Raw genomic sequence first — 57203 nt, forward strand, 5'->3', positions numbered from 1 at the left:
CAACGGCCGACTCATCCGTACGGCACCGAGTACGTACAAGCTCCCTCTTCCCGGGGCCTTGACACCCTCAACTGAGCCTTAACTTCGTGGCATTGGTCGATCATCTGCCGGTGGCAGTAGCCTTCCGGCCGCCCGCCCCGGCCCGAAAGCCAGCCCGGATCCGGCAGCAGGTCCCTCACCACGACCCACTCGGCATCGCTCATGTCCGAGCCGTATCGGGGCCGGCGCTGCGGCCGGTCGCCCGCGCTCCGGAACCTGTGGGCGAGGCAGTCACACCCACGAGTGGACGAACTGGACTCGGCGACCACGACCACGCGACACTTCGACAACAGGGCCTCTTGCTCCTCGCTGGACTCGACATCCGCGAGCTACCAAGAGGCCCTTCCTTCATGCACTCACTCCCGACAACTCACCCGAACCAGGCTCCCGTTCGAACCCGTCCGACCGCGCGAGCGGATAGAGAACAGGCAGTTAGATGGCCGACGGGATGGGAGCTGGGGAGGTGGTGGGGTGAGGAGCATGAGGCCGCCTGGCAATGAAGGGGTGCCCCCTGCCAACAGCGGAAGGGCACCCCAAGGGCGGTCAGCGGTGACCGTAGCGGCCGTGGCCCCAGCGGTCGTCACGGTCGTGGCCCCAGCGGTCGTCACGGTCGTGGCCCCAGCGGCCGTCACGGTCGTGGCCCCAGCGGCCGTGGCCCCAGCGGTCGTCACGGTCGTGGCCCCAGCGGCCGTGGCCCCAGCGGTCGTCACGGTCGTGGCCCCAGCGGCCGTGCGTGGCATGAGATGCCGCCGAGGGGGCAAAGGTTGCGGCGCTGGCGCCAGTGGCACCGCCCACTAGGACGGCGGCTGCGACGCCCAGCGCGGCGGCAAAACGGGAAACCCGCATTCCGTGCTCCTTTCACGGCAGGAGTCTGATGCACCTGCCTGGTCGGACACATCGATATTTACAGGTCAAATATCACTTTGAGAGGAAATCAAGGCCAAAGACACCTTTTGTGATGTTCTGCGGCGAGTATAGGAACCGGCGCCAGGCGTGTCGGCGTCACGCCCGCACGCGGAGGGGAGGACCACCTCGTCCACCAGGGTGAAATCGCCTCAGCTTGACGTTTAACCTGGGTGGGCTTGGTGTTCCGTGATCGACTCGGCGCGCTTGACGGTCTTGCCGACGCCGTGGCGCTTGGCGTGCTGCTTGTTCTTCGAGCCGAGTGGCCGCCCTGGGCCCGGGCGGGACGGTTTCGGTGCGGCTGCCGGACGGGCTGCGGCCGCGCGGACGTTGCGAAACCCCCGGCGGACGCGGGCAGGGGTGAGTCGACGTGGTTTGGTGCTTCCGTGGTGCAGGACTTGAGAGGCGAGGGCGCTTGGCGACTTGCTTGGCCGACCGGTGCTTGGTGGGTCACCTGCTTGTACGGCTGACACGAAAGCGCCGCTGGTTCCCGCCAGGCGTTTGCGGCGGGCGGTGTGCAGTTGTGATGGCCCGTCAGCCCAGGTGATCACCGAGGACAGGAGAAAGGGCGGGGTCTCTGAACTGGGGCGGGCGTCGCCTCACCTCTGGGGGGCGCAGTCGTAGAGGGTGAAGCTGCCGTCGGCGCGGACGCCGTAGGCGGTGGGTCGGATGCGGGTGCAGTGGGACTTCACCCAGGTGGTGGCGGGAGTGGTGGGGCGCTGGGTGGTGAGCAGCGCATAGCGCAGCTGGTGGGCGGTGACGAGGCTGCCGAGCTGCTGGGCGGTCGGGAAGGGGGTGCTGCCGGTGAAGCCGCCCATGACGAGGATGGGCTCGGACTTCGCGCGCAGCAGGGGCTCGGCGGTGTAGGCGGCCTGGGTGGCCAGCAGGTACTTCTCGCCGTGGCGGTGCGTGGTGAGGTAGCCGAGCAGGGCGGTGTCACGGGCGCTGGGCCGGTCGAGTCCTCTCCTCCGCGGAGCGTGACGGGGGTGCTCGTAGTACGACTTGCCGACCGGACCGGCCATCGGCGAGGTGGCGGCGCCCGCATAGAGCGGGTTGAGGGTGGAGACGGCCCACCCGGCCGGTACGACCAGGGTGGCCGCGATCCCGGCGGCGAGGGTGGCGTGGATCTTCCGCGGGGAGGTGCGCGGCCCCCGGCTGCACAGGCCCACCACGCCGCACAGCGCGAGCATCACAGCGACCGGCAGCAGCCAGGAGACGAATCGGGTCGGCCAGTCGAGCACCAGCGCCCACGCCGCCGTCAGCCCGATCGCCGCCGGCAGCGCAAGGTGTCGCCGGCGGGCCGCCTCGGGTTGCGCCTCGTGCTCCGCCGCCGGCTCCGGCTTGTACGTCGCCTCGTACTCCGAGCGGAAGAGCGCGAGGCCGCCGCCGGCCAGCGCGGCGAGCGCCGGGGCGATGACGGCCGTGTAGTAGGCGTGGTTGCCGTTGGAGACGCTGAACACCAGCGCGTGCACGGCCAGCCAGCCACCCCACAGCAGAAATCCCGCGCGCGGCAGGTCGGTTCGCGGTCGGCCGGCGCGCCGGCCGACACCCAGGATCGCGGCGAGCACGGCGAGCGGCAGCAACCAGGCGACCTGCGGGCCGACCGTGTCGTTGATCAGCATGTCCCAACCGGTGTTGCCGGTGGTGCGGCTGGCGGCGGTGCCCGCGACGGCGCCGAACGCGGTGGGATCGCTGCTGAAGCGGCTGAGGCCGTTGTAACCGAAGACCAGGGCGAACGGATTGTTGTCGGACGTTCCGTCGAGGTACGGGCGGTCGGCGGCCGGTGTCGCCCAGGCGATGAACATCCAGGAGCAGGAGACCGCCAGTGCGACCGCCCCGCCCACCAGGACGCGCACAGCCCGGTGCAACGGCCTGCCGGGCGCGACGAGTTGGTAGACGGCGGCGAAGACCGGCAGCACCAGCCACGCCTGCAGCATCTTCGCCTGGAAGGCGAGCCCGACCCAGATCCCGCAGGTGATCAGCGGCAGCAGCCGCTCGGTGCCCACCGCCTTCTGCAGTGCTCCGGCGGCCGCCACCAGGAGCAGAGTGAGCGCGGTGTCCGGGATGGTGGCACGGTTGAGCGCCACGGTGACCGGGGTGAGGGCGAGCGCCAGTGCGGCGATCAGCGCGGCGAACGGACCGGCCCAGGCCCGTACCATCCGGTGCAGCAGCCATACGGTGAGCACGCCCTCGACGACCTGCGGAAGCGCGGCCGCCCAGGTGTGCGGGCCGAAGAGCCAGACGGAGACGGCGTCGGGCCAGAAGGCGCCGGGCAGCTTGTCGATGCTGACCGAGCCGGCGGCGTCGAGCCCGCCGAAGAAGAACGCACGCCAGCTGCCCGCCATCGAGCGTATCGCCGCACCGTAGAAGGGGTGGAGCGCGGCCTGCCCGATGCCCCAGGAGTACAGCACCGTGGCGACCGCCAGTACCGCGGCGAGCGCCGGACGCTCCCAGCGCGGGGCGTCCTCCGGCCGGTCGGAGCGGCGGTTCGCCGCCCGGCGGCCCTGCTGTGCTCCGGTGGGCTGGGCGGCGGGGATGGCGGTCATGGCAGTGGTCCTCGGATCAGCAGGTCAGGTGAGGCGGCGGTGCACAGGCGGCGACATCACACGCGGCTTCAGTCACAGGCGGCGGGCCGCCCGGAAGCCGCGGGCGTAGAAGTCGGTGCCGTCCAGCAGCGCGTGGCCCGACAGGTCGCCCAGGGTCGGACCGTTGGCGGCGGAGCGGCTGGAATAGAAGCGGTGCCGACCCTGGTCGTCGAGGCCCATGTACATGCCCACGTGGTCGATGAAGTCCGGCCGGTCCTTGATGATGGCGAAGAAGACCAGATCGCCGGGTTGCAGGGCGTCCAGATCGGTGGCCTGTTTCTTGCCGGTGTGGGGGATCACCGTGCGGCCGGGACCGTAGGCGGCGATGGCGTAGGCGCGGCGCGGCAGACCGGCGCCCTTGGTGTTGGTGTTGCGCATGGGGATGCCCATGCGGTAGCCCCACACCAGACGCTGGAAGCCGGAGCAGTCGACATCGCCGTAGCGGGCCTGCTCCGGCTGCACGCGGGTGCCGTCGGGGAAGGTCCAGTCGATGCCCAGATAGTCGTAGAAGTCGGACTGCTCGTCGTAGTAGGCGAAGTCGAGCGGGTTCTTGACCGCGGAGTTGCGCGGGCCGAAGTGCGCGGTGCCCGCGTAGCGCACGCCCTTGGCGTTGTGCTTGTCGGGCGCCCCGGCGCTGCTGTACTGGAACGCCACTGCGAAGACGTCCGGGCTGCTGTCGCCGAGGGATTTCTCGAACCAGCCCTTGAACCAGGCGGACTTCTCCATGCCCCGCTGCCACGCGTGCGGCAGCACCCGCACCCAGGCGTCCGTGGTCACCTTGGCCTCGGTGGTCCGCGGCTCGCTGAAGGTGCGGCTGGGCCCGGCGAGTACGGCCGTACGGGCGCCGTCGGTGAAAGTGGCGAGCGTGCCGCCGTCGCCGGCCCGGACCACGGTGCGATCCGGGGCGGACAGCCGCTCGAAGGTGCGGGGCCCGGTGGACCGGGAGCTCGGGCCGGAGCCCGTGCCGTCGGCGGCTGTACCGCTACCGTCGTCGCTTCCGTGCCCGAGGCGGTCCCAGGCGTACCCGCCCGCCACCCCGGCGGCCGCCACGCCCGCGAGCGTCCGGAACACGGCGCGTCGAGTCGGGCGGCTTCGTCTGCCGTCATGTGCGGAGTGCATGGCCGATCCTCCTGGAACTGTGAGGTGAGAGGGTGTGAACAGGTCAGCCGGTGGGCAGTGCCCCGATCAACAGACCGGCGACCAGCACCACGTACGTGGCCAGGGTCACCGCCGTGGTCGAGATGACCGTGGCCGCCAGCGGCTGGCGGGCCATCTGGTAGGAGACCAGGCCGGGGACGATGAAGCCAAGGGTCTGTGACGTGTACAGCAGCGGGAACTCGTGGCTGAGGGCGAGCATCACGGTGGTCTGCATCAGCACCGCGCACAGCACGACGGCGGCGAACAGCCGCTTGCCGTAGAGGATCACCGTGCGCTGCACCAGCTTCGTCATGAAGTACGTTCCCGCCGCCACGGCGACCATCAGCCCCGCCATCCGCACGTCGGTGACGAGCGTGAGGGCGATCCAGCCCGGGGTGATCATCCCTCCGGGGGAGAGGTTGGTGGTCAGATAGCAGACGAGCGAGAGGACCAGCCCGAGGGCGATCCCGAGCGCGGCGGTCTGTGCGGTGAGGTCGGCGGGGATCACGGGTTCCTCGTGGACTGGGTCGGATCGTAGGAGTGTTGCCGGTCGTCAGCGGTGCTCCGGTCATCTGGCCGGCCCTGGCGGGCGGCGGCTCGGCGGGCGAGCTCGCGCTGCTCCGGGACACGGAAGGCGTACGTCGGTGAATCCAGCGGTGCCACCCAGCTGTACGGCTCCGGCTCGGGCGGCCGGGCCACTGAGATCCGAGCCCGGGGTATGGCGAACTGCATGGTCTCCTGGTCCAGGCCGTCGCCGTCGGGAACGAGGTCGAGCGGGTCCTCGGAGTCGTCCAGCGGCAGCTGGGCCAGGGACTCCAGGAACAGCTCGCCCTGGCCGTGGATGTTGCCGATCGCCACCAGCGAGGAGTCCGGGCCGAGTTCCGCGAGGATCGCCGCCGTCAGCTCCTCGGGGTCCCGGCGGTCGCCGCCGAGATCCACCACCCGCCCGGTGAACCCGGCCGGAATCGCGTCGTCGGCGCTCTTGGTCGGGTGGCCGATCAGGAACACCGTCTCGGCGGCGAGGTCGGGGACGATGGTGCCCATCTGGCCGTTGCGCTCCACCCGGTCCGGGCGGCAGTTGATGACCACGCCGATCGGCCGTCTGATCGCGCCCAGATCCTCCAGCTGCCTGACGTTCATCAGCGTCGACTCGGGATCGTTGGCCGCGAAGACGTTGGCGAACCGCAGTCGCTTTCCCTCGGGGGTGACATAGCGCTCCACGGACAGCACGCCCGGGTCGGGCGGCGCGTCCCACATGCCCTGCATCGCGGTCTGCCGCTCCACGCTGAGCAGTTCGGCGACGGCGAGCGCGATCGCCACGTTCTCCTTGAAGGTGAACCAGCTGAAGCCGCGCAGCTCGGCGTCGGTCACCGCCTCCGGATCGACCGCGATCAGGCGGCAGTTCCGCTTGTCGGCCTCCTCCTGGAGGATGTGCAGCCGGTCCTTCTCCGCCGTCACGCACACCCCGCCCACCGGCATCGAGCGGGAGAGCGAGCGGGCGACGTCGTCCAGCGTCGGCCCCATCTCCTCCAGATGGTCCTCGCGGACGTTGCACAGCACGCCGATCGTGGAACGGATCAGCTTCTCCTGATTGATCTCCTGCAGCGCGGGCATCACCGCCATGCACTCGATCACCAGCGCGTCCGGCCGGTAGGTCGCCGCCCGCCGCACGATGCCGATCTGCTCGACGATGTTGGAGATGTTGAACTTGCGGTAGATCGGCTCCTCGGTGGCATCCGGATGGATGAACCGGGCCGCGGTGCCGGTGGTCTTGGCCACCGTGACCAGGCCACCGCCGCGCAGCGCGCCCGCGCACAGCCGGGTGATCGAACTCTTGCCGCGGATGCCGTTGACCAGCACCCGCGTAGGTATCTGCTCCAGCGAGGCGAAGTGCCGCCGCTGCTCCAGGATTCCGCCGATCCACAGCCCGGCGCAGCATAACAGGACGATGACATAGAGGAAGAGCACGCCGATTCCGTCCTTCTACCGGTGGAGAGTGTTCTCACGCAGGGACCGCGAGGGCCCGGCGGCATGGCCGGATCTGGCTGCACGGTCGCGTTCCGTCAGGGCCTGGCGCACCAGCTCCAGCCTGCGGGTGACCGAGCCGATCTCGTCGTGGTTGACCGGATGCAGCACGGTGCGGCGGTCTCCGCCGGCGAGCCGCTCGGCGAGCACGGCGACCGCGCGCAGCGGCCGGACCACCACGACATGCAGCCAGCCCAGGCAGGCCGCGCCCACGGCGAGGCCCAGGATGCCGGCGAGCATGGTGCGCTGCTCGGCCTGCACCGCCGGGATCTGGAGCCCTGCCGCGGGTTCCGCGGTCACCACGTGCCAGCCGAGACGGGCCGTCGGGCCGCTCTGCGCCAGCGGGGCGGCGGCGTCGACCGATGGACCGGAGGACATGTCGTGCACCGCCGAGGTCGCGGTGCCCGTGGTCCCCGGGGCGCCCTGGGTGGCGCGGACGAGACGGGTCAGGCCGGAGTCGGGCAGCGACTGGAAGGCGCGGTAGCCCACGCTTGCCGCCAGCACCTTGTCGTCGCGGTCCGTCACCCAGACGCTGCCCAGCTTCGGCCTGGGCAGAATGGAGTTGAGCACCTTCACGTCGATCTCGCCGAACAGGACCACCCCGGCCGCCTGGGCCTTGCCTTTACCGGCCCGGACCTGCGCGTAGGCGGCGATCACCGGGATCCGGCCCGAGGTGTTGACGTTGGTGATCCCAGCGCCGCCGGGTACGTGGACGAGGGTGCGCAGCGGTGTGCCGCCCACCCTCAGCGTGATGTCGCCCGAGCGGTCCAGGAGATACAGCGAGCGGTACTGCTTGTGGTCGGCGAGGGACTGCCGCAGAACGTCGGTCTGGGCGGCCCGGCTCTTGCCCGGCAGACTCGCTGCCGCGGCGCTCAGGTCGGTGTACGACTGGTCGAGGGACTGCTGGATCCGCTGCGTCGCGATCTCGGTGCGCGCCTGCTGGTCGGCGAGGACCGGAGCCGGAACCGCGGTCGCGATGTCCGCCCGGTTCAGCAGGAAGACCATCGGCACCGACCAGCAGGCCACCACCACCACGCCGACCACGGCCAGCGCCCGGTAGCCCGGTCCGCGCCGGGCGGGTAACTCCTGCGGGCCGCTCTCGCCGAGCAGTTGCCGGCGCAGGGCGTCAAGTGCCCGCCCGATCCGGGCCAGTTCTCCGAAGCCATGCACCGGAACCGGCCGGGACAGCTCCGCCCGCGCGGTCGGCTCGCTTCCGTTCGCGCCCCGGGCCAGGCGGCCAGCGGACAGATACAGCCGCAGCAGTGGCCGCTGCACGGATAAGTACAGCACCAGCCCGAGCAGCAGCGCGACCACGGCCAGCGCCCCGGCTGCCTCGAGCGCGAAGCGCGAGTAGTCGGCGGCGGTGGTCGTGGCGGGCACCGCGCGGGAGGTGAGCACCACCAGACCGAGGTCGTCGGTTTCGCCGGGACCGGTCGCCGAGGCGACCTGGGCCCAGCCGGCCACGGGGCGCCGGCTGCCCGTGGTGGGGCCCAGAAGGCTTCCCGAGGCGTCGGTGTCACTCCCCGACCCATGCGCCGCGCGGGCCGCCGCCGCGGGCAGACCACTGTGGGCGACGGCCGGCGCCGCCTTGCCGTGGACCGCGGTGGTGAGCACCGAGCCGCTCGCGTCCAGCACTTCGGCGGTGCGTCCGTCGCCGTACGCCGTGAGGGCGGGGAGCGCTTCGGAGACCACCAGCAGCCACTGCCGCTCGGTCCGGCTCGGGGCCTGGTACTGGTCCTGGTCGGGGTCGTCCTGCTGCGCGGGCAGCGTGACCCTGGCGAAGTACAGCAGTTGTCGCGTGCCGCCCGACGTCACCAGCCGGGGCGGGATCTCCCCGTGCCCGGACGCCGTCCTGGCGTCCACCCCGGACAGCGGTACGGTCTTGCCGCCGGTCGCGAGCAGTTTGCCGGTGCGCGCGTCGAGCAGCGCGCGGCCGAGGGCCGCCTTCCTGGCGGAGGTCAGCGCTTTGAGCGCGGTCGTGGGGGTCGATGTGCTCGTCGCCGGGTACGCGTGGGCCGTACGGCGTACCGTGCTCGCCTCGGCTTGGATCGCGGTCCGCATCGACAGCGCGGTGTCCGCGGCGATCCGCTGCTCCCCGTCCAACGCGGCCTGCGGGATGCCCCCGGTGTGGATGCCGTCGAGGCCGATCACGGTCAGGGCGGCGACCACCAGCAGGAGTACGACAAGTGAGGCTAACGGCGGGCGCACCCCGCCAAGCATCGGCATATCGGCGCGGCGGCGGGTGCGGTGTCGGCGTGGCGCCCGGGATGCAGAGGGCAGAGCAGCGGTTCCTTCCTCAACTGGCGCCTGGCGCCCACATGTTCGACCTTGCGAACACTCTAGCTCCCTGCGATCGCATAACCATCACACATTCGCCCCATGTGGCCTACGAAACAAGGGACTTGTGTGCGGCGGCGACACATGCGGGCCCCTCACGCCCCGAAGGGCGGACCCGCGAACAGGCCCGGCCCTTCGGATGCCCGGTCAGTTGGCCGGTCAACTGTCCGGTCAGCGGACGAAAGAGATCTCCGGGTACGTGTTGACGGGCCCGTCGAGCAGAGTGCTGTGCTTGTGACGCAGCTCCTGGTCGAAGAAGGCGGCGAGGTAGACGCACTGGATCTGGACCGCCCGGTCCGGGGCGATCGTGCCGTACTGCTTCTGGATCTGATCCTGGGAGATCCCGAGCAGGCGCGCCCACTGCGGCACCAACCACTCGTTGTCGCTGAATGACAGGTGCGCCGAGCCCTTGAGCTTGATGTCGACCCGGTATCCCTTCAGATGCGACCACAGCGTGCGCCACGACTTGTCGTTGTTGCGGTTGTGGTAGCCGGAGCTGAAGAGCATGAAGGGGCGGTCGAGGTCCTTGCTCGGAGCCGTCCCGAAGAACTGGCCGTCCAGGTTGGCACCGGCATCGATCCGCTTGTCGAGCTGCATCGCGGTGTCGACCGCCGCGCCGCCCAGCGACCAGCCGAACATCCCGATACGCGAGGTGTCCACCGACGTGGACAGCCCGGAGGGGAGCGTCGCGTGGCCGGCGTCCGGGTTGCCGCCACTGCTGATCTTGCCGAGCGCGTTGATGACGAACTTGATGTCGGCCGCGCGCACCTTGAGCGTGTCGGAGGAGTGGGCGCCCGACGGCATCTGGTTGACCTCGAGTCGATTGCCGGGGAACTGCACCTCGTTGGCGTCGTGGGTGTGGTCGACGGTGACGACGAGGTAGCCGCGGCTGGCGAGATCCTGGGCGAGCGCGGTGCCCATCGCGCGATCCGAGTGCAGGCCGGTCGAGTACAGCAGGACCGGCAGCTTGCCGAGCGAGGTCTTCACCGGGGCGAGGACGTGGCCCGCGGTTTTCGGCAGGGTCACCTGCTGCGGCGACAGCCCGCGCGAGGCGAGGAAGTGGGCGCCGGAGATCGACGGCATCCACGGCGCCTGATAGTGCCCGGACGTGGCGGTGGCCGGGTACCAGAGCGACACCATCAACTCGCGGTGCTTGTCGCCGGGCACGTACGGATCCGTACGGGACTTGTCGACGAGGTGCAGACCGACCATGCCCACGCTGTATTTCCCGGTCGGTGCGGGCATCTTGAGCTGCAGACCGGACCCTGCGGTGCGGGCGGACGTGAGTGCCTCAGGATGTACGGGCTCGTGGCGCAGCGGCAGTTCGTCGTTCTCAGGCGCCCAGGGCGTCTTCGGGTCGGGCTGGTCGGCCGAGAACCCGGTGGCCGAAGGCTTGTCGGACGTCTTCCCGGCGGCCATCGCCGGCGTCATCCCCGTAGCCAGCGCGACGGCCAGCGCACCTGTCGAGCCGACCGCTCTGGCGATCACTCTGCGACGGTGGCGCGGGCGGCGGTGTGTCATGAAACCCCCTTGTTGGTCAGCGATCGCGGAACGCGCGATCGACTGCCGCACACCGTACCGCCGCGGCAGCGGGCGGACTCGCCCGCCCGGGATGCCGCCGTAGCGAATTCACGTACCGGATGCTGAGCGCTGCCACGGCCCGGTGACCTGTCGACGCTTCACGGCGCCGGTCGCGCCCCGGCTGTTCTCCAGGGCCTGGCCCGGCCGGCGGCCGAATGCCGACACGGTGGTCAAGGGCGCACCGGAGCAGCCGTTCCACGGCGATACATGCCGTAGCGGGCGGTACCCATCCGGTGCCCTGGGTGACGCAGGTCTGCCCATACGAGGCCACGATGCGGTGCCCGCCATCCCCACGGGAACACGTTCAGGGCGCCGAGGCGCTTCAATGCACTGAGCGACTTCGAGTGCGTCGCCGCCGTCGGACGCCGGCCGTTCCGAGGAAGCGCAACAGCCGATCCCGCAGGTGGGCGTTCTTCGCCAGAAGGCACGCGCACTCGCAAAGGCCGCCCCGAGCCGGACACCCGGGCCAGCCGAGCCAAGCGCAGAGTTCATGACCGGTGCGATCGCGGCCAGCGAGACAGGACTGCTCGATGCTTCGAGCCTAGGCGCCTGCTCGGACAGCGCACCGGCCACAAAGTGAACGCCCCACCCTCACCGCACGGGGGGAGCGGAAGGGTGGGGCTGGCACACCCGTACCCCGACCACACGGTTGAACACGCAACCAGGTAGGTCGTTACGGATCATCCACAAAGCCGGGCCCGGCTCGGCTACCGTGCTGCCAACCCCCGTTCGCTGCCAGGCAGTGCCGTGCGAGACGGCGAGATTATTCAGTACGGCGTCAGAGCCGTCTACGCTGACGACAATGCGAAGACGCTGCCGTCCGCGGACGGCATGAGAAGGCGCCGTCGACCAGGTCGAGCACCATGTCCTCAGGAGCCGTTGGTCGGCATGTAGGCGAGCTCGACATTGTTGGCTGTGGCCCAGTCGCCGACCCGGGTGTCCTTCTTCCTTCGTGGTGAGGTGCGGGGAGCGGCACTACCTCACCCCTGACGGCCAGGTCGCGGCCAGCCCTGCAAACTGCTGCGCCAGGCTCTCGGGCGGTCCTCACGGGTGGCCATCGTCAAATGGGCCTGGCACGGCCGCGAGCGGCTGGGCCTGCTCCGCGTCCACGACGACGCCCTCGTGCTGCACCTCATGTACTGGCCGGACGAGATCCGTGACCCCACCGAGCTGCCGCCGCCGGTGGAAGTGACCGAGGACGAATCGGGTTCCCGCTATGGAACGTGGTCGTCGCTCTGACGCACACGATGTGGGTTGATGTACGCAACATCGAGGGTGGCGAGGTGGCTGTGGAGCAAGATTCGCGCGGAGATGGTGGCGGCGGTGCTGGTGAGTACGCAGCCGAAGACACGGCGGACCGGTCGGTCGGGACGCTGGAGCTGTTCTTCGACCTGGTCTTCGTCTACGCGATGTCCCAGGTGACGATCCTGATGTTGGCGGACATCTCCTGGGCGGGCTTCGGGCGCGGGCTCCTGGCGCTCGCCGCGGTGTGGTGGGCGTGGGTCTGCTACGCCTGGCTGACCAACACCTCCGACTACGCCGGGCCCGCGCACCGGCTGCTGATCTTCCTGGCGATGGCGGCGATGCTGGTTGCCGCGGTCGCATTGCCCCAGGCATTCGGCGGGCGGGCGCTGGTGTTCGGACTCGCGTTCCTAGCGGTCCGACTGATCCACGTCGCGCTGCTGGCTCTCGACGTGCGGGGCGAGGCCGACGTGGGTGCGCCCGCGCTGCGGCTGGTCCCTTCCCTACTCGGCGGGCCGGCCCTGCTGGTGGCCGCCGCGTTCGTCGACACACCGGGGCGGGAGCTGCTGTGGATCGCGGCCGCGGTGATCGGCTTCTCGGGACCGGTTGTGATCGGTACGGCCGGCTGGGGTGTGGCGCCCGGTTACTTCGTGGAGCGGCATGGGCAGATCATCATCATCGCGCTGGGTGAGGCGATCGTCGGGGTGGGCGCCGGCGCCGAAGACGCTCTGGGACGGCTGAGCGTGGTGACCGCCGTCCTGTTCGCGGTGCTGATCGCGGCCGGCCTGTGGTGGTCCTACTTCGGTTACCTCCACGGCGGGGCCGAGCGGCGGCTGCGCGGTACCCGGAATGGGGAGCGGGTCCGGCTGGCGCGCGATTCCTACAGCTACCTGCACCTGCCGCTGGTGGCCGGGGTGGTCTTCTTCGCGCTCGGGGTGCACGAGGCCGTCGCGGGTGCACACGAACCGCTCCCGCTGTTGCCCGCCGTGGCCCTGGCCGGTGGCGTCGCGCTGTTCTTCGTCGGCGACGTCGCCTACCGGTGGCGCGATCACCACCAGCTGGCCGTCGATCGCCTCCTTGCCGCACTTGGGGCTGCCGCGGTGATCCCGGTCGCTGGGGTGGCGCCGGCATTGGCTGCCCTCTCCGGGCTTACACTCATCTGCCTGCTCCAGACGAGTTGGGAGCTCTGGCGTCACCCGGCGATCGGGCCGGTCGGCAGCTCCTGACCCTTGAGCGCCTTCGACGTTCCCACTCGTCCTACCCTCGGGTGCCTACCCCGGGTGCCGCCAGCCTGGCGATGACGCGCTCCAGCCCGGGGGCGGTGCTCCCGCCAGACGAGCTCGACGGGGATCTGCAGGGGCGGGTCGAGGGGACGGATCACGGTGCCGGCGACCGCTAGGGTCCGTCTTCAAACGGATCTTGCCCAGAGCAGGAATGACGCGAGACTGACCGCTGCCTCGTAGGAGGCGACGATGTTGCGCCGACGGTAGATCTGCCGGTCGAAGGCCGGAGGCCGGCCGACATGACGCCCTCGGTTGTGGCGGTGCCGCTGCTGATCGGTCTTCTCGGGGATGGTGTGCGGGATGCCCCGTCGGCGGAGGTAGCCGCGGAGGCCGCGGGAGCTGTAGGCCTTGTCGGCCACGACCTGGTCGGGCCGGCAGCGGGGCCGGCCAAGGCCGGCACTGCCCAGATCGAGACCCTGCTGGAGGCCCACCTTCTTTCGAAGGTCCTGACCTCGATGCCCGGCACCGGCGTCAGGACCGCCGCGTCCTTCTGGCCGCCGTCGGCGACGGCAGCTCGTTCCCGAGTGCCGCCCGCCTCGCCAGCGCCCGGCGAGCAGGGCTGCGCGCCTTGCTCGCCGCCACGCCACGGCGGGGGCACCGGCCCGAGGGAGCGGTGGCCGCACAACCCGCTCTCTCACGCCGCCTGTCCACGGCCCGAACGGAGACTCCACCCCATGCACCAGCCGCACGCCGGACGCGGCACCCCACCCGTGCTGAGCAGCCGTGAGGGGTCAGACCCGCCGCGACAGCGGACCTCAGCGCGCCGCGAAACGCAGCCGCGCCGAGCCCGGACGCTGCCCGTCCTGCGGCCGCGGCAACGCCCTGCGCACGGGCGCCGACCACTGGCCCGACCTCGACGCCCACGTCTGCGTGACCGTCACCGAGTGCCGACAGCGCGATCAGGGGCTGTGCGACTACCGCGAAACCAGCGCGCGGCGCGTGCCGCCGACCACCGATCAGGAGCCCCCCGCCATTGCATCCAGGACCGGATCTGCGAAGTTGCTGACGGCTGGTTCCGTCCGCCCGTACGCACACGACCTGGCCAACTTGCTCGGCAGGCCCGCGGACGACCCGGGCCACGGTCACCGGGTCCGTGGCACCTGCCAAGGCCAGGGACCCTATGATTTCCCGGCGCTCAGCCGGCAGGAAGGGCTGAACAAAGACGTCCAGGGGCCCTCCACATGTCAGGCCGATGGCTCCTGAGACGTGCAGACGCGCGCCTTCACATACGTTCCGCGCCCGCCTTGATCGCTTCCCGGATGCGGTTGTAGGTGCCGCAGCGGCAGATGTTGCGGATCTCGTCGAGGTCCGTGTCGGTGATCTCGTGGCCGGCCGCCCTGGCCTGTCTGACCTTGGCGACGGCGGCCATGATCTGTCCGGGCTGGCAGTAGCCGCACTGTGCCACGTCGTACTCGAGCCAGGCCTCCTGCATGGGGTGCAGGTCGGCGTCGACGGTGTCGGCGAGGCCCTCGATCGTGGTGATCTCGTCGTCCGGGCCGATGTCCTTGACCTCGACGGAGCAGGGGTTGAACGCCTTGCCGTTGACGTGGGACGTGCAGGCCTTGCAGACGTTGATGCCGCAGCCGTACTTCGGGCCGGTCACGCCGAGTACGTCCCGCAGAACCCACAGCAGCCGGACGCTGTCGTCGACGTCGACGGTGACGGGCTTGCCGTTGAGGATGAAGGTGTGGGTGCTCACGTGGGCTCCTCAGAAGGTGTGGCTCAGACCGTCGGACGGCGACTGGGGGACCGGCGGGACGAACGGCTTGACCTCGAAGTCGACCGTGCCGTGGTTGACCGGGAAACGCGTCGGGACCGTGCCGATCGCCCGCGCGTAGGCACACGCGACCGCCGCCACGGACGCGGCCACGCCCGCCTCGCCGGCGCCGCCAGGCTGCTGCGAGTCGGAGGGCATCACGACGCACTGGAAGTCGGTGGGGACGTTCCACTGCCGGGTGTAGAAGTAGTTGTCCCAGCTGGCCTCGAGGAAATGCCCGTTGCGCAGGTGCAGGCTGCTGGTCAGAGCGAGCGCGATGCCGTCCGAGACGCCGCCCATCATCTGGGCCTCGAGCCCCTTCGGGTTGATCACGAGTCCGGCGTCGACGGCGATGACTGCCTTGGTGACGCGCGGCCCGGTCACACCGTTCGGCACCTTCCGGTTCACCGTCTGAGGGCGGCAGTCGATCTCGACGAGCACCGCGGTCGCGCCCTTGTACTCGCTGTGGATCGCGATGCCCTGCGCCGTCCCCGCGGGCATCGACCGGCCCCAGTCACCCACCTCGGCGACCTTCTTCAGCGCCGCCTTGACTCGCGCGTTCTTCAGGAACGCGAGCCGGAACTCGAGCGGGTCCTTGCCCATCTTCTTCGCGAGCTGGTCGACGACCAACTCGTTCGCGCACGCCACGTCGGGGGAGTAGATGTTGCGCATGCTCCCGGTGTTGAACCGGGAGTCGGTCTCGCTGAGCAGTTGAGTGACGACACCGAAGTTGTACGGCAGCTCCTGGGTGAGCGTGAAGATCGTCTCCGAGAACCCCAGCCCGCCTAGCCCGGTGGGCAGCCGGTCCGCCGTCGCCGTGATCATCTCGCCGAGCCCGTGACTGAAGTCGGTCACCACACTCGTGTGCCGCTGCTCGAAGGTAAGCACCTGTCCGGCCAGATACGTGGCCCGGATCCGGGACGTGGCCATGGGGTGCACGCGGCCCTGCCGGGGCTCGTCCGCGCGGTGCCACATCAGCTTGACCGGCTTGCCCATGGCTTTGGAGATCTTCGCGGCCTCGATCGCGGCGTCGCCGAAGAGTTTGTGCCCGAACGAGCCGCCACCCGTTATGACGTTGACCGTTACTGCGGTCTGCGGCAGTCCGACGGCCTTGGCGATGTCGCCCTGCGCCACGATCGGTGACTTCAGGCCCGCCCACACCGTCGCCCGGTCGGTGCGGACGTCGGCGATCGCGCAGTTCGGCTCCAGCGCCGCGCTGCTGCGGAACATGAATGTGAAGTCCGCCTCCACCGTCTTGGCGAGCAGCGGGATGTCCGGGACCGCCAGCGGCAGTTCGGCCTTCCGCAGCCGCGCCAGGATCGTCTCGTCGGACTCACCCTCCACCGAACCGGCCGCCCACTCCACTTGGAGCGCCCGCACCGCGTCGATGCACTGCCCGAACGTTTTCGCGCGCACCGCGACCCCGGTGTCGACCACGGCCACGTCCGTGACCCCCGGCAGCGCGAGCACCTCCGCCTTGTTGCGCACCGACTTCGGCGACCCGTTCAGCGTCGGAGGCCGGCACACCATGGTCGGCAGCGCGTCCGGCACCTGCAGATCCATCGCGTACTTCTTCTGCCCGGTGACCGCGAGCCGTGCGTCGTCACGACCGTGCGGTTTGCCGATCACCGAGAACTCCGAGGCCGGCTTGAGCTCGGCCTCGACCATCTTGACCGTGCTGCTCGCGGCTCTGACCGCCAGCTCCCCGTACGACACCGACGATCCGTCCGGCGCCGAGATCACCCCGGCCTTGGACTTCAACAGGCCCACGACCGAGCCGAGTTCGATCGCCGCGGCTTCGAGTAGCGCCTTGCGGGCGATCGCCGCGGCCACCCGCACCGGGGTGAACATCGACACCGTGGTGTTCGACCCGCCCGTCAGCTGGTTGAGCAGCAACTCCGGACGCGCCGGTGCGAGCGTCACCCGTACCTTGTCGACGGGCAGGTCGAGCTCCTCCGCGATGATCATCGCCGTGGAGGTGGTGATGCCCTGTCCGACCTCCATGCGCGGCAGCTCGAACGACGCCGTGCCGTCCTCGTGCAGCACGATCTTGATCAGTGCGGACGTCGGCCGCGCGGCGTCGGTCTGCATGTCCCCCAGGTCGTACAGCTCCGGGATCTGCGGCACGGAGGGCACCGCCGCGTGAGCGGGCGCGCCCAGCGGGAGTTCGGCGGCGACAGCCAGGGTGGCGCCGGCCAGCACATACCCCATGAACGTGCGGCGTCCGATCGGCGCGCGTTCACCGCCACCAGAGGTGCGGCTCCCCTGGGCAGGGATGTCGGTCATCGGGCCTTCCTTTCTGATCCGGTCGTCCGCTCTGCTGCCCTGTTCGCCGGCGCACTCGGGCGGGACAGATGGTGGGCTGTTCCTGGGCAACGAGAGATGCAAGGGCGACTAGGCGCGGGCAGGCAGGTGTCAGCCCTCATCGACGAACGGAAGGAGGGTTTCCGTATGCGGACGGGTCAGAGACTAGGTCCGCAGCACGTCGTGGTCTAGTGGCCGAGCACCGGTGAACCGGGCCAGTGAACTGTGTAGGGACACAACAGGTCGCGATCGCTCGACGCTGATCGGCGAGCCACCTCAGTCAGAGTCCGCCAGCCGAATTTCCCGCCTACCAAGGCCTCACAGAACGACGGTGCCGAGACGTGCGGCCTGCAGGGCTACGTAGAGCTCTGCGGAGGAGTCCGCCGAACTGGTTCGTCGCTCGGTCAGTTCGGTGATCCGATTGAGCCGATACAGGAGAGTGTCGCGGTGGCAGAACAGATGCTCGGCGGCGCGTGTGGTCGAGCCGCCGGTGGCGAACCAGGTCTTCAAGGTGTCAAGGAGAACGTCTCGCTCCGCCGCAGGCAGGGTGAGCAACGGCCCAAAGACCGTACGTGGCAAGTCCGCGGCGAGATCAGATGAGGCCGCCGCGAGCAGCGAGATCGGCGAACTGCGGTAGACGTGCACGCCGGAGGTTTCAAGCGGCAGGCAGAGTGCGGCCAGTTGGGCCTCACGCCGTGCGTTCGAGGTATCGGTGGCGGACGTGAAGGGCCGGCGCATGCCGACGCGGGAGCACGCGACGTCCTCCCCCTGCCTATTGCCGCGTCGGCCGAGTTTGCGTTCGCCAGGGCGTGAAGACCGAGCCGGCAGCCTGCCCGGTGGACCCACTCTGACTCCACGTCGATCGCACGCAGTTGCTCCGAGACTGCCGGCAGCGGCTCTGAGTCGTCGCTGACCTCCGCGTACACCACAAGGAAGGGACCTCGGTCGAGGCGCAGGATCCGCATGATCTCCTGGGCGCCGGCACCGTTCCCCCCGGTCCCGTCGAGCAAGGTGGTGAGCATGACGCTGCGGGAGGCGGCGTATCGGCGTGCCTGCTCATCGAGTTGTGTGCGGTAGGCATGGACGGCGGCGCTGGAGGACTCGTCGGTGATCCTCCCGATGTCCGAGGCTCGGTGCAGCAACCCCGTGGTGCTGCCCTCGTCGAGCCCGGCGCACCAGGTATCGCAGGCCCTCGACGTCAACGAACCCGCACTCACCGGCGTCCAGGTCGACGGCGGCGTCGTCGACGGGGCTGACATCCCAACCGGCCTTCCCAGCGAGATGCATCCACACCTGGATCGCCCGCTCCGGGCGCTCCGCGGAGAAGCCCGTCCCCACTCTCGCGATGATCTGCACCGGGTCAGGTCGCTCGTCGATGGCCAACACAGCCCCTCTCGTCGACAAGCGATCATGGCAGAGCCCTCACCCAACCGACTCGTCGGGTCTTCGGCAAGACGTTGCGGGACAGGCCTTAGTTAGTCGGCGAACTGTCAACGTGCAGTGAGCTATTTCGGCAGCGGTGGGCATCTCAGGACGTGCGGCTGCACCGGTCCGGCCCCAAGCGTGTGCGCCATCCGGTCGTGGGCCGACTCGACTTGGATGTTGATGGTGTCCACGGTCTCCGGCATCGCCGGCTGAACTTGCCGCGGCGGGTCCGGAGCTCCCGGCGGTGCCGAGCTCTTCGGCGATGACGGTCGTCGTGGTCAGGACAGCAGCAGCGTGATGCCGGCGGCCGCCATGACTGCGGCGGTGCCGCCGTGAATGCCGTAATACGCCGTGGCGGGCCCGCCGCCGCGCTTGACGGTGAACGCGTCACCGAGGGCTATCAGTGAGCCGGCCAACATCATCCAGCCGCGAAGGTGGGTGTCGCCGCCCAGCAGCACGATCAGCAGGAAGAGTCCGGAGCAGACGTCACGGACGCCTTTGACGGACAGCCAGGAGCGGACAGCAGGAGTGGGGCCGGTGGTGGGCAGCCCGAAGTCTGCTGCGGCTCGCTGCGGGGCCCACAGGAAGCGGGTGCCGATGAGGATGATGCCGACGGCGATCGCCCAGGTGAGGACCGTGGCGGTGGTGGTGGCAGCGGTGGGCATGGCGAAAGCATCTCCCTTTGTCCGGCGGCACCGGCCGTTCCGATCACCGCTCGATTCGCTAGCAATGCTAGACATAGCGTCGATCGGATGTCTAGCGGTGCTAGGGTTGAAGCGTGTCCGTTACCCGAGACCGCCGCGAACGCGAACGCGCCCAACGCCATCGTCTGATCCTCACGGCAGCCCGCGAGCTGGTCGAGGCCGAGGGCTGGGAGGCGCTCACCACCCGCCGCCTCGCCGAGCGAGTGGAATACAGCCAGCCCGTCCTCTACAGCCACTTCAAGGGCAAGGACACCCTCGTCGCGGCCATCGCCCAGGAAGGCTTCACCGAACTGGCCGAACTGCTGCGCACTGCACGTACCGCCACCGACGGGCAGGAGCCCAGCGGGCGCCTGCGAGCCGTGTGCCAGGCCTACCTGCGCTTCGCCGACGAACGTCCGGCGCTCTACCAGGCGATGTTCGTTCTCCCCACACGGTTGGAGTTCGCCAGCGAGGCGACACCGACGGCGCTGCGTGCCGCCTTCGACGCCTTTGCGGAGGCGCTCCCGGAAACGGCCCCCGAACGCGAGGCCCGCGCCGAACTGCTGTGGGCCGCCCTGCACGGAATCTCCGCCCTGTCGGCCACCGACCGCATACCCGCACAGGGCGCGGCGACCCGGCTGGACCTCCTCATCGAAGGCATCCTCCCGCGCGGCTGACACCTGGCCGAGGGACCGCACCTGCGCTGCATCGACTGCCAGTGCTCCTCCACAGCTCGCTCGTGTTGGTCCTCGGCACCAAGCGGATCTCCCACCCGTGGGCGCACGGCATCGAGGCGCAGCGCCGGGAAACAGGCGCAGTATTCGCACGGCCGGGGTCAGCTCCCGTAGCGGGCGTTGCACTGAGACCTGTGCAACGTGAAGTCACAGGGCTGATGTGCGGGGCAGGCGGGGTCCTCGCGCTGGTCGACGGCGGGTTTCCATAGTGAAGACCGTCTGACCTGCGGCCGGGGCCGTCGTCGGGCTCTTCTGCGCTGAACCACGCTCGCTCGTGTCCGCTCTCGATCGGTCAGCGTGCGGCCGAGTATGCCGGCACACGTGGCAGGGGCCGATGCGGCGAAGTGATGTCGGACAGTGTCGAAATCGACTGGCGGCGCGTCTAAGGATGGAGGGCTCTTCGTTGGCCTGTGGCGGCGGACCGTGCGATCGCGTCAAGGAGTCGGTGGCGCTTGACGGCGTGGGTGAAGTCCGGGGCGACAGCCGTTCCGTGGATGAGGTCGTCCCGAATCGCGGCGTAGGCGTGCGCCAGCGTGTGGATCACTGTTCCGGCCAGGCCGGGATAGTCGTCGTAGCCGCTGGGCAGCGTGAGCTTCGTAGACCGACCGCCGTTGCGTGTGCCACGCACCGTGACCGGACCGATGTGCGGGAACTCGGCGGCGGTAATCTCGAGGCTCCCCTCAGTGCCGTCGATGATCAGAGAGAATCCTGCATCCGATGCCGCGCCTCCACGGTGGTGGACGGACAGGATCGCCCCGCCCGCCACGGTGCCCGAGACTGCGATCTGGTCCTCGGCGGTCATCGGAACGACCTGCCCGGTGCGCCCGAGGGGAACCTGGCGGCGCCGGGTCGCGGTCGTAGCGACCACTTCGTGGAGCTCGCCGACGACCATCGACACCAGGTCGATCGCGTGTCCGAACGGGATGGTAAGCATCGTGGCCCCGAGCTTGCGGTCGAGCGTGTAGACCATGTTCGCAGACACCGGAGTGCCCCATTCGGTCGAAGACGCCACGACGGTGGCGGAGAGCACTTCCCCCACGAATCCTTCGGACACGAGGTCGGCCAGCCAGCGGAAGGTAGGCGAGGAGCGTCCCTGAAGACCGACGAAGGTGCGCGTCGTCCCGGCGGCGCGCTCCATCTCCTCGGCCTCGCGCAGGTCGACGCCGAGCGGCCACTCGGAGAGCACCGGCACGCCCGCCTTCAGCACGGGCAACACGAGGTCGCGATGCTGAGGCACTTTGACGGCGACGACAACGAGGTCGACGTTCTCGTCGCCGGCGAGCTGCTCGACCGACGTGTACGCGGGCACGCCGTACGCCGCTCCCGCGGCCCGGGCCGAGGCTTCGGAACTCGCCGCCAGCGCGCGAAGCTCGATCCCGTCGACGGCGCTCAGCGCGGGCAGGTGAGCCCCGGCCGCCCAGCCTCCCGTGGCGCTCAGGCCGACGATGCCGACGCCGATCGGCTTACGGGCGTCAGGCACCGAGCTGCCGCCTCAGGGTCTCGGCGTCGTGCAGGGCCGTCATGTGCACGAACCGCCCGTCACGAACCTGATAGATGGCGTACTCGACGATCTCGAACGAGGCGCCGGTGGGAGTCACGCCGAGCCACTCCTTGGCGGGCGTGCCCGTGTTGGTCAGACGGGCGGCCAGGCGATCACCGTCGACCACGATCTCCCGGGGCTCCCAGTGGAAGTCCGGGACCGCGTCGATATCGCCGTTCAGCACAGCGATGACCTGGTCCCGAGTGCCCGGCTCGCCGTTCAGGGTGGTCTCGTCGTTGATGAACTCGTCCATGCGGGAGATCTCGTGGGCGTTGAGCGCCCCGATGTAGTGCAGGTAGAACTCGCGCAGGTCGGTGTCGAACATGATCCCCTTCTTCGGCCCCCGGAGCGGAGGTCATGCTCGGTTTCTCGCGACGGCCCTTGACGGTTTCATCGCGGTGATCGTCGGCAGGGGAGGAACCACTGCTCGAAACTTCTGTCCCGAACGGTACCGAAGTTTTGCCGCACCGTCACGGCCGACCTCCGGGTGGGCCGCCAGTACGGCCTCGACGGTGTCGGCCTCCCAGGGTCGCTTGTCCTCCCGGTACCGCACGACGCGCGCGAAGCGCAGGGTGATCCCGGCCGGGTAGTTGAAGGTCTTGGTGACCAGCCGATGTCAGATGGGATGACGCCGCGGGCATCGGGCGGGACGGCGCAGAATGGCGCCGGGGTCCTGTTCCACCACGCAGGCATGAGCGACGGGAGCCACGACGTGCTGAACCTCTCTCTCACCCTGGCGATCGGCCTGCCCCTGGCGTTCCTGCACGTCTGGTCGCCCTACGTGCACCCCGGCAGGTACATCGACTCGAGGTATTGGCGTGCGTTTGCCGACGGCATCTCCATCACCTACATCTTCCTGCAGCTGTTGCCCGAGATCACGCGCCTCGCTGACGAGGAGCTGCACGCGGATAGGCCCTATGTCCTGAGGTTCCCCGGGTGGCTCGGGGCGCTCTCCGCCTGGGGGGAGCAGAACCCCTTTCTTCCCCTGCTGTTGGGGTTCACGCTCTTCTACGGGCTGGAGAGAGGGATCGAACGACCCGCCGACCATGGGTCCAGCGAGGGCGCGGGGCGTCCGGTGCACTTCTGGGTGCATATGGTCGGCATGTCGCTGTACAAGGTCCTGCTGGGTTACCTGATGGGCCAGATCACCAGTGTGTTCGGCCTCCTCATCTTCGCCTTCGCCATCACGATGCATTTCCTGGTGATCGACTTCCACCTGCTGGAAATGCACCGCTCGGCCTACCACCGGATCGGCAGATGGATGCTGACCGGCGCCTTCCTTGTCGGATGGTTCCTCAGCACGCAGGTGGCGATCGACCCACCGGTGCTCGCCATGCTGGTCTCCTTCGTCGCGGGCGGCGCCGTGCTGATGATCATTCAGGACGAGTTCTCGGAGAGCGTCGACAACTCCTATGCCGCTTTCCTGATCGCGGTCCTGCTGTACGGCTCGCTGCTGCTGGCGTTGTAGGGGTTGCTGGCGTTGTAGGGGTGGCTCAGGTCGGGTCGTCGGCGGAGCGGGCAGAGTCGAAAAACTGCCGGACGATGCCGATCGTGTCGGCGTCGGCGGCAGTCTTGTCGTCCCGATCAGGTGCTGGGCTGCCTCTGCCGCTGGAGCCATCGTCCGAGGTCGTCGCCGTTAAGGTGGACGCCGGGGGCGGTGTCGGGGAGCCGGCCGCCTGGTTCGTCGGTGGCGAGGTCGGCGAGGAGGCGGTGGTGGCGTTGCCAGTCCAGTGGCCAGGAGCAGTTCTAGTCGGGGTCGATCGAGGTCAGCTGCCCTGCGCGCTCCGCCGCCCGGTCGGGGTTTTTGCCGAGGCCGTGGGGGCGGCGGAGGTTGGCGATCAGTTGTCCGATCGCGACGGGCCGGCCGTCGGGGTCGTTCCACATGGCGTCCTGCCGCGGCGCGAGGTGGCCGGTGGCGCGCCGGTACAACCGGAGGGTGGCGAGCTTGTTCTCCCACGCTTCTTCGCCGGGCTCCCACACCATCCCGGCCTCAGCGGCGTCGAGCAGCTCGACGCGGTGGGGGGCGAGCTCGCCACTCCGTAGCGCTTTGCGCTGCTGGTGGACCCACCTGCCCAGCGGGAACGCCTTCGTCACCCCCACCCGCGTCTCGACGTCGTAGGGCACGGCGCACAGCCCGGTGATGTTGTTCTCCGTCCGCCATAGGAGGAGGGCCTGGTAGCCCTCGAGCCGGACCAGTGACTGGGGCCGGTAGACGCGGGTGCGCAGGAACGCGGTGATGGTGGCGGGGTCGCGGGGGCTGGCGAACTGCAGCAGCTCCGACTCCACCGTGCCGCTTCCCGCTTCCGGCCCTTCCGGGCCGGTGCCGGCGGCGGCGATGATGCGCCCGTCGGCGTCCCGCCAAACATGCACGGTGCGCGTTCCTCGGGTGAGGGCCCGGTTGGCGAGTTGTTCGGTGAGGTGTTCGGAGTGGGAGCGCAGGCCTTGGAGGACGGCGACGAGGGGGCTGATTCTGTACGCGGGATCGGGCAGCAATTGTTCAGCACTTCGGACGGCACCGATCGCTGGCCCCGTTCGATTTCGTGATCAGGGACAGTCGGGAACGGCCAGTGGGTGCCGACCGCATGACCGGAAAAGCCATGGCTCGGCGCGGGGGCCGAAAGCTAGTTTCAGATGATGCGGATCTTGCATCTCTCTGACACTCATCTCGACCGCTCTGGCGGTCCCGACGCCGACGGGGCCGACGGTACTGCCGCACTCCGCTGCCTGCTTGCCGGACTGGGCCACCTTCGCGACCTCGACGCAGTAGTGGTCACGGGCGATGTCGCGGACGATGGTTCTCGCGAGGCATATACGCGGGCGCAGGGGCTCCTGTCCAGGTACGCCAGCCAACGAGGGGCGGATGTCTTCTACACGACGGGCAACCACGACGACCGCACCGCATTCGCCGACGTACTCGGCAGCGGCCACGTCCAGCCCGAGGCGGTGTACGAGGGAGCGGCGGGTGAGCGAGCAGGGGCAAGCACCATCGACGGATGGCGGCTGATTACGCTGGACACGCTCGTTCCGGGCAAGGGTTACGGTCGACTGGACCGAGGCCAACTCGACTGGCTCCGCGAACTACTCCGCAGCCCGGCACCGTTGGGCACCGTCCTGGCCTTCCACCACCCGCCGGTCGCCCTGGACGTCGACGTCCAGCGGGCGCTGGGCTTGCAGAACGATGCAGAACTGGCCGAGACCGTCCGTGGAACCGACGTCCAACTCATCTTGAGCGGGCACTTCCACCTGCAGATCGTGGGGCACCTGGAACAAGCAACCGTCTGGGTGACGCCCGGCGTCGTCAGCCGCATCGATCTGACGGCTCGGCCCGGCACCGAGCGCGCTGTCCACGGCCCGTCAGCCTCCCTCGTGCAGCTCGGAACACCCCACGGGCCACTTATCCACACGCTGCATGTCCGTGATCCGCGCATGGGTGAGACGGTCTACGAGGCCGACGAGGAGGAGATGCGCGAGGTCATCGAGAGGCTCGGCCCCCCTGCGGTGAACCCGAAGTGAGCCCAGGGCTCCGCTCCGCCGCTTCACTGGCTTGCTGTTCATGCCGAGCAGTACCCGCTGCGACTCCTGGCTGTTCGAATCGAGAAACCGGTCTGCGGGAGATTGAGGGCGAAGGCTTCGGGTTCCTCGACGCGGCTGTGGAAGGTCATCATCGTCTTGATGTTGCGGGCACTGGCGTGCTCCAGGAGCGCGGCCTGCAGCAGCGCGAGCCGCCGGCCACGCCGCGCCTGGTCGGACAGGCCGACAAAGTAGTCGGGGTCCTCGATCTCCAGGACGTCGATCTCGAACCCGGCGAGGACGCCTCGCTCGATGGCCTCGGCGAGAGCGAACTCGGCCAGCCACGGCCTGAAGGTGGGGGAGTCCTGGCCCATCGAACAGAGCTCCAGCTCGCGTCCGTCCTTCTCGCGTTGCGGCCTAAGGGTTGTCCCGTACCTGTGGTTGCGGGGCAGCGGCAGCCTCGTCAGGCGCTCGGCTTCCTCCACAGATGCCGCTCTTCCAGAGTCCCGAACCGCACATCTCCGCGTTCAAGGTCGACGAGGATGGGCCAGCAGTCCAGCAGTTGCTGTCGCGCATCGCGCGAGGCGAGGTACTGCACGGAGTTGTAGGGCGCGATCAGTAGCCCGTTGCTCTCGCGGACTCGCTTAGTGTCGATGGTGAGAGGCGGCTCGTCATCGCGCTGGCTATGCGCGAGGAACTCCACCGCGAGCTGCAGGGCTTCGTCCTGCTCCATCATCCGTCTGCAGTCCGTCGGATCGACGAAGGCACACTAACCGGCCTGGGATGATCTCCGCGTGGCTGGTGTGGTCACTGCGTCGGAACCGTCCTGGATAGCCCCGTTTACCGGGCTGAGCCCGAGGAGTTCGCGAAGCTGGTGACCGTTCTGCGGCACCAGGGCGCGGATGCCGTTCGCAAGGGCTGGCCGTGGAGTCCTCCGCTGGAGGACCGGGCCCTGCTGGTCGAGGCCTACGGGCGCACGAACGCAGTAGCTCAGTTCGACCATGTAGGGCACGGTCTCATCCGGTCGGCTTAAGGACGTGGCCGCACACGGTGCAGACCAAGCCCAGGACCAGTAGCGCCCAAGAGTAGGTGAGCAAGCTCGCAACCAGGAGCAGGAGACCCAGCCCCCACAGACGTGGATTGCGCACGATCAGGCGCAGCAGTCGGCCGGGAAGACGGTTGCGGGTAAAGGCGTAGACACCCAACGAGCCCACGCAAACCGTAACGATGATGACTAGACCGAAGCTGAACAGGACCGCTGAACCGTAGCTCACCACACTCTCCCCCCATATTAACCCGCATTATTATAATACCCCATAATGAAGCCGCGGATGGTCACGGCTTTCGCGCCGAGACTCCATAACTCGTGATCACTACACGTCGGGTGACGGGCGACCGCGTCGCCGACCTTCTCCTGGTCATAATGGCGAACTCGACCACTGCGCCCCCTTCCGTCGCCTTGGCCGATGGTGTGCACCACAGGCCTGGCACCGACGAGGTGGTAATCAACGATGCCAGCCACACCGAGGCCCAGTTGGACGCATGACCTATTGTCGCCCCCTTCGCCGCCGGCAACGTCGACAACTTTGAGACCTTGCTCTACCAGAGCACAGGCATCTGCCGTTGACGCCTGCGCCGCCGCCCTATCCGACCCTGAGGCAGAACACCCCTCGGAGCGCGCGCGGGAATGTTGCTACCTGACATCTACACCTCAGTAACCCCCTAACCACGCTGATCCCAGCAAATCACCACCGCCCCGGCGCGCCGAGGCCCCTCGCGACGCGCAACACGCAACACGCAACGCCGAGAGCATGGGTCGCCGCCATCGATCACCTCGAACACGGTGGAGCAATCTTCGGAAACGACGAAGATCCCGACCGATCGTGGTGATCAGTCGGGATCTCGTCAGCCGCTCTTGAGCGAAGTCAAGAACACTCAGATAGGCAGGTCATGGGCAGTCAGGTTTGCGCAGGTCAGCCAGTGCCCGAGGTCAGGGCGTCACGGTGGTCGTGAAAAACGTACCTGGCTCGTCGCAGTGGACGACGCTGCCCGGGCGGTTCCCGGGGCCCGTGCCTACCACCGGGACAGGCGCATCCACCCTCCACGGGTTACCGCCGCTGCCCCGGTTGTAGGCGTCGCAGCTGGCGAACGCGTTGCCATAGGGCGCGGTGGCGGGGAAGTTGGAGAAGTTCTTCCAATCCCCCTGGTGCACCCGACTGCTAGACGGACGGCCGAGGTTGTCGGTCATCTTTCCGTCCACGTAGACGTAGAGGTCGGGCATGTAGCTCTGGAACACGAGTGCATTGCCTGGAGACATGTCCCCGTCGTCCTCCTCGTGTGTCGGCTTCACGGAACCGTCGGCGCAGAAGGCGGCGGCGATGTCGTGCCAGATCGGCGGCGCGTTGCCGATCATGGTGCCCCACATGTTGTTGTTCCACTCGCCGGAGTTCTTGAAGAACATCGAGTAGATGTCCCCAGCTGCCCGGCGCACGGCGTAGACGGTGTAGGGGTGGGCGTTGACCTTGTCCACCCACGCTTTGAAGTTGTCGTTGATGGACTTCTGTCCGATCATCGCGCGGTACCCGTGGACGCCACCGCCGACTGCTCGGATGTCCACGCAAGTGTTGTCCGAGTTCACACGCGCACCCCGCAGATGGGGCAGGTATGCCTGCCCTGGTGTGTCGCCGTCTTCCAGCGGATTCGCGGTGTATGTGTGTCCGTACTCCAGCGCGTCGGGCGTCGTGTAGGTCAGGTCGGGGGCAGGGATGCCGTAGTCAGCGGAGATCGCCTTGATCAGGTCGGTGACGAAGCCGGGCAGGTGGGCGTTGCCGACGCCGACGTTGTAACTCGCGCCCTGGCTGCCGGAGATGACATGCCCCGTGTCGTCCTTCACGAAAGTCACGTCGACGTCACTCTTGATCTTGTAGCTGTTCGGGTCCTGATACGCCTGAGCGGGGGACTCCGATGGGTTAGGGCGAACGTTGGACATGCCCATCCACCTCGGGACGGACATCGATGGCACAGACCCGTCCGCGGTCGGGGTGTACCCGCCGGCCTTGACGTTCTGGTACCACTTCTCGCCCGCGGCGTAGGTCCTCGAGCCTATGCAGTCCTCCTTGAGCTCGCCAGAGCAGACGTTCCAGCTTGTCAGGCCTGCCGACGACACCGAATTGCTGGGTGTGCCATCCCACAGCGGACCACCGTTCGTCCCGTAGGAGAGCTCGGTCGCCCAGTCATAGAGCGACTTTTCCGACCGAATGGGGGTGTTGAGATCGGTGACCGGCCAGTTGGAGTTGAGCTCCTGGTTGGGATCGAAGACCGAGGCCGCCGTGAGGGTGCGGTGCACGAATGTGCCCTGGATCGGCTTGAACGCGACAGCACCGTAGGCGATGTCGTCCTCCGCGTCGCCGGTCGGGGTGTAGTTCGACAAGGTGACGCTCGGTGTGCTGTCGAATTTGAAGGCTCCTAGCGAGACCCACTTGCCGTTGTTGCCGTCCTGGTTGACGAAGCGATCGTAGGTACCGCCGACGGCACCGCTGATCTCGTAATGCGCCCGATTCGTCTGTGCCCCGGTGTCGGGAACATGTACGTAGACCTGGGCGATGTCGAAGTCGCCATTGGGAGTCCACGTGCCGCGAACGGTCATCGGGCCGACAGTCGTGCCTCCCAGGTGGTCGGTGTCCCGGGTGTGGGTATACCAGAAGTGGCCGCCGTAGCCGCCGCCGATCTGATGCAGGTCTGCCTTGGCCTCATAGTTCCCGTAGGCGTCCGGCGCGAAGGTGAAACGGAAGTTCCCGCCCGAAGACACTGAGCCGCAGTCGCTCCAGGTCGGTGTCCCGTTGGGCACTGACGCGACGACGGTGGAGCCGGACGGAGCCCCGGTGCACACGGGGGTGCCGTTTTTGAGGCGGTAGCCGCGGCCGGGTTCGGCGACGAGCGTTGCGTATTTGATGTTCTCGTTGCCGCAGGTGGAGGCGCAGTCGCTCTTCCAGGTCGCGTTCGACTGGTTCCACCAGTACTGCTTGTAGCAGTCGGCATCGGGGCAGTCGGGCGGGTTCGACGCGTTGCAATGGTTCTGCTCGTTGCAGAAAGTGCTCTTGGGCGGGGAGACTGCGGAGCGCGCGAGGTTGTCGACCCACCAGGCCGGACGGAAGCCGGCCGAGGAAAACCCGGACTCCCCGTCCCAGTCCTGACGGCCGGAGGTGGCGTAGGAGAAGCCGGTGTCGATGGACCAGGCGGACCAGCCCATCACCTTCTCCTCGTACGGCCAGTCTTGTGGGTGCGCCGCGTCATGGTTGGCGTCAGGGTCGACGGAAGTGTCCATGAAGGGCTCGTCGTTCTTGTACACCGGGTTGGCCGGGTTGTTGTACCAGCCCAGGCCCCAGGAGGAGCCGTTGGCGCCCGGTGCATTGAAGCCGAGGTTGTAGTTCCAGACTGCGGTGAACCAGTTCTCCACCCGGGCCGGATCGTCGTTGTTGACGGTGACGGTCTGGCCTGCGGTGTGCACCTCGTTCCACTTGTCGGCGAGGATCTTCATCGATGCGGCGATGTTGCTCGCGTAGTCGACGGCGACGAGCTTTTGCAGCTTCGGGTCGAGTAGGGTCTCCTTGTCCTTCGGATGGCCGGCGATACGCATGCCGTCAGTGACCTGGCCTACGCCGTAACCGCAGTCGGACTTGTCCCAGTGGATCTGCCAGTAGTCGGCGAGGGAGCCATCGGCCTTGTGACCGTAGTAGCCGTCCACGGCGGCCAGTGGGCTGCCCATCTGGCCCGGGACCGCGCCTGACTCGGCCTGCCAGAGGTTCGATTCCTGGGCCATGATGCCGAGCAATACATTGGCCGGGATCCGCGCGCTGGCGTTGCCGTTCAGCGTCGGCTTCGGGAAAATGCCTTGCGGGTCGACGGCGGTGAGGCCGGCCTGATCGCGGTAGCCGCCCTGCCGGATCCAGTTGGACCTCAGGTTCCCACGTACCGCCATGTCGACGGCCCACTCGACCTGGTTCGGCGTCGGCTGCAGCGCCTGCGCGTTCACGTCGTTGCGGGAGATGGAGCACCAGCGGTCCGGGTCGGTCGGGTCGTGCGCCGCGTCGGTGCCGGCGGTGGCCGCGAGCGGGGAGGCGGACGCCGCCTTCTCGGTGATCAGCTTGGTGGTGCCGCTCAGCGCCGGGGAGGGGTCCAGCGAACCCGGGGCTACCTCGGGCATCACCTTTTGGGTCAACTCGAAGCCCGTGCTGGTGGCCGTGGCGGTGACGGTGATCGGCGCCGTCTTCGCCAGCGTCTGAGGAGAGTCCGTGACAGCGGGCTGCTGCGAACCGGACCGGAGCGGAGCCGACTTGGTGAAGCCGCGTCCGGCGTCTTGGACGCGGGACAGGCCAGCCTTTATGCCCGCCGTGAGGACGGGGTCGACCGCCAGTCGGCCGTGTGTCGAGACATCGGTGTCGGCGGGCGCGTCGAGCAAGCTGATGCCTGTGCCCCTGGTGTGCACCACACCGGTGGGCTTTCCGGTCAGGAACGCCTTGCCCGCGTCGCCCGCGGTCAGGTCTAGGTCGCCGGGGCGGCCGGACGCCACCGTTGCCGCGGCACCGTGACCGTGCCACACCTGGGCTGTGTGCTGCTTGGCACCACGCGTCACGTAGGCGAGCTTCCCACCCGCCGCGTCCAGCGGCGTGATGTCGAAGGCGAGCGCAGCGACGGACGTCACCTTGGTGGTCTTGCCAGTCGCCTTGCTGCCCGTGTTGCCGAGCCGAACCAAGTTACGTCCGCGTGCGCCGATCGCGCCGCCGGTGACCGGCGCGGCGGAGGTGATCTCACCCTTGACCGACGACTGGGCCTGCTGCTTGCCAGCAGTGTTTACGGTGATCACGCGGGTCTTCACCTTGGCCGGGTCGTTCATGTCCCGGTAGGAGGTGAAGGCCGCGGTGTGCGCGGAGGTGTTGCAAGTCGGGTCGAAGTACGCCAGCGACGCAGTGAACCCTAACTTGGAGACCGCGCCCATCCTGGTGTCGACGATGGCCGTAAAAGCCCCGCCCTGGAACAGATCGGGCTTGTTCGTGAACGTACGCGGGGCATACACGACCGCCACGTGGTCACGGTCCATCACGCACTGGTTGCCGATCCAGGAGTCGGCCGGCAGTGTGGGCTCGGAGAGGATTGCGGCGGTCTTCCAGGCGTACGCTTGTGCGGAGTCGGCGGTCAGGATGTGCAGGCCGTCTGCGTCGGCGGCAGCCGTGACGGCCCGGTCGCGGGATGTCTTCCACCCCTTGCCGAGCTTCTTGTTCGGGTCCGCGACCCGGCCGGAACGGGGCGAGTGACTTGCGGTGGAAGCGGATGTACGGGCTGCGGGCGTGGTGGCAGGAGTCGTTGACGCGCTGAATGCCGGAGTTGCACTCAGCAGGCCGCCGCTCAGCATGGCGCACGCGGCTATCACGATCAGCGGACCGTGAAGTGTTCGTCTAGGTCTCAAGGTTGATGTCCCATACTTTCGACGTGAGTTGTTTTCGGCTCACCGTGCGGAGGCCGGGGTTCAGGCACACTCGGACGAGTCGCTGCCGACGTAAAAGACGTATCCACCCGACCAGTTGACGAGATTCGACGTTTCGGCCTCGTTCTTCATGAGCGCGGAGATGCCGACACAGCGGCCGCCGACCGCCTGGGTGCTGCTGTACACGGGGCCCGCGTACTGTGGGAAGGTTCCGTAGTCCCGGTCGCCAGCCGACTTGTTGTCGCCCGGCCACATCCGCAGGTCCATGTAGTTGGCCGCGCCACTCGTGTTGTTGTCGAGAATCGCGCATGCACTGTCGCCCTTCATGTAGAAGAAGAGCGTCGCGTAGCGCTTGTCGGCGCTGGGCAGGGCCTTGGCATCCGTGAACTCGTAACCGCTGCCGCACACCGTCGCTGAGGCGGCGGCCGCCGGCGTGCTTGGTAGTGCGACACCCACGGCTACAACGGCGGAAGCCGCGACGGCGAGGCGCATCAAGTTTTGGCCTAACGAAGACACAAATCCCCCCAGGATCTGAAATGCCGTGGTGCTCGAAGACACAAATACAGCAGGACTGTAGTCAGGCAGATTCTTCACAGCAACAAGGTTGTCGCGAGCAGCAGTTGAGGATGCAACACAAAGAACGGCGCGCCGATTTCTGCACCTGCGTTTTCGCATGGAACTCACGGTCTGGGGCCCTTTTGGCCAACCACCCTACGTGACAGTCTGGGTATGTGTTGTGTGCCACAGTCGGGCAGGCCTCGATCCCCCGCAAGTGGCCATAACGCCTTTAAGCATAAAAACTGGGCCCCGAAGGCGAATCCTCGACTGCGAGGCTTCATGCTGACTCGTGCGGTTGTTGGCGGACTGACGGGTCGTCATCGCCCGTACGGCATCACCGGGGCACGCGATTTCCACAGCAAGTGCTGGCTGACCGCGGAACGGCGCAGTTCCGCGAAGAGCTATAGCTCGAGGCCCAAGAGGTCTCCCCGGAGCGAGGCGAGCTCGGCATCACCAAGAAGCCGCGGGTCAGCGTCCGCTCGGTGCAAGGCCCACAGCACACTGGTGCGGCGTCGTGCGAGGGCGATGACGGCCTGGACGTGTTTGCGGCCCTCGCCGCGCTTCTTGAGGTAGTACTCCCGGTTTGGGCCGTCGCCGATGTTGCTGCTCTGTGCGGAGAGGTAGAAGACTCTGCGCAGGCGGCGGCTGTATCGCTTGGGCCGGCGCCCGTTGCCGCTGCGGCGGCCGGAATCCCGTGGGACGGGGACCAGCGCGGCGGCTGAGGCGAGGTGGCCGGCGTCGGCGTAGGCGGTCATGTCGCCCGCGGCGACGACGAACTCGGCTCCGAGGATGGGGCCCAAGCCGGGCAGCGACGCGATGATCGCGGCATAACGAGCGTGGTGTCCTGGCGAAGGTGTTTGGTAAGCCCATCGAGGATGATGGCTGGGTGTTGGTCAAAGTGGAGGCAGTGCAGCCGGCCCGATCGGGGACCCTGTTCGTCCGAGTGCACTCGGCAGTGGGCACTGCTGTGGTGCTCTGGCAGGGGGCACGCCATGAGGTGGGGCGAGAGCACCACGTCGAGTGGACCGTGGATGAGGACATCGTCTGGACGGAGAACGCCTGGCCAAGCACTGATGGAGCGCCTGAGCTGTGGGAAGACGGTGACCGCATCGTCTTGCGTGGCCAGCTGAGTCTCGACGAGGACGGAGGGGCGGTCCTAGACGTGGGCGGCTCGGTGATCCTGTTCGATCTTGCCAACCCGCCTCTTCCGGGTGGTGTTGACGGGTCGTGGATTGAGGTCCGTGTGGCACCGGACAACGTCACGGTCTGGCCCTACGAGGTCTGACCGCCGGTGGGCGGTCAGGTGTCGCGCCGGTTCGGGGTCGACTCGCGGCTGAGTCGGCGGCTTATCAAGTCGACCATCGCCAGCTTGATCATGGCTTCTGAGCGGTGCGGGTGGGTTTCGTAGCCGCGGGCGAGGCGTCGGTGATGCATCAGCCAGCCGAAGGTCCGCTCGACGACCCAGTGCCGCGGGATCACCTTGAAGCCTTTCTCTGTCGGGTCTCGGCGAAGGACTTTGACATCGATGCCCAGGCGGGCGCCGTGGTCGATGACTTTGGTGCGGTAGCCGGTATCCGCCCAGGCTTTGGTGACGTGCGGGTGTGCCTGCGAGATCTGCGAGAGCACCTGGATGCCGTCGGCCTTGTCGGAGACACTCGCGGCCGTGACCGGTACCGCGAGGGCGAGGGCGAGGGCGTCGACGCCGATGTGGCGCTTGCGGCCTGCGATTCTCTTGCCCGCATCGATACCTTGGCCGGCGGCAGGGACGTTGGCGGAGGTCTTGACGCTCTGAGCGTCCAGCACACACGCGCTCGGCTCGGCATCCCGGCCCTCGGCTTCACGGACCAGGCGGCGGAGCAGCCCGTTGAGTTGGTCGAAGACACCATCCTTCTGCCAGGCGGCGAAGTAACCGTAAACCGTCTCCCATGGCGCGAAGTCGTGCGGCAGGTACCGCCAGGGGATGCCCGTACGGTCGACGTAGAGAACAGCGCCCATGATTCGGCGCAGGTCGTGCTGAGGTGGCCGTGTCTCTGGCTGCCAGTGGTTGATCTAACGCCACTTCCTGGGGAACAGAGACCGCGCCCCGGCTCTGCCGCACAGGAGGGGAGCCGCCTGCCGAGACCGGGGCCCGGCGAGGCCGTTCCGGTCAGTACCACTTGTAGTCGGTGCAGTACCGGATCTGGTCGTCTCCCTCATAGACCGCGGCCTGGACGGCGAATCCCGCGGTGGTGGCAGCGGAGTAGGCCGAGGTCGACCAGCCCGTAGAGGTGCCGTTACCGTCGTAAAGGGCATGCCACGGGTAGTACGTGTGGGGACCCGCCGCGCTGAGGGAGATGAAGCGGATCCGCACGTGGTGGCCGTCGGCCGCGGTGTCAGCCAATGAGAGGTACACGTAAGGGTAGTTGTGGGAGCCTGCGGTGTAACCGTCCACGTTGACGGTCCCGCTGACGCCCGTGGCGGTGCACCCGGCCGCGACCGCGAATGCGGGACTGCTCGCCTGACCCACCAGGATCAACCCGGTGAGCGCAGTGGTGGTGGCCAAGGCCCGGAAGCGGTTTCGCCATCTCATTATCATTGCCTCACTCACGTTCGTGCCACCGGGTCAGGCGGCTGCTCCATCGCACCTCAGCGATCTTACTATGTCCTGTACATGTCAATCCGCGCGCAAACGCGGGACGGGAGGTCCCGGCCGCCGACGCGGCGCTGCTGGCGCTGGCCGCTGCGGGCGGTGTCCGCTCGGTCGTCTCCCGTCAGGACCGCTGGACCCACCGGTCCCGCATCGACGCCTGCACGGGGACCCTCGCCGCTCTCGCGCCCGGTCTGGAGGCAGCGGTACGCGCTCTGCCGACCACGATGATCGCCGCGCAGGGCGGCATGGGCGGCGGCTGAGCCCCCCCCGGAACCGCTCCGCGGACGAATCGGACGGGCGCGGACGGGTACCGGGGGCCGGTGAGGGATTCGGCCGGCAGCGGGGCTTCGGAGCCAGCCCTGGAGCTGCTCACGTTCGGCCACAGCACGGCGGACCGGGCGACGCTGACCGGCCTCCTCCAGCAGGCCGGCGTCGACGCCGTGGTGGACGTCAGAACCGCTCCCGGCAGCCGCCGGAACCCGGATCTGTCACGGCGGCGGCTGGCCGAATGGATGCCAGAGGCGGGCATCGCCTACCGGTGGGAGCAACGGCTGGGCGGATGGCGCAGGCCCGCGCCCGACTCGCCCGACACCGTCTGGCGCAACGAGTCGTTCCGCGGCTACGCGGCGCACACCCGCAGCCCCGAGTTCGTCACCGCGATGGACGAGCTGATGCGGCAGACAGGCGAGCGGCGGACCGCGGTGATGTGCAGCGAGGCGGTGTGGTGGCGCTGCCACCGGCGTCTGATCGCCGACTTCGCCGTGCTGGCCCGCGGCGCGCCGGTCCGGCACCTGATGCACGACGGACGCCTCACCGCCCATTCGCCGACCCCGGGCGTGCGCCTCCGGGACGACGGCCTCCTCGTCTACGACGGCGGGCCCGTCCAGGACCTGGCGCGAAAGTCTCCTTAGGCGCGGCGGACGGTGACGCCGCCGAGCAGGCCCCAGGCGTCGATCCGCACCGTGGGACCGCCGGGCTCGCTCGGGCCGTCGTCGTCCACCGCGCCCAGACGCAGCCCGTGGACCTCCACCCGGACGTCGCGGGCGACCCTCAGCTTGACGCCTCCGATCAGGCTCACCTTGGTGATGCGCAGCTCGGCACCGTCCGGGATGTCGATGTCCGTCAGGTCGATGTCCGCCCCACCGATGAGGGAGGCTGTGACGGTCCGCTCGTGCAGGGTGGCCCCCTCCAGGCGGTGGCCGCCGATCAGGCTGACCCTGACATCGGTCTTCTGCGGATCCTGTCCGCTGCTCTTCGTCATGGGAAGTACCGTACGGGCGGGGGCGGTTGGGCCCCCAGTGTCCCCGGTCCCACGTTGCGCATGACAAGTGTCATGCCGCCGGGCCGGCCCGGCGGACCTCGCGGACCCGCTCAGGCGGGCGTGCCGCCGTGCGGCTCCAGGAAGACCTCGTCGACGTAGCACCAGGCCCATGCCTCGCCGGGGTCCGCGGAGCGTACGAGCGGGTGCCCGGTCGCGTCGAAATGGGCGGTGGCGTGGGCGCCCGGCGAACTGTCCGAGCAGCCCATGTGGCCGCAGGCCAGACAGAGCCGCAGGCCCCCCTTGCCGTCCCCCCGTGCGGCGCACTCCTGGCATGCGCCGCCGAGGGGCGCGGGCGCCGCGTCCGCCTGCGGCAGATGTGCGCAGCCGCGCCCCTCGGGACGGCCGCCGTCCGGTCGTACGACCCAGTCGCTCATGGTGCCCTTTCGTGCCGGTCGCCGCTGGTCACCTCATCCCGGCTTCCCGCGCGCACCGCGGACCGGATGCGCCCGGGAGTCCCGGGCGGCCCCCACGTCGTCGCCGCCGACGTCCGCAGCGGGCCCACGTCATCGATCATCGCGCACCCGGTGCCCGCACCGGGTGCCATGCGACGGGCGCCGGGTACCCGGCCGACGCCAGCGCAGTGTGCGCCGGATACAGAAGCGCGAAAGGCAGGCGTCATGGCTCAACATGTACGTGACATCATGACCAGCCGGCTGGTGGCCGTGGAACCGCAGGCGTCGGTGACGGCGGTGGCGCAGAAGATGCGCGACGAGGACATCGGGGTCGTACTGATCATCGAGGACGACGAGCTGCGCGGCCTCGTCAGCGACCGCGACCTCGTGGTGCGCGCCCTCGCGGAGGGCGGCGACCCGGAGCAGCGGACCGTCGCGTCCGCCTTCAGCGGCGATGTGATCACGGTGACCCCAGACGAGGATCTCGACCGGGCGGCACGGATCATGCGCGAGCACTCCATCCGCCGCCTCCCGGTGATGGAGCAGGGCCACCCCGTCGGCATCATCTCGCTCGGGGACCTGGCGATCGAACGGGACTCCGAGTCGGCGCTCGGCGACATCAGCGCGGCCAGGCCGAACCAGTAGCCCACACCGGCCCGGTACGCCGCACCGGCACGACAGGAGCACGGCGTGCCCGTACCGGCGCGCACCCGCGCGCCGTGCGGGCACGCCGTCGCACACGGCCCAGGGCGCCGGCGGTGTGGGACCGCGCGAGCGGGGGCACAGGGATGCTGCGGCGTCCCCCACGGTCACGGAGACCCGCCCGAGGTGTGGGAGGGGCACATGGACGTGCTGGCCCGGCTGGACCGATACCAACGGCGCCACCGGTGGGCGGGCATGCCGGTCGCGGTCGTGTACAAGTTCTTCGACGACCAGGCCACGTACCTCGCCGCACTGCTGACGTACTACGGCTTCGTCTCGCTGTTCCCGCTGCTGCTGCTCCTCGTCGCGATCCTCAGCGGCGCCCTGCACGGCAACCCCGGGCTCCAGCACTCCGTCCTGCACTCCGCGCTCGGCGAGTTCCCCGTGATCGGGGATCAGCTCGGGCAGAACGTCCACTCGTTCCACGGCAGCGGCGCCGCGCTCGCGGTGGGCGTGATCGGCAGCCTCTACGGCTCCCTGGGGGTGGCCCAGGCGGTCCAGCACGCCCTGAACAAGATCTTCGCCGTGCCGAGACACGCACGCCCCGACCCCCTGCGCTCACGGGTGCGGGGCCTGAGCTTCCTGCTGCTGCTCGCGGTCGGCCTGGGTCTGACGACAGCGCTGTCCGCCGCGGAATCCGCCGCCGGCATCTTCGGAACCAGCCTCGCGGTCGGTGTCCGGGTCGTCGTCGGCGTCGCGGGCATCGCGGTCAACGCAGCGCTACTGATGCTGAGCTTCCGGATCATGACCCCCTGCCGGCCTCCGCTGCGCTTCGTGTACGGCCCCACGCTGGGCGCCGCGTGCGCCTGGCAGGTGCTCCAGTGGGGCGGCTCCTACTACGTCGGACACGTGCTACGGGGCGCCACGGCGACCTACGGGATGTTCGGCATCGTGCTCGGACTGCTCGCGTGGGTCTACCTGGCCGCCGTGGTCTACCTGGTCACGGCCGAGATCATCGCCGTGCGCTTCCTGCGCCTGTGGCCCCGCAGCCTGGCCACGCCGTTCACCGACCGCGTCCACCTCGCCAAGGGCGACCTGCGCGCCTACCGCTCGTACGCGACGGCCGAGTCCTTCAAGGGCTTTGAGAAGATCTCCGTCCACTTCGGCAAGCCCCCGCCGCCCGCCGTCGGCGACAAGGGCCACCCGGCCCCCTGACGGGAGCCGATGACACTCCTCGTTCCCCTCGGGGGCCTTGCCGCCCGGGAACCTCAGCGTCCACCGGCGCTTCCGGACGGCCCCGGGGACGACCCCCTGACCGGGCTGCCGTCCGATGCGTCGGCAAAGGCAGGTGGTCCGGCCCGCAGCCTCCCCGAAGGGGGACTGCGGGCCGGGGAGGGCGGGCCTCAGGCGGGAATGAGGCCGTGGGGGTCGATGATGAACTTGAGGGGCACTCCCGTGTCGAAGGTCGCGTAGGCCTCGGGGGCGTCGTCGAGGCTGATCACCTTCGTGTTGAGCATGGCGCTCAAGTAGGGCATGCGGTCCCACAGGATCGCCATCATCAGTTCGCGGTTGTAGTGCATGATCGGTGCCTGCCCGGCGGTGATCCGCGGCGACTTGATCCAGGCCTTGCCGAAGTCGATCGGGTACGTTCCCTCTTGCTCGGCCTTCGACTTCGCGAGCGGGTCGGGGCCGTAGACGCCGATGACTCCGGTGGCTCCGCCCGCGCGGGTGGCGTCGATCACCTGGTTGATGGCGTAGGCCGGGTCCATGTCCTCGGCCTCGCTGCCGAGGCCGTGTGCCTCGGTGCCGACGTAGTCGACCGCGCAGTCGACCCTGGGTTCGCCCAGGATGGCCTCGATCTGGTCGGTGAGCGCTGCGTCCTGGGTCAGGTCGATCGTCTCGCAGCCGTTGTTCTTCACCAGCTCCAGGCGGTCCTTGTTGTGGTCGCCGACGATGATGCAGGACGCCCCTAGGAGGCGCGCCGCCGCTGCGGCGCAGCGGCCGACCGGGCCGGCGCCGGCGATGTACACGGTCGAGCCCACCTTGGCACCGGCCTCCATGAGACCGTGGAACGCGGTGGGCAGGATGTCCGAGAGCACCGCCAGGTCACGGATCTTCGCCATGGCCTGGTCCTTGTCCGGGAAGCGCAGGAGCTGGAAGTCGGCGTACGGGACGAACAGGTACTCGGCCTGGCCGCCGGCCCAGTCGCCCAGGTTGAAGCCGTACGCTCCGCAGTCCACCTTGGGGTTGGTGGTCTCGCAGACGTCGGTCCGGCGCGCCTTGCAGTTGCGGCATCGGCCGCAGGCGACGTTGAACGGGACGGAGACGAGGTCGCCCTCACTGAGGAACTCGACGTCGGGGCCGACCTCGATGACCTCGCCGGTCATCTCGTGCCCCATCACCATGCCCTGGGGCACCGGGAAGGACCCGCGGTAGATGTGCAGGTCACTACCGCAGATGTTGGTGGCGACGAGTCTGAGGATGACGCCATGCGGGGCCTTCTTCCCATTCGGCATTTCAAGCTTCGGGAAGTCGAGAGACTCGACGCGCATGTCTCTCGGGCTATTGAAGACGACGGCGCGGTTGCTGCTGGGCATGACGATCTCCTCTTTGATCCAGGGCGACTCGGCCAAGGAAGTGCCGGCGGTGATTTCGGTAGCTTTGTGACCTCGGCTTTCCCAACGTAGGGCTGCCACCCAAGGCACGCACGCCGGGATCGGATCCTCCATGCCCGCGTGCGATCGCACTGACGCTGCGTGCAACGCTCCAGGCGAAGCATGCATCTCCATCTGTGCAGGTCCGCGCGTTGTCGGCTTCGAGGGACGACCGACGCAGCAGCGTCCGCTCCCCAGAAGCCCTCGCCCGTCCAGGCCGTCGTTCGGGTGATGCGCCTTCGGCACCTTCTACGCGGAGTCGCAGCGGTGCTGCTCGGAGTCGGTGGCCCCGTATGCGAGGCGTCTGATCGACCAGGCCGGCGTCCCCGACGTCGACTCGATCACCGGGATGCCCCCGGCCGTCGCCCTGCAGCAGCACGAAGGGCGCAGCGCCCGCTCGTCGGCGGGCAGCATCACCACGCTCTCGTCCCTGATGCGCATGCTCTACTCGCGGCCGGCGACCACCCGGACGATCTGCCGATGCTCTCTGCGAGGACTTCCCCGCCGACACCGTCCAGGGAGCCTGCCCGCAGTGCCACGGCACCGGCCTCGTGTACGAGGTGAGCGAGCAGAAGATGGGGCCGGATCCCCTCCCTCACGATTCGCCGGCGTGCGGTCGTCTACTGGCCACCGGCTGCGCGACGCCCTCGTCGCGCTCGGCCACGACGCCGACGGGAAGCCGAACAGCGACGAGCAAGACGGCAGACCGAGGGCGACTGAACACACCACCCTTCAAAGGCCGCTGGCGGGCGTGGGCCGCATCGCGCCCACGCCCGCCCACCTCCCACCAGGTGCCGCTCCGGCAGCCCGGCGATGCGCGCCGTGGAGGTTCGGCGGGCAGGCCGGCTCAGCGGGAGGACCAGGCGGACTTGAGCTTCCATACCTTGAGCCTGGGCAGAGCCGCGGTGCCGCCGTCGGCGAACGCCCCGATCCCGGTGGCGGACGGGTCGGGGAAGATCTGGTCGGTGAGGACGGCCCGGCCGTCGGCCGTGTAGACCTCGACGGAGGAGGCGTCGACCACGATGCGCAGGTCGAGCGCGCCGTGTTCGAGAGAGACAGGGGCGCGGTGTACGGCGGCGAATCCGTCGGCGAAGGAGACATCCCCGGAGACGGTGCGGTCGAGGTACAGCTCGCCGGTGACGGCGTCGTAGCCGATGCGGGTGCGCTGCCCGGCACCGACGCGGACGTCGATCCCGGACTGCGGGGCGGTGCCGGGCTTGAGCCGCGCCTCGATCTCGACGGGGCTGCCGGAGGCTGGCAGCGGGTGGGTGCCGTCGGTGACGGTGGTGTCCGGGACGCTTACCGGGTCGCCGTCGCGCAGCGCCCGCAGTCGGTTGACCGGCTTCTGGACGAGCGCCACCCCGCCGCCGGGGGAGGAGGCGAGGGTCAGTTCGCGGGGGAAGGCGTCGGCGCTGCGCCAGGGGCTGGTGGGGATGTTGTTGGCGTAGGCCCAGTTGTTCATCCAGCCGATCATGACGCGCTTGCCGCCGGGGGTGTCGTTGTAGGTGGCGGCGGCGTAGAAGTCGGCGCCGTGGTCGAGCCAGTGAGCTCGCTGCAGGGCGCTGCGAGCGGGAGCGTCGGCGAGGGTGAAACGGTCGGCCAGGAGGTGGCCCCATCCGCCGGTGGCGTGGTCGACGACCTGGATCCGCGCCTGTCTGCCTTGGAAGTCCTTCAGGTCCCAGGAGTTCCAGTCCAGTGCCTCGCTGTCGCCGCCGGTGGCGGTGCGGACGACCTTGCCGTCGACGACGAGGTTGACGGCGGTCTGCCGGTCGATGGGCGGGGCGGCGTGATCGGAGAGGACCACGTTGTCGACCATGATGTGGCCCCAGCCGCCGGTATTGCGGTCGGTGGCCTGCAGGACGGCCTTCTTCCCGATCAGGTCGCCGACGTCCCAGGAGGTCCAGTCCATGGTGCCGGAGTCCTTCCCGGTGGCGGTGCGCACCACTTTGCCGTCGACGAGCAGGTTGAAGGCGGTGGGGGCGTCGCCGTTCTGTGGGTGGTTGCCGCCGGCGATGAGGAAATCGATGTACTTGCGGGTTATGGCGAATTCGGGGGAGGTGATGGTGCCGGTGCCCTGGTCGCCGGTGTCATCGGCGGTCGCGAAGGTGTCGAGCACGCCGTCGCCGAGACTGCCGTCGAGCTTCTCGCGGCGCGGGCCGGTGCCCGCGAAGTCGCCAGTGGTGGTCCACCCGGCGCCGAAGGTGGAGCCTTCGAAGTCGGCCAGGGTGTCGCCGGCGGGGGCTGCGCCGTCGCCGGCGCCGTCGATGCGCGGGTGGTTGCCGCCGCCCACCTGGAAGTTGAGGTAGGGCCGGTCGAGGGTGAAGGCGGGGGAGGTCAGGGTGCCGGTGGTGGCGTCACCACCGAGGAAGCTGTTGACCAGTCCCTGGCCGGTGAAGCCGGTGACGCTTTGCTGTCCGGGCAGGGTGCCGGTTGCGGGGGCGCTGCCGAAGGCGGTGCCGGTGGCGGACCAGTCGCCGTACGTGCCGCTCTCGAAGTCCTGCAGCACGTTGCCGGACGGCGGAGTGTAGGGGCCGTCGTCGGGGGTGAAGGTGGCGCCGTCGAAGGCACCGGTGAAGTACTGGGCGCCGGAGCCGCCCGCCGGGCCGCCGGGGTTGAGGTTGACGACCATGACCCATCGGGTGCGGTGGGGGTCGCCGTCGACGGGCAGCTCGAACAGGTCGGGGCACTCCCACACACCGCCGGTGGCGCCGGCCGGGCCGAAGTCGCTGAGGTGGGTCCAGCTCTTGAGGTCGGGCGAGGAGTAGACGGCGACCTTGTGCTCAGTGGCCTTGACCGCGACCATGCGCCAGCTGCGGGTGGGGGCGTACCAGAACACCTTGGGGTCGCGGAACTCCGCGGAGCCGATGTCCAGGACGGGGTTGCCGCTGTACTTGGTCCAGGTCAGGCCGCCGTCGGTGCTGTAGGCCAGTGACTGGGCCTGCTTGGCGACGTGCTGGTAGGCGCTGGTGTAGACGGCGACCAGGGCGGGGTCCTTGCGAGTGCCGAAGCCAGTGGTGTTGTCCTTGTCCAAGACGACACTGCCGGAGAAGACCATCTCCTCATCGTCCTCGGGCAGCGCCAGCGGCAGTTGCTTCCAGTGCACGAGGTCGGGGCTGACGGCATGGCCCCAGGACATGTGGCCCCAGGTGTTTCCCTGCGGGTTGTACTGGTAGAAGAGGTGGTACTGCCCCTTGTACCAGATCAGCCCGTTGGGGTCGTTCATCCAGTTCTTCGCCGGGGTGAAGTGCACCTGAGGGCGGTAGGTCTCGTCGTACGGGGCGGTGCCGGCGACAGCGGGCGAGGCGGCGGTCAGGCCGAGGCAGACCGCGGCGGCGAGAGCGGTGAGCGCCGTGCGGCGAGGGCGGGCGGGTACAGGCACGAGGGACTCCTTCGCGAAGGCGCGGTGCAGGCAGTCGCCTGGACGGACCGCTCCGGGTGGCAGGCGGTGCGTCGGGCCGGGAGATCGAAACCGCGAGTGTTTCGGAAACGTTTCCTGGAAACGTTTCCGGTGAGAGTATGGGCCCGTTACCGCCGTGTCCAGAGGCGCGGCAAAGGCAGTCCGGCCGCTGCGCTGCGGCCGGACGCGTACCGCCGGAGGGCGCGCGGTGGGTGTCGGAGACGGCGGGGCGCGGCAGCGAACCGTCACCATGCGAGACGTCGCCACCGCCGCGGGGGTGGGACTGGCCACCGTTTCCCGGGTGTTCAGCGGTGCGCCGGGGGTGCGTCCGGAGGTGGCCGAGCGGGTCACGGCGGCCGCTCTCCGTCTGGGGTACCGCCGCGACGCCGCCGCGAGCAGCCTGCGGCGGGCTGACCGTCGCAGCGGTACCGTCGGCCTGATAATGGCGGACGTCGCCAACCCGTTCGCCGCGGTGCTGCATCGGGCGGTGGAGGACGCTGCGGTGACGCGGGGAGTCCTCGTGCTGGCCGGCAGCAGCGACGAGTCGGCCGAGCGCGAGCTCGCCGTGATCGAGGCGTTCCGCAGCCGCCGCGTGGACGCGCTGATCGTGATGCCCTCGGGCGGCACGGATGCGGCGCTGGCCGAGATGTGCGCCCAGGGCACCCCCGTGGTCTCCGTCGACCGGCCGCTGGAGGTACCCGCTGCCCGCAGCGTGGTGGCGGACAACCGGGGCGGGGCGCGCCGGGCCGTGAGTCGGCTGCGTGCGCTGGGGCACCGCCGGATCGCCTTCCTCGGCGATCGCCCCGATCTGTGGACGGCCCGGGAGCGACTGGCCGGCTACACCGAGGCCATGGGCGGGGAGGTGGACCCGGCGTTGGTGGTCCGTGGACTCGCCGGTGCGGAGCAGGGGGAGCAGGCTACGCAGCGCCTGCTCGCGCTGCCGCATCCGCCCACCGCGCTGTTCACCGCCCAGAACCTGCTCACCACCGGTGCGCGTCGCGCCCTGCAGGACCGCGGGGAGCAACGGCTCGTCGCCCATGTCGGGTTCGACGACCTTCCGCTCGGGGACCTGCTCGACCCGCCGGTGTCGGTGGTCGCCCAGGATCCTGCGCGGATGGGTGCCATTGCGGCCCGGGCGGCGTTCGCGTTGCTCGACGGGGACGGCGGTATTCCGCCCTGCACCGTGTTGCGGACCCAGTACCTGGCCCGGGGCTCCGGAGAGATTCCTCCGGGGCTGCGGGCCGGCTGACCCTTTTGGCCATTACCTCTGAGAACGGCAGGAAAGCGGGACCGACTCCCGGCCGCACCCCGGTGATCAGTGGCACGCCGCCGGAGCACGGCCGGTGGGCGCCGCCCGGGGCGGGTCAGGCCACCGGATCGAGGAACGTCAGCACGGAGGCGTCCTCCTCGATCAGCGGGGCCAGGGCGGTGTTGAACTCGGCACCGTAAGAGGCCCCCAGGTGCTGCTGGAAGGCGTCCTCGTCCTGGTACACCTCGAAGATCCAGTAGGCGCGCGGACTGGATGCCTTGGTGTAGACGTCGAAGGCGAGGTTGCCGTCTTCCTCCCGCACTTTCCGGCCGTAGGCCAGCAGCAAGCGGGCGACCTCGTCCTGCGCCCCCTCGCGCGCGGTGAACTCGGCGAGCAAAGTCTTCTTCATGGTGATTTCGTCCTTCGTGATCGCGGGGATCAGTTGCGGTAGGAGCCGAGTAGCACCGACGAGTGGGACTCGTCGGCTGCGTCGTCCACACCACCGCGGTCAGTCATCGTCGACTTGTGTCATCGATGACATCAAGTGGCCCCGATGATGGGTGTGGTTCGGCCGACACGTCAACGCCTCGCACGTGATTGCCCCGGCGCGGCCCGACCGCCCGCTATGCCCCGTTGACGGCCGCGAACCGGGCGAACTCGCTCCGCCACGGCGGGTTGGGGCCGGCAACCGAGCAGGTCAGGGCAGCAACGTGGGTGGCAAACTGGCATGCCTCCGCGACTTCGTCGAGACCGAGACCGGTCAGCCGGCTGCCGAGAAGTCCCCGATCCCCGAGGTGGTGCAGCAGGCCGGCGGTGAAGGAGTCACCCGCGCCGACCGTGTCGACCACCTGTGTGCTCACCCCGGGAACCCGCAGTCGTTCGCCGTCGAGTGAAGCGAGGGCGCCGTCAGCGCCGAGCGTGATCACGACGAGCCGCGCTCCCGCGGCGTGCCAGGTGTCGCACGCCTGCTCGGGTGAGGCGCCCGGCAGGAGCAGCTCCAGATCGTCCTCACTCAGCCGCAGTACGTCCGCGAGCCCGCACCAGTGCCGCAGTCTGGCGCGATAGACCTCGGGACGCACCAGCAGCGGCCGGACATTGGGGTCGATGCTGATGGTCGTCTGCGGGGCGGCGGCCGCCAGGAACTCCTCGACCACCGTCCCTCCAGGCTCATTGACCAGCGCAAGCGACCCGGTGTGCACACAGGCCGATTCCGACGGATCCACCCTTGCCAGTTCCTCTGAAGTCCACTGCCAGTCAGCCGTGTTCTGCGCATGGAACCAGAACGCGGCTTGCCCCGCGCCGTCCAGCTCCGCCACAGCCAGGGTGCTGGGCTCAGTGGCGGCGACGGCGTACGACAGGTCCACGCCGGATACCTCCAGGTGGGCTCGGAACAGGCGGCCGAACACGTCGTCGGACAGGCGCGCGAGGAAGCGGGTCTGGGTGCCCAACCGGGCCAGGGCCACCGCGGTGTTCGCCGGTCCGCCGCCGGGCAGCACCCGCAGCGCGAGTTCGTTCGAAGGGCTGGCGGGTTCGGTGAAGGCGTCCGCGACGCATTCCCCCAGAACGGTGATCTGACGCGGGCTCATGGGCTGCTCACTCTCGGAAGGGCTCGGAAGAGTCGGACAACGGGACCACGTGGCGAAGCGGGCGCTGACCGGCACCGCGAAGGTTGACGATCATGGATGTTGCCGATTTGTGACGAGTGGAAGGCATTGACGTTGCCGGGAGACGGAGTCCATCATCCTCGCCATCGGGTGTCAACGATGACATGAGTCAACGATGACATTCCGAAGGCGCCCTGCCTCGACGCCGGCCGCCCTACTCGCCACGCACAGGAGTCACCATGCCTCGCACCACTCGCCTGTCCTCCTCCCTCCTCAGGGCCGCCGCGGTCACGGGCGTCGCGGCTCTCACGCTGACGGCCTGCGGTTCCGGCTCCGGAACGGGCTCCACAGGCTCCGGTTCCGGGAGCGTGAAGATCGGTCTGATCACCAAGACCGACACCAATCCGTTCTTCGTCAAGATGAAGGAGGGCGCGGAGCGGGCTGCCAAGGAGAACGGCGCCCAACTGCTCACCGCCGCAGGTAAGTTCGATGGTGACAACGCCGGTCAGGTCACGGCTGTCGAGAACATGGTGGCCTCCGGTGTGAAGGGCATCCTGATCACCCCGAGCGACTCCAAGGCGATCGTGCCCGCGCTCGCTAAGGCCCGCGCCAAGGGCGTCCTGGTCGTCGCCCTGGACACCCCGACCGACCCGGAGAGCGCGGTGGACGCGCTCTTCGCCACCGACAACCTCAAGGCCGGCGAGCTGATCGGCGCGTACGCCAAGGCCGCGATGAAGGGCAGGACGGCCAAGATAGCCACCCTCGATCTCGCACCGGGCGTCTCCGTCGGCGTCCAGCGGCACAACGGTTTCCTGAAGGGCTTCGGCGTCAAGGACGGGGACCCGTCCATCGTCTGTTCCCAGGACACCGGTGGCGACCAGGCCAAGGGCCAGACCGCCATGGAGAACTGCCTGCAGAAGGACCCCGACGTCAACCTCGTCTACACCATCAACGAACCCGCCGCACTGGGCGCGTACACCGCGCTCAAGGCCAAGGGCCGGGAGAAGGACGTGCTGATCGTCTCCGTCGACGGCGGCTGCACCGGGACCCGGGGCGTCAGGGACGGCAAAATCGCTGCGACGTCCCAGCAGTACCCGCTGAACATGGCCGCCGAGGGCGTCAAGGCCGTCGTGACATACGCCAAGGACGGCAAGAAGGCGTCCGGTTACACCGACACCGGCGTAACGCTGATCACCGACAAGGCACAGGACGGGATCACGTCGAAGGACACCGCCTACGGCCTGGAGAAGTGCTGGGGCTGAGCCGCTGCCGAGGACCGTACGACAACACCCCTCCGCTCAGCGGCGCAGCCGACCCCCAGCGCCCCTCCGACTCGCAGGGATGTCCGCCCCCCTTGTACTGGCGGCAGGGTTCCTCCCCTCCGCCGGCAAGGCCTTCTGTCTTCCGACAAGGACTTCGCATGACAGCCATGACCACGCCGTACTCGGAGCTCAAAGCACCGAGCACGGCCCGCAGACTGCTCACGGCGCCGACTACCGGCCCCCTGGTCGCCCTCCTTCTCGCCTGCGCCTTCTTCGCCCTCTCGACCGATCAGTTCCTCACCGGCGGGAACTTCTCCCTGATCGTGCAGCAGGTGATGGTCGTCGGGACGCTCGCGATCGGGCAGACCTTGATCATTCTCACGGCGGGCATCGACCTGTCGTGCGGTGCCGTGATGGCGTTCGGCAGCATCGTGATCGCCAAGACGGCGGCCGAGGGTTCCTTGCCGCCGCTCGCCGCCATCGCTCTGGGTCTGGCCGTCTGCGGCGGCTTCGGCCTGCTCAACGGAGCGCTGGTGCAGAAGGTCCCGCTGCCGCCGTTCATCGTCACCCTCGGCATGCTCAACGTGGCGTTCGCGCTGACCCACATCTACTCCGAGGAGCAGACCGTCACCACCCTGCCCGGGCCGCTGACCGCCCTCGGGCAGACCTTCCCGCTCGGCAACACCGACATCACCTACGGCTCCCTGGTCACCATCGCCCTGTTCCTCCTGCTGGCCTACGCGCTGAGCAGCACCAGTTGGGGCCGTCACGTCTACGCTCTGGGGAACAGCTCGGAGTCGGCACGGCTGAACGGCATCCGCACCTCCCGTCTGACCATCGGCATCTACACCGTGGCCGGACTCCTCTACGGCATCGCCGCCCTGCTGCTCATCTCCCGCACCGGAGTCGGTGACCCGCAGGCCGGGCAGACCGACAATCTCGACAGCATCACCGCCGTCGTTCTGGGCGGCACCAGCCTCTTCGGCGGACGCGGCTCGGTTCTGGGCACCTTCATCGGCGTCCTCATCGTCGGTGTCTTCCGCAACGGCCTCCAACTGATGGGCGTCGCCTCCATCTACCAGACCCTGATCACCGGCGTTCTGGTGATTCTCGCGGTGACCGTCGACCAGATCTCCCGGAAGAAGGCCCGATGACCGCCACCACCTCTCCCACGCCCGTTCTGCAGGCCCGTGGTCTGGTCAAGCGGTACGGTCAGGTCACCGCCATCGACGGCGCCGACTTCGACCTGCTGCCCGGCGAGGTCCTCGCCGTCATCGGGGACAACGGCGCCGGCAAGACCAGTCTCATCAAGGCGCTCACCGGCGCGGTGGTCCCCGACGCCGGCGAGATACGCCTCAATGGCGAGCTCATCCAGTTCACCGGACCGCAGAGCGCACGCGCCCACGGCATCGAGACGGTGTACCAGGACCTCGCCGTGGCGGCCTCCATGGACATCGCGTCCAACATGTTCCTCGGCCGCGAACTGCGCCGCCCCGGCCTCCTCGGCAGCGCCTTCCGCATGCTCGACAAGAAGCGGATGCGTCAGGAGGCCGCCGAGCACATGGCCGACCTGAAGATCGGCCTGCGGTCGCTCACCCAGGCGGTCGAGACCCTCTCCGGGGGCCAGCGGCAGGCCGTTGCCGTCGCCCGCGCCGTCGCCTGGGCGCGCAGCGTCGTCGTCATGGACGAGCCCACCGCCGCTCTCGGCGTCAAGGAGTCCGGCCAGGTCCTGGACCTCATCCGCCGCGTCCGCGACAAGGGCATGCCGGTCGTCCTGATCAGCCACAACATGCCCCATGTCTTCGAGATCGCCGACCGGATCCACGTCCACCGGCTGGGGCGGCGCGCCGCCCTGATCAAACCCTCCGACTACTCCATGGCCGAGGTCGTCGCCATCATGACCGGCGCGCTCAGCATCGACGAGGCCGGAGATACTGTCGTAGCGGACTCCGAGGCCTTGAAGGCTGCGGGAGTCCAGGCCACCTGATCAGACGACTGAAGCACTCACAGGTTCCGGCCGGGGCCGCGGCCGGAACCGACGAGTACAGGAGACGGATTCCCATGGCAGCGAGCCGCCGCCCCACCCTGGCTGACGTCGCCCGAGAGGTCGGTGTCAGCGCCAAGACCGTCTCCCGTGTCCTCAACGAGGACGGACCCGTCTCGGCGCAGACCAGGGAACAGGTGCTCGCCGCCGTGGCCAAGCTCGGCTTCCAGCCGAACCTCATGGCACGCAACATCCGCGTCGGCGGCCCTGACACCACCATCGGCCTGATCATCCCCGACCTGGCCAACCCCTTCTTCGGAGCCGTGGCCCGCGCCATCGAGGACACCCTCCGTGAACGCGGACTGACCCTGCTCGTGGGCTCCTCCGCGGACGACCCCGACCGCGAACGCGCCCTCACCGACAAGTTCCTCGCCCGACGCGTCAGCATCCTGATCGTCGTGCCGTCCGTCGGCGCCGACCATTCCCACCTGAAGTCCCACCGCGCGGTGGGGCTGCCCGTGGTCTTCCTCGACCGGCCCGGTGTCGGCCTCACGACCGACAGCATCGTCAGCTCCAACCGTGCGGGCGCCCATGACGGCGTCGCCCACCTCATCGCCCACCGGCACCGGCGCATCGGATTCATCGGTGACCTGCCCCTGAAGCTGTACACCCGCCGCGAACGCCTGGCCGGCTACCGGTCGGCCCTGCAGGAAGCCGGCATCCCCTATGACCGCTCCCTGGTCACCAATGCCCACGACCAGCAGGGCGCCGAGGTCGCTACCTCCGAGCTCCTCGACCTGGCCGATCCGCCCACGGCCCTGTTCGCCGGCAACAACATCGTCGCCATGGGCATCGTCGCCGAACTGGCCCGCAGCAAGCGCAAGCACGTGGCCGTCGTCGCCTTCGACGACGTATCGCTGGCCGGTGTACTCGAGCCGGCCCTGACCGTGGTCGCCCAGGACCCTGAGGAGATCGGCAGAACGGCGGCGACCACCGCCCTGGCGCGGCTCGACGGCGACCGCACCCGCGCCCGCACCCTCACCGTTCCCACCCGACTCATCGTCCGTGGATCGGGCGAGCAACCGGCGCCCGGCACGCGGGAGGCATGACCGGGGGCGCCGCCGTCCGAGCCCGACGCGAGTCGCCGGTGGGCCTCGGCCATGTCGCCGAGGCCCACCGGTTGCTCGGGGTTCGCCTCGCCGGCAGCGGAGATCCGTCCTTGGCCGCGGAGGGCAAGCGGTTCGCGGGCCGTCGCTGGATCAGCTCGCCGCTACGGCGTTGTCATCGCGGTTTGCTCCCGCACCGTCGCGGGGATCCCAGTCCTCGACCTCGATCCGGGCGGTGAAGACAGGGGACCCCCAGCCGTCCGATCAGGTTGGCTCAGGCGTTGGGGCGCTTGCCGTGATTCGCCTTCTTCTTCTTGCGGCCGCGTCGCTTGTTGCCTCGCTTGGCCATGGTGCACATCTCCCTCACTGGAGGCTTCTGACGCCTCCGTCAGTCTAGGTTCAGCCCGGGACGCCCGCATCAGCGACCTGACCAGTCGGGACTGGGCCGCCCTTGTTCCGGGAGCCGTCGCCGTGGTGGTGGGCATGGGGCTGTTCCGGACAGCGACGTGGGCGCGGATTTCCGGCGTCGTCAGCGCCGGTGACCGGCAACCGTGGCGGAGTGTCGGATACGGGCCTGGTCCTCGGTCTGCGACGCGCGGAGGGCCGTGAACAGCCTCTTGACGAGCACCACCGCCGTGCCTGATCTTCCAGTGGTGCCTGACCCGCTGGGCGTCAGTCCTGGCCCTTTCGCGTCGGGTGATGCGGGGACTTGCCGGTCTTTGCGGGCGGCTTCGGCTTCGGGCCACCGTGTTCGGCGTGGCCGGTGCGGTCGTCCGCGCCCCGGGGGTGGTGCCGCGCGGGTTCGCGCGGGTCTGCGCCGTGATGCCCAGCCGGTGCCCGGTGCTTCGGGGCTGTCCGGTGGGACGAGCCCGGACCCTTGGCGGGGAGCTTGGTGTGGGATCCGGTCGGCGTGGCAGCCAGGCCCGAGGCGGCGAATGTCCTGACGGCGGGCTCGGCATGAGAACCGGTCGCCGCACCGGCCGGACCTGACGTGTCGATCGTCCGGGAAGCGGGCCGGGTGTGCTGCGAGCCGGCCGGTGGGAGAGCACCGGACCTGCTTTCGGGACTCGCCGTGCGGGAGGGCTGGTGCGCGGGGGGCACGGCGGGCGAGGCGGCCTCGGCGCGGCCGCTTCCGTTGGTGGCCGTGGCGACGGTGAGGGTCGTGCCAAGGGCCACGGAAAGTGCGGCGATTGCAGTCCCCACGGCCCGGCGACGGCTGTGGCGGGGGCCGCCCGCACGGTTCTGGCGGGTGACCGCCACCTCCTCCGTCCGTACGTGCTCGTCCGCGTCGGGGCGAGCGGCCCGGGGCGCCGGAAGGGAGACCTCGGAGGAAGCCGGATGCGGCAACGGATGCGCCGCGGTCCCGGCGTGCCGGGAGGCGAGGATGTCGGCGCAGCTCTCGGCGTCCGGGCGGGCCTCGGGGTCCTGGGCCGTCATGGCCCGCAGCAGGGTTGCGAGGTCCGAGGGGAGCCAGGCAGGGACCTCGGGCGGGCGGTGGAGGCGGGCGACCGCCGCCTCCAACGGGGTGCCTGCGTACTCCAGTTCGCCTTTCAGGCTCTCCAGCAGGACCAGGCCCAGCGCGTAGACGTCTACAGCCGGCCCGACCCGCCTGCCCGCGACCTGCTCCGGTGCCAGATACGCGGCGGTGCCTATCAGGACGTCGGGTGCCGTGTGGCGGGTCGCGTTGGCCAGGCGGGCGATGCCGAAATCGGCCAGGTGAGGATCACCGGCCGCATCGAGGAGGATGTTCGACGGTTTGACGTCGCGGTGCACGATGCCGGCCCGGTGGACATAGGCCAGCGCCCGCGCGAGAGCGGCGCCCACCCGCACCACACGCCGCTCAGGCAGTGCACCACCCGCCAGGAGGCTGCGCAGTGTCGGGCCCTTGACCAGTTGCATCACCAGGTAGGTGCGGTCGTCGTCGCGGCCGGCGTCGTAGACGGTGACCAGGCCGGGATGCTGCAGGCGGGCGAGGAGGACGGCTTCCGCGGTGAGACGGTCCTCGATCTGCGGGTCGGGGCCGGGCCGGAAGACCTTGACGGCCACGGACCGCCGAAGACGCGTGTCGACGCCCTCGTAGACGTCGGCCATGCCTCCCGATCCGATCCTCCTGTCCAGCCGGTAGCGGTCTGACAGGACTCGGGCGGACTGCTCCTCTGCTGGAACCGAGGCGGGCGCGGGCGAGACTGCTGATCGGCGGGCCTTCACGTGATTCTCCGTTGCTGTCACCGCGTACCGGACTCGACCAAGGGTCGTGCTGCGAGGGCGGGTACCCCCACCTGTCTCGGGTATCCGGACGAAGTCGGCGCTCGGGGCATGATCCGGGTCTCACGAATTCCGGCACGCCGGCTTCGGCTGGTTGCCGTGCCTGGGCGACGGCGTCCTCCACCGGCGTTCGTACCTCCGGCATGCGTGTGCCGGTGAGCTGAAACATGCGCGCTGGAACTGTCGTGTCGGCACTACCACGCGCAGGGTGGCCGTCGGTGCGACACGCCGGGGCAGCACCCGCTCCTGGCCTTGGGGGTGGGTCGGGGGGACCCCGGCGGCCGGGAGCAGCCGCCCTGCCGTCAGCACGGCCGACGGTAGGGCACTTTGCTCAGGTAGCGTCGCCACTGCTCGCGAGTGAGGGGTTGGCCCGCGTACGTGCATGCGTGGGCGAGGGCCCGGCCGAAGTCGGCCGGCAGCGTATGGGTGGTCCCGTCGAAGACCCCGGTGACCACCTGCTTGCCGTCCGGAGTGAACCTGAAGCCCAGTACCGCGGTGGCGAATCCGGTGAGCGCGGCCTCTCGCCGGGGCCGCCCGTGTGGCGGCACTCGCCAGATCCGGGCGGTGCGGTCGTCGCTACCCGCCGTCAGCAGGCGGCCGTCCGGGCTGAACCCGACGCTGCCGACCACGTCGGTGGGCCCGTCCAGCGCGGCGAGCAGCACCGGGTGGTGCGTCCCAGCGACGCGCCACAGCTTCACCGGACGGTCCCCGCCGCCGGACGTGGCGAGGACGCCGGTGCGCGGGTTGAAGGCAACGGAGAGAGCGGTCGTGCTGTGCGCCTGCCAGTCCGCGCGCTCGACGGGGTGGGCCGGAGACGTGGTGTCCCAGAGGATGACGCGCTCGTCTCCGCCCCCCGCGCTCGCCAGCAGCCGTCCGTCCGCGCTGAACGCCACGGACCGCACCTCGTCCTGATGGCCGCGCAGACTGACGCCGCGGACGGGCTTGCTGACGGACCGGGTGTTCCACAGCACCACGTCCCCGTCACTGCCGGCGCCGACGAGGGTCTGCCCGGAGGGGCTGAAGGCGAGCGCGCGTACCGTCTTCATGTGCGTCCGCAAGGTGGCGAGCCGGTGGGGCCGGTGCGGGTCGGTGATGTCCCACAGGATCAGGGCTCCGTCGGCTCCCGCGCTGGCCAGTACGGGACGGCGCGGGTGCATGGCGACCGCGTAGACGGCGTCCCTGTGGCCGGTGAGCAGGGCTGTCCTGCGGGGGTGCCGTGCGGTGCGCAAGTCCCACAGGCGCACGGTGCGGTCCCGTCCCGCCGTCGCCAGGATGCCGCTGTCCGGGCTGACGTCCATCGCGTACATCTCGGCCCGGTGCGCGGTCCACGTGGACATCAGTGTGCTGAGAAGCGCGTCGCGGCTGTGCGGGCCGGGCTGCAGCCGGTAGGCGGCCAGGGCGATCTGGGTGGCGAGGCCCGGTGACCTGCGCGACAGCGCGGTAGCCGCCGTGCTCGCGTTGTGGGCGACGGCTTCGTCGCGCTGGGCCGTGACCTCGCGGTCGGCGTGCACGGCGAGGACGGAGGTGGCCAGGGAGATGGCGAGCAGCACCCCCGACGCGGTGATCAGCAGACGCCGTAGGCGCTTGCGCCGGGTCGCGGCGGTCCGCTCCGCGCTCTCCGCTGCCAGACTTGCCTCGAGGAACTCCCTCTCGCGTGCGGTGAGGCCCGCGTCCTCGGCCCGGGCCAGAGGACGAGCCGCCTCCAGCCGGGTGCCTCGTAGCAGGGCGCCCGGATCCTGCTCCAGGTGCGCCCAGGTCGCGGCCGCTTCCGTCAGCTGCCGACGGGTGCGCAGAAGCTCGCGGTCGTCCGCGAGCCATCCACCGAGTCGCGGCCACCAGCGGATGAGAGCTTCGTGCGTCAGATCCACGTGTTGGCCGTCCACGGTGATCAGCCGTTCAACGGCGGCCCGTTCGACGATCGCCACCGTGTCCGGATCGGGGGACAACTCGAAGCGGCCGATGCGGCGCTTGCTGTACTCGACGCCCTCTCCTACGGCGACCAGCCGCAGGAACAGATGCCTGGCTGCCTCCTTCTGCCGCGGGCTGAGCGACTGGTAGAAGCGTTCGGCGGTGCGGGTCAGGGCGTGCTCGATGGATCCCGCACTCCGGCAGGCCTCCATCGTCAGCAGTGTGCCCCGGCGGTGCCTCCAGGTCTCCCGGAGCGCGTGGGAGAGCAGCGGGAGCATCCCGGCGTTGTCCTGGGCGTGGGCGATCAGGTAGGCCAGCAGCCGCCCTTCGACTCGGCAGCCGACCACTTCCGCGGGACGGCAGATGGCTCGGTGGAGTTCCTCGGAGTCCATCGGGCCGAGCGTCACCATCGCCGCGTCCAGGGTTCTGGCGAGGTCGACGTGGGCGATGCAGCGGGCGTAGAAGTCCGCCCGGACTCCCAGGACGACGCGGCACGCACTGTTCTCGGCGCGGGCGGCCAGGAGAAGAGCTTCGATGAAGTGGTCACGTTCCTCGCGGCGGGAGCAGAGTGTGAAGAGTTCCTCGAACTGGTCGACGATGAGGACGACTTCGGCCCGCCCGGGTGTCTCGGCGACGATCTGACGGAGCAGGAGGTGCAGGTTCCCGGGGTGCGCCCGCAGCTCCTCGAGGAGACGTCCTGGCGTGGTGGCACCATGACCCGCCAGACGCACCGCCAGTTCCTCCAGCGGCCGAGCACCTGGGGTGAGCGTGATGACGGCCCGGTCCTCGGCTCGCAGGTACGGTGACAGCCCCGCGTCCAGCACCGAGGACTTACCGGCTCCCGAGGCACCGAACAGGGCGATGAACCGTTGGTCCGTGAGCCGCCTCCGCAACTGCTCGACCACTCGTTCGCGCCCGAAGAAGAACCGGCTGTGCCGTGAGCCGAAGGAGGCCAGCCCCGGATACGGCGAGTCGTCCTGATCCGGTGGGGGAGCGGCGTCCTCCGCCGAGTCCTCCGCGAGAGCGACGGCGGCGGCCGTGGTGTGCCAGAAGGCCTCCCACCGCTCCACGTCGCCGCCGCAGGCGCCGACATATCCCCGGGTCACCTCCAAGGACGGCAGCCTCCGGCCCGCCGCCGCACTCGACAGCGTCGCCACCGAATAGTGCGCCCGTGCCGCGAGATCGCGGTAGGAGGGCCCGCCCGCTGCCCGGCGAAGTTCCCTCAGCTCCGCCGCGAACCGCACAACCGGGCCGTCGCCCTCGGGAAGCGGTGACTCTTTACGTGGCATTTTCCCCCCGATCGGACCTGTTCCGCCACAAGTGTCGTGGCCTGCGGAGGTCACCGGTGGCGGGGCGACGACTTTCGGCCCGGCTCCCGCCGTCCGGCTCGGCGGTAGCCGGCTCCCCGGTCCAGCGGAGGACGCCTCACGCAGGAAGCCGCCACCGCCCGGACGGCTCGTCCCGACGGGCCGTGACGTGATGTTCCGCGATTGATTGTTCACCGCTCCGGTCCGGACACCGAACAAAGAATCTCGGCTATCCCTGAGCCGAGGCCCAGAGAACCGTCCTGGGCAAGCGAAACGCGCACACGGGGGGCTCGATGCGTTCGGTACTCGTCACGGCACCGGTGTTCGGTCTGGTCGTAACGTACGGCGCGGCTGCCGGGGCCGCGGATACCGCTCAGCCGTCCCGCGCGAGCTGGACGTGCGCGAAGGAAGTGTGTCTCCGGGTGGGGGCCAGGCGGAACCCAAGGACGCGCGCGGACGCGACCACAAGGTCCGCGTCAGCGTGACCGGCACCGCGTCGGGCTACACGACGCGCGGCAGTCACAGGAGGCGCCGGGACGCGCATGACCTCGGCCGGAAACCACCGGTCACGCGGACCGAGTGCCCGGGCGCCGACCGCACCGACGGGCCAGGAGGCGGTGCCGCCTGCCGCGGCGCTCTCGGGAACCGTCAGTGACGGCCGAGGCGCCGGTCCTCGGCGCACCACTCGTCGGCTCCCCCCCCACGCAGCACGAAAGAGGGCCGAATGCTCCGTATCCATTTCACCTCCCGCGACTTGCAGAACATCCGGATCTCGCGCCGTCCCCAGCCGCTGTGGGAACTCATCTGCGCGACGTGCCGGTCCGCCACACAGCAGGGGCCGCTCGAATTCGGCGCATGGCGCCGCTCGGTGCGTGAGCGGCTGGCCGGGAATCCGGCCGCGAACCAGGCCGTGTCCGCCCTGCGGACACTCGTTCCCCCGGTCGGCTACATTCCGGACTTCCTCACTCCTTCCGTCCCGGAAGGAGGCCTGCCCGCCGCTTTGGAGGAGGTGCGGGCCACCCCTCCCGACCGGCTGCGCCGCGACCTGGCCAGACTTCGCGTGACCACTCCGCTCCCTCCCTGGACCACAGAGCTCGGCCGGCCGGGAAGCCGCGGTATGCGATTGCTGACGAAGGTCCTCGAGGACTCCAGCAGGGCCCTGCTCGAACCGCGCTGGGACCACATCCGAAAAGCCATCGGGGACGACGTCGACACGCGCTCCCGCGTCCTGCTCGACGGCGGCGTGCGCGCCCTGCTGGAGAGTCTGCGCCCGCTCGCCCAGTGGCGCCCGCCCGTACTCGAAGTGGACTACCCCACCGACCGGGACCTTCGTCTGGAAGGCCGCGGACTGCTCCTCGTC

General features: G+C 69.3%; 44 protein-coding genes and 9 pseudogenes (1 of these 53 running past the window's edge). 19 read left to right on the plus strand and 34 right to left on the minus strand.

Translation table 11 applies throughout. The features are described 5' to 3' along the window. Positions 1-582: 582 nt before the first annotated feature. The 8 genes and pseudogenes from ACFQ9Z_RS34100 to ACFQ9Z_RS34135 form a co-directional block, all read right to left on the minus strand. Entirely contained in the window at positions 583-885 is a 303-nt protein-coding gene (locus ACFQ9Z_RS34100) for a hypothetical protein (protein ID WP_383029100.1), read from the minus strand. A 221-nt stretch (positions 886-1106) separates the two neighbouring features. Further along, positions 1107-1316 (minus strand): annotated as a pseudogene (locus ACFQ9Z_RS34105) (transposase); the annotation flags it as partial. Between the two features lie 225 nt (positions 1317-1541). Beyond that, a complete protein-coding gene (locus tag ACFQ9Z_RS34110; protein WP_383029104.1) occupies positions 1542-3488 on the minus strand; it encodes an ArnT family glycosyltransferase in 1947 nt (648 codons plus the stop codon). 72 nt (positions 3489-3560) lie between these two features. Further along, positions 3561-4646, minus strand: coding sequence for an NlpC/P60 family protein (locus ACFQ9Z_RS34115; RefSeq protein ID WP_383029109.1), 1086 nt, complete (start codon positions 4644-4646; stop codon positions 3561-3563). 43 nt (positions 4647-4689) lie between these two features. Further along, the gene (locus ACFQ9Z_RS34120) at positions 4690-5172 is read right to left on the minus strand and encodes a poly-gamma-glutamate biosynthesis protein PgsC/CapC (protein WP_383029114.1); all 483 of its coding nucleotides are present in this window, start codon (positions 5170-5172) and stop codon (positions 4690-4692) included. Next, the gene (gene pgsB, locus ACFQ9Z_RS34125) at positions 5169-6632 is read right to left on the minus strand and encodes a poly-gamma-glutamate synthase PgsB (protein WP_383029119.1); all 1464 of its coding nucleotides are present in this window, start codon (positions 6630-6632) and stop codon (positions 5169-5171) included. The genes ACFQ9Z_RS34120 and pgsB overlap by 4 nt, the downstream gene beginning before the upstream one ends. A gap of 15 nt (positions 6633-6647) precedes the next feature. Next, the gene (locus tag ACFQ9Z_RS34130) at positions 6648-8897 is read right to left on the minus strand and encodes a HAMP domain-containing protein (RefSeq protein WP_383029122.1); all 2250 of its coding nucleotides are present in this window, start codon (positions 8895-8897) and stop codon (positions 6648-6650) included. 300 nt (positions 8898-9197) lie between these two features. Then, the gene (locus ACFQ9Z_RS34135) at positions 9198-10514 is read right to left on the minus strand and encodes an alpha/beta hydrolase family protein (protein ID WP_383029125.1); all 1317 of its coding nucleotides are present in this window, start codon (positions 10512-10514) and stop codon (positions 9198-9200) included. Between the two features lie 1057 nt (positions 10515-11571). Here ACFQ9Z_RS34135 and ACFQ9Z_RS34140 point away from each other — a divergent pair. After that, positions 11572-11810 (plus strand): annotated as a pseudogene (locus tag ACFQ9Z_RS34140) (Ku protein); the annotation flags it as partial. A gap of 20 nt (positions 11811-11830) precedes the next feature. Then, the gene (locus ACFQ9Z_RS34145) at positions 11831-13075 is read left to right on the plus strand and encodes a low temperature requirement protein A (RefSeq protein WP_383029130.1); all 1245 of its coding nucleotides are present in this window, start codon (positions 11831-11833) and stop codon (positions 13073-13075) included. A gap of 242 nt (positions 13076-13317) precedes the next feature. Here ACFQ9Z_RS34145 and ACFQ9Z_RS34150 read toward each other — a convergent pair. After that, a pseudogene (locus ACFQ9Z_RS34150) lies at positions 13318-13521 on the minus strand (IS5/IS1182 family transposase); the annotation flags it as partial. Between the two features lie 3 nt (positions 13522-13524). On the opposite strand from ACFQ9Z_RS34150, the pseudogene ACFQ9Z_RS34155 reads away from it, so the two are divergent. Further along, positions 13525-13680: pseudogene (locus tag ACFQ9Z_RS34155) on the plus strand (transposase); the annotation flags it as partial. Positions 13681-14354: 674 nt separating this feature from the next. On the opposite strand, the gene ACFQ9Z_RS34160 reads toward ACFQ9Z_RS34155, so the two are convergent. From ACFQ9Z_RS34160 to ACFQ9Z_RS34170, 3 genes are all read right to left on the minus strand, one after another. Continuing rightward, positions 14355-14831 carry a (2Fe-2S)-binding protein gene (locus ACFQ9Z_RS34160; RefSeq protein ID WP_383029135.1) on the minus strand — a complete coding sequence of 159 codons (477 nt, stop codon included), beginning with the start codon at positions 14829-14831 and terminating at the stop codon, positions 14355-14357. Positions 14832-14840: 9 nt separating this feature from the next. Further along, on the minus strand, positions 14841-17174 hold the full coding sequence (locus ACFQ9Z_RS34165; protein WP_383029139.1) for a molybdopterin cofactor-binding domain-containing protein: 2334 nt from the start codon (positions 17172-17174) through the stop codon (positions 14841-14843). A 336-nt stretch (positions 17175-17510) separates the two neighbouring features. Then, positions 17511-17930, minus strand: coding sequence for a PucR family transcriptional regulator (locus tag ACFQ9Z_RS34170; protein ID WP_383029144.1), 420 nt, complete (start codon positions 17928-17930; stop codon positions 17511-17513). Positions 17931-18679: 749 nt separating this feature from the next. Between ACFQ9Z_RS34170 and ACFQ9Z_RS34175 the strand changes: the two genes are divergently transcribed. Next, on the plus strand, positions 18680-18883 hold the full coding sequence (locus tag ACFQ9Z_RS34175; RefSeq protein WP_383029386.1) for a hypothetical protein: 204 nt from the start codon (positions 18680-18682) through the stop codon (positions 18881-18883). A 12-nt stretch (positions 18884-18895) separates the two neighbouring features. Here ACFQ9Z_RS34175 and ACFQ9Z_RS34180 read toward each other — a convergent pair whose 3' ends face one another. Continuing rightward, positions 18896-19282 (minus strand): DUF4267 domain-containing protein, encoded by a 387-nt coding sequence (locus ACFQ9Z_RS34180; protein ID WP_383029147.1) that lies wholly within the window; start codon positions 19280-19282, stop codon positions 18896-18898. 113 nt (positions 19283-19395) lie between these two features. Here ACFQ9Z_RS34180 and ACFQ9Z_RS34185 point away from each other — a divergent pair, with 113 nt between their 5' ends. Continuing rightward, positions 19396-19977 (plus strand): TetR/AcrR family transcriptional regulator, encoded by a 582-nt coding sequence (locus tag ACFQ9Z_RS34185; protein ID WP_383029150.1) that lies wholly within the window; start codon positions 19396-19398, stop codon positions 19975-19977. Positions 19978-20416: 439 nt separating this feature from the next. On the opposite strand, the gene ACFQ9Z_RS34190 is transcribed toward ACFQ9Z_RS34185, so the two are convergent. Beyond that, positions 20417-21514, minus strand: a complete 1098-nt coding sequence (locus ACFQ9Z_RS34190) for a Gfo/Idh/MocA family protein (protein ID WP_383029155.1) — start codon at positions 21512-21514, stop codon at positions 20417-20419. After that, positions 21507-21899 carry an ester cyclase gene (locus tag ACFQ9Z_RS34195; RefSeq protein WP_383029158.1) on the minus strand — a complete coding sequence of 131 codons (393 nt, stop codon included), beginning with the start codon at positions 21897-21899 and terminating at the stop codon, positions 21507-21509. The genes ACFQ9Z_RS34190 and ACFQ9Z_RS34195 overlap by 8 nt, the downstream gene beginning before the upstream one ends. Positions 21900-22265: 366 nt before the next feature. Between ACFQ9Z_RS34195 and ACFQ9Z_RS34200 the strand changes: the two genes are divergently transcribed. Further along, positions 22266-23042, plus strand: a complete 777-nt coding sequence (locus ACFQ9Z_RS34200) for a hypothetical protein (RefSeq protein ID WP_383029161.1) — start codon at positions 22266-22268, stop codon at positions 23040-23042. 119 nt (positions 23043-23161) lie between these two features. On the opposite strand, the pseudogene ACFQ9Z_RS34205 reads toward ACFQ9Z_RS34200, so the two are convergent. Beyond that, a pseudogene (locus ACFQ9Z_RS34205) lies at positions 23162-24037 on the minus strand (helicase associated domain-containing protein); the annotation flags it as partial. Positions 24038-24208: 171 nt separating this feature from the next. Between ACFQ9Z_RS34205 and ACFQ9Z_RS34210 the strand changes: the two are divergent. Next, positions 24209-25087: a metallophosphoesterase family protein gene (locus ACFQ9Z_RS34210; protein ID WP_383029164.1), complete on the plus strand. Its 879-nt coding sequence runs from the start codon at positions 24209-24211 to the stop codon at positions 25085-25087. A gap of 38 nt (positions 25088-25125) precedes the next feature. Here ACFQ9Z_RS34210 and ACFQ9Z_RS34215 read toward each other — a convergent pair whose 3' ends face one another. Together ACFQ9Z_RS34215 and ACFQ9Z_RS34220 are read right to left on the minus strand one after the other, a co-directional pair. Next, positions 25126-25569 carry a hypothetical protein gene (locus tag ACFQ9Z_RS34215; RefSeq protein ID WP_383029168.1) on the minus strand — a complete coding sequence of 148 codons (444 nt, stop codon included), beginning with the start codon at positions 25567-25569 and terminating at the stop codon, positions 25126-25128. Beyond that, positions 25548-25820 carry a YrhB domain-containing protein gene (locus ACFQ9Z_RS34220; protein WP_383029171.1) on the minus strand — a complete coding sequence of 91 codons (273 nt, stop codon included), beginning with the start codon at positions 25818-25820 and terminating at the stop codon, positions 25548-25550. The genes ACFQ9Z_RS34215 and ACFQ9Z_RS34220 overlap by 22 nt, the downstream gene beginning before the upstream one ends. A gap of 58 nt (positions 25821-25878) precedes the next feature. On the opposite strand from ACFQ9Z_RS34220, the pseudogene ACFQ9Z_RS34225 reads away from it, so the two are divergent. Continuing rightward, positions 25879-26066: pseudogene (locus tag ACFQ9Z_RS34225) on the plus strand (IS5/IS1182 family transposase); the annotation flags it as partial. 34 nt (positions 26067-26100) lie between these two features. Here ACFQ9Z_RS34225 and ACFQ9Z_RS34230 read toward each other — a convergent pair. The 4 genes and pseudogenes from ACFQ9Z_RS34230 to ACFQ9Z_RS34245 all read right to left on the minus strand — a co-directional run. Continuing rightward, entirely contained in the window at positions 26101-26358 is a 258-nt protein-coding gene (locus tag ACFQ9Z_RS34230; RefSeq protein ID WP_383029395.1) for a hypothetical protein, read from the minus strand. A gap of 716 nt (positions 26359-27074) precedes the next feature. Further along, positions 27075-31493, minus strand: a complete 4419-nt coding sequence (locus ACFQ9Z_RS34235; protein ID WP_383029174.1) for a hypothetical protein — start codon at positions 31491-31493, stop codon at positions 27075-27077. Positions 31494-31607: 114 nt separating this feature from the next. Next, positions 31608-32159, minus strand: a complete 552-nt coding sequence (locus ACFQ9Z_RS34240; RefSeq protein WP_383029176.1) for a hypothetical protein — start codon at positions 32157-32159, stop codon at positions 31608-31610. A gap of 365 nt (positions 32160-32524) precedes the next feature. Beyond that, a pseudogene (locus tag ACFQ9Z_RS34245) lies at positions 32525-32950 on the minus strand (transposase); the annotation flags it as partial. Between the two features lie 26 nt (positions 32951-32976). On the opposite strand from ACFQ9Z_RS34245, the gene ACFQ9Z_RS34250 reads away from it, so the two are divergent. After that, the gene (locus ACFQ9Z_RS34250) at positions 32977-33408 is read left to right on the plus strand and encodes a hypothetical protein (protein WP_383029179.1); all 432 of its coding nucleotides are present in this window, start codon (positions 32977-32979) and stop codon (positions 33406-33408) included. Between the two features lie 14 nt (positions 33409-33422). Here the strand turns inward: ACFQ9Z_RS34250 and ACFQ9Z_RS34255 are convergent. Beyond that, positions 33423-34148, minus strand: a pseudogene (locus ACFQ9Z_RS34255) (IS5 family transposase); the annotation flags it as partial. 121 nt (positions 34149-34269) lie between these two features. Continuing rightward, positions 34270-34692: a hypothetical protein gene (locus tag ACFQ9Z_RS34260; protein ID WP_383029182.1), complete on the minus strand. Its 423-nt coding sequence runs from the start codon at positions 34690-34692 to the stop codon at positions 34270-34272. A 107-nt stretch (positions 34693-34799) separates the two neighbouring features. On the opposite strand from ACFQ9Z_RS34260, the pseudogene ACFQ9Z_RS34265 reads away from it, so the two are divergent. Continuing rightward, positions 34800-35012, plus strand: a pseudogene (locus tag ACFQ9Z_RS34265) (GPP34 family phosphoprotein); the annotation flags it as partial. A 60-nt stretch (positions 35013-35072) separates the two neighbouring features. Next, positions 35073-35663 carry a DUF488 family protein gene (locus ACFQ9Z_RS34270; RefSeq protein ID WP_383029185.1) on the plus strand — a complete coding sequence of 197 codons (591 nt, stop codon included), beginning with the start codon at positions 35073-35075 and terminating at the stop codon, positions 35661-35663. Here ACFQ9Z_RS34270 and ACFQ9Z_RS34275 read toward each other — a convergent pair. After that, positions 35660-36013, minus strand: a complete 354-nt coding sequence (locus ACFQ9Z_RS34275) for a hypothetical protein (protein WP_383029191.1) — start codon at positions 36011-36013, stop codon at positions 35660-35662. The two genes, ACFQ9Z_RS34270 and ACFQ9Z_RS34275, sit on opposite strands and share 4 nt — an antisense overlap. Before the next feature lie 110 nt (positions 36014-36123). After that, on the minus strand, positions 36124-36447 hold the full coding sequence (locus tag ACFQ9Z_RS34280; RefSeq protein WP_383029193.1) for a UBP-type zinc finger domain-containing protein: 324 nt from the start codon (positions 36445-36447) through the stop codon (positions 36124-36126). 243 nt (positions 36448-36690) lie between these two features. On the opposite strand from ACFQ9Z_RS34280, the gene ACFQ9Z_RS34285 reads away from it, so the two are divergent. Then, positions 36691-37110 carry a CBS domain-containing protein gene (locus ACFQ9Z_RS34285; RefSeq protein WP_383029197.1) on the plus strand — a complete coding sequence of 140 codons (420 nt, stop codon included), beginning with the start codon at positions 36691-36693 and terminating at the stop codon, positions 37108-37110. Between the two features lie 198 nt (positions 37111-37308). Next, on the plus strand, positions 37309-38322 hold the full coding sequence (locus ACFQ9Z_RS34290; RefSeq protein WP_383029199.1) for a YihY/virulence factor BrkB family protein: 1014 nt from the start codon (positions 37309-37311) through the stop codon (positions 38320-38322). Positions 38323-38510: 188 nt separating this feature from the next. Here ACFQ9Z_RS34290 and ACFQ9Z_RS34295 read toward each other — a convergent pair whose 3' ends face one another. From ACFQ9Z_RS34295 to ACFQ9Z_RS34305, 3 genes are all read right to left on the minus strand, one after another. After that, positions 38511-39704 carry an alcohol dehydrogenase catalytic domain-containing protein gene (locus ACFQ9Z_RS34295; protein WP_383029202.1) on the minus strand — a complete coding sequence of 398 codons (1194 nt, stop codon included), beginning with the start codon at positions 39702-39704 and terminating at the stop codon, positions 38511-38513. A gap of 306 nt (positions 39705-40010) precedes the next feature. After that, positions 40011-40202: a hypothetical protein gene (locus tag ACFQ9Z_RS34300; RefSeq protein ID WP_383029204.1), complete on the minus strand. Its 192-nt coding sequence runs from the start codon at positions 40200-40202 to the stop codon at positions 40011-40013. Between the two features lie 406 nt (positions 40203-40608). Then, positions 40609-43140 (minus strand): GH32 C-terminal domain-containing protein, encoded by a 2532-nt coding sequence (locus ACFQ9Z_RS34305; RefSeq protein ID WP_383029208.1) that lies wholly within the window; start codon positions 43138-43140, stop codon positions 40609-40611. Between the two features lie 268 nt (positions 43141-43408). Between ACFQ9Z_RS34305 and ACFQ9Z_RS34310 the strand changes: the two genes are divergently transcribed. Continuing rightward, entirely contained in the window at positions 43409-44407 is a 999-nt protein-coding gene (locus tag ACFQ9Z_RS34310) for a LacI family DNA-binding transcriptional regulator (RefSeq protein ID WP_383029211.1), read from the plus strand. A 115-nt stretch (positions 44408-44522) separates the two neighbouring features. Here ACFQ9Z_RS34310 and ACFQ9Z_RS34315 read toward each other — a convergent pair whose 3' ends face one another. Both ACFQ9Z_RS34315 and ACFQ9Z_RS34320 read right to left on the minus strand, forming a co-directional pair. Further along, positions 44523-44816, minus strand: coding sequence for a putative quinol monooxygenase (locus ACFQ9Z_RS34315; protein WP_383029214.1), 294 nt, complete (start codon positions 44814-44816; stop codon positions 44523-44525). A gap of 214 nt (positions 44817-45030) precedes the next feature. Further along, positions 45031-45993 (minus strand): carbohydrate kinase, encoded by a 963-nt coding sequence (locus tag ACFQ9Z_RS34320; protein WP_383029216.1) that lies wholly within the window; start codon positions 45991-45993, stop codon positions 45031-45033. A 257-nt stretch (positions 45994-46250) separates the two neighbouring features. Here ACFQ9Z_RS34320 and ACFQ9Z_RS34325 point away from each other — a divergent pair, with 257 nt between their 5' ends. From ACFQ9Z_RS34325 to ACFQ9Z_RS34340, 4 genes are all read left to right on the plus strand, one after another. Next, complete coding sequence (locus ACFQ9Z_RS34325; protein ID WP_383029218.1) at positions 46251-47273, plus strand: sugar ABC transporter substrate-binding protein; 1023 nt, start codon at positions 46251-46253, stop codon at positions 47271-47273. Positions 47274-47431: 158 nt separating this feature from the next. Next, on the plus strand, positions 47432-48427 hold the full coding sequence (locus tag ACFQ9Z_RS34330; protein ID WP_383029222.1) for an ABC transporter permease: 996 nt from the start codon (positions 47432-47434) through the stop codon (positions 48425-48427). Beyond that, positions 48424-49260 carry an ATP-binding cassette domain-containing protein gene (locus tag ACFQ9Z_RS34335; protein WP_383029225.1) on the plus strand — a complete coding sequence of 279 codons (837 nt, stop codon included), beginning with the start codon at positions 48424-48426 and terminating at the stop codon, positions 49258-49260. Before ACFQ9Z_RS34330 ends, ACFQ9Z_RS34335 begins: the two co-directional genes overlap by 4 nt. 74 nt (positions 49261-49334) lie before the next feature. Next, positions 49335-50366: a LacI family DNA-binding transcriptional regulator gene (locus tag ACFQ9Z_RS34340; RefSeq protein ID WP_383029228.1), complete on the plus strand. Its 1032-nt coding sequence runs from the start codon at positions 49335-49337 to the stop codon at positions 50364-50366. A 271-nt stretch (positions 50367-50637) separates the two neighbouring features. Here ACFQ9Z_RS34340 and ACFQ9Z_RS34345 read toward each other — a convergent pair whose 3' ends face one another. From ACFQ9Z_RS34345 to ACFQ9Z_RS34355, 3 genes are all read right to left on the minus strand, one after another. After that, positions 50638-50712, minus strand: a complete 75-nt coding sequence (locus ACFQ9Z_RS34345) for a 50S ribosomal protein bL37 (RefSeq protein ID WP_099504217.1) — start codon at positions 50710-50712, stop codon at positions 50638-50640. Between the two features lie 323 nt (positions 50713-51035). Beyond that, entirely contained in the window at positions 51036-52592 is a 1557-nt protein-coding gene (locus tag ACFQ9Z_RS34350) for a protein kinase (protein ID WP_383029232.1), read from the minus strand. A gap of 338 nt (positions 52593-52930) precedes the next feature. Then, the gene (locus ACFQ9Z_RS34355; protein WP_383029390.1) at positions 52931-55642 is read right to left on the minus strand and encodes a hypothetical protein; all 2712 of its coding nucleotides are present in this window, start codon (positions 55640-55642) and stop codon (positions 52931-52933) included. Between the two features lie 925 nt (positions 55643-56567). On the opposite strand from ACFQ9Z_RS34355, the gene ACFQ9Z_RS34360 reads away from it, so the two are divergent. Continuing rightward, on the plus strand, positions 56568-57203 hold the 5' portion of the coding sequence (locus tag ACFQ9Z_RS34360) for an ArsR/SmtB family transcription factor (protein WP_383029235.1). It continues 360 nt past the right edge of the window; 636 of the gene's 996 nt are visible here — the first part of the coding sequence; the start codon lies at positions 56568-56570; its stop codon lies off the right edge, out of view.

This window comes from Streptomyces sp. NPDC056580, assembly GCF_042793175.1.
Taxonomy (GTDB): Bacteria; Actinomycetota; Actinomycetes; order Streptomycetales; family Streptomycetaceae; genus Streptomyces.

What these genes read in the sequence shown, in the direction of transcription:
- ACFQ9Z_RS34100 (WP_383029100.1), bottom strand. Translation starts at nt 885, where the DNA reads ATGCGGGTTTCCCGTTTTGCCGCCGCGCTGGGCGTCGCAGCCGCCGTC.
- ACFQ9Z_RS34110 (WP_383029104.1), bottom strand. Translation starts at nt 3,488, where the DNA reads ATGACCGCCATCCCCGCCGCCCAGCCCACCGGAGCACAGCAGGGCCGC.
- ACFQ9Z_RS34115 (WP_383029109.1), bottom strand. Translation starts at nt 4,646, where the DNA reads ATGCACTCCGCACATGACGGCAGACGAAGCCGCCCGACTCGACGCGCC.
- ACFQ9Z_RS34165 (WP_383029139.1), bottom strand. Translation starts at nt 17,174, where the DNA reads ATGACCGACATCCCTGCCCAGGGGAGCCGCACCTCTGGTGGCGGTGAA.
- ACFQ9Z_RS34170 (WP_383029144.1), bottom strand. Translation starts at nt 17,930, where the DNA reads ATGCGCCGGCCCTTCACGTCCGCCACCGATACCTCGAACGCACGGCGT.
- ACFQ9Z_RS34180 (WP_383029147.1), bottom strand. Translation starts at nt 19,282, where the DNA reads ATGCCCACCGCTGCCACCACCACCGCCACGGTCCTCACCTGGGCGATC.
- ACFQ9Z_RS34195 (WP_383029158.1), bottom strand. Translation starts at nt 21,899, where the DNA reads ATGTTCGACACCGACCTGCGCGAGTTCTACCTGCACTACATCGGGGCG.
- ACFQ9Z_RS34200 (WP_383029161.1), top strand. Translation starts at nt 22,266, where the DNA reads ATGAGCGACGGGAGCCACGACGTGCTGAACCTCTCTCTCACCCTGGCG.
- ACFQ9Z_RS34210 (WP_383029164.1), top strand. Translation starts at nt 24,209, where the DNA reads ATGCGGATCTTGCATCTCTCTGACACTCATCTCGACCGCTCTGGCGGT.
- ACFQ9Z_RS34220 (WP_383029171.1), bottom strand. Translation starts at nt 25,820, where the DNA reads ATGATGGAGCAGGACGAAGCCCTGCAGCTCGCGGTGGAGTTCCTCGCG.
- ACFQ9Z_RS34235 (WP_383029174.1), bottom strand. Translation starts at nt 31,493, where the DNA reads ATGCTGAGCGGCGGCCTGCTGAGTGCAACTCCGGCATTCAGCGCGTCA.
- ACFQ9Z_RS34260 (WP_383029182.1), bottom strand. Translation starts at nt 34,692, where the DNA reads ATGAGATGGCGAAACCGCTTCCGGGCCTTGGCCACCACCACTGCGCTC.
- ACFQ9Z_RS34275 (WP_383029191.1), bottom strand. Translation starts at nt 36,013, where the DNA reads ATGACGAAGAGCAGCGGACAGGATCCGCAGAAGACCGATGTCAGGGTC.
- ACFQ9Z_RS34280 (WP_383029193.1), bottom strand. Translation starts at nt 36,447, where the DNA reads ATGAGCGACTGGGTCGTACGACCGGACGGCGGCCGTCCCGAGGGGCGC.
- ACFQ9Z_RS34285 (WP_383029197.1), top strand. Translation starts at nt 36,691, where the DNA reads ATGGCTCAACATGTACGTGACATCATGACCAGCCGGCTGGTGGCCGTG.
- ACFQ9Z_RS34290 (WP_383029199.1), top strand. Translation starts at nt 37,309, where the DNA reads ATGGACGTGCTGGCCCGGCTGGACCGATACCAACGGCGCCACCGGTGG.
- ACFQ9Z_RS34295 (WP_383029202.1), bottom strand. Translation starts at nt 39,704, where the DNA reads ATGCCCAGCAGCAACCGCGCCGTCGTCTTCAATAGCCCGAGAGACATG.
- ACFQ9Z_RS34300 (WP_383029204.1), bottom strand. Translation starts at nt 40,202, where the DNA reads ATGCGCATCAGGGACGAGAGCGTGGTGATGCTGCCCGCCGACGAGCGG.
- ACFQ9Z_RS34310 (WP_383029211.1), top strand. Translation starts at nt 43,409, where the DNA reads ATGCGAGACGTCGCCACCGCCGCGGGGGTGGGACTGGCCACCGTTTCC.
- ACFQ9Z_RS34315 (WP_383029214.1), bottom strand. Translation starts at nt 44,816, where the DNA reads ATGAAGAAGACTTTGCTCGCCGAGTTCACCGCGCGCGAGGGGGCGCAG.
- ACFQ9Z_RS34320 (WP_383029216.1), bottom strand. Translation starts at nt 45,993, where the DNA reads ATGAGCCCGCGTCAGATCACCGTTCTGGGGGAATGCGTCGCGGACGCC.
- ACFQ9Z_RS34325 (WP_383029218.1), top strand. Translation starts at nt 46,251, where the DNA reads ATGCCTCGCACCACTCGCCTGTCCTCCTCCCTCCTCAGGGCCGCCGCG.
- ACFQ9Z_RS34330 (WP_383029222.1), top strand. Translation starts at nt 47,432, where the DNA reads ATGACAGCCATGACCACGCCGTACTCGGAGCTCAAAGCACCGAGCACG.
- ACFQ9Z_RS34335 (WP_383029225.1), top strand. Translation starts at nt 48,424, where the DNA reads ATGACCGCCACCACCTCTCCCACGCCCGTTCTGCAGGCCCGTGGTCTG.
- ACFQ9Z_RS34340 (WP_383029228.1), top strand. Translation starts at nt 49,335, where the DNA reads ATGGCAGCGAGCCGCCGCCCCACCCTGGCTGACGTCGCCCGAGAGGTC.